The following is a 54,808-nucleotide window of genomic DNA, read 5'->3' as shown; positions in this document are numbered from 1 at the left end:
GATGATAGCTTATAATCAAATTATCTGAAAAATCATACCCATTACAATCATAACTTCAACAAATACTTCAAAAAAATATACAAAAAATAAATATAATTAATATCATTATAAATAAAATTATTCATAAAATATCCACTATTTAGAAAATGAATATCAATACTTTATATTATTTTATATATTTTTATTAAAATTAGAAAAAATTGGAAAATTTTATGAAACTTTTATAAAAAATTGTTATATAATACCTATTAAGTTCATAAACGAAACTTAAATAAAACCCACAAGGAGTACATCATGGGAACAAGAAAAGAACACGACTTTATTGGTGAGTTAGAAATTTCTGATGAAGTTTATTATGGAGTGCAAACTTTTAGAGCACTAGAAAACTTCAATATGAGTGGTAGAAGACTGCAAGATTATCCTTATTTTGTAAAAGCTTTTGCTCAAGTTAAAAAAGCAGCTGCTCTAGCTAACAAAGAAGTTGGAGTTCTTGATGCAGATAAAGCTGATGCTATTGCTAAAGCTTGCGATAGATTGATTGCTGGTGAATTTTTAGATCAATTTGTTGTGGATATGATCCAAGGTGGTGCTGGTACTAGCACAAATATGAACACTAACGAAGTTATCACAAATATTGCTCTTGAAAGTATGGGTCATAAAAAAGGAGAATATCAATACCTTCACCCAAATGATCATACAAATTTAGGTCAATCTACAAACGATACCTATCCAAGCTCAATCAAAGTAGCAACCTATGCAAAACTTAGTGATCTTTTAAAAGCTATGGAAGGTTTAAAAGCTGAATTAGAAGCTAAAGCTAAAGAATACAAAGATATCATCAAAATGGGTAGAACAGAACTTGAAGATGCGGTTCCTACAACCTTAGGAAACACTTTCAATGCTTTTGCTAGCTATATTAAAAGTGATATTGAAAAGATCACAGCAGCTCGTGAATCAATGAGCTATTTAAATTTAGGTGCTACAGCTATTGGAACAGGAATTAACTGCCACCCTGATTATAAATTTGTGGTTGAGAAAAAATTAAAAGAAATCACTGGTGTTGATTTTAAACCTGCTGAAGATTTCATTGCAGCTACTCAAGATACAGCTGATTTTGTACATGTAAGTGGCGCATTAAAAACTGCAGCTGTAAGATTATCTAAAATCGCAAATGATTTAAGGTTGATGAATTCAGGTCCAAGATGCGGTCTAGCTGAAATTAGTTTGCCTGCTATGCAACCGGGTAGTTCTATTATGCCAGGTAAAGTAAACCCTGTAATTTGTGAAGCAGTTGGCGAAGCTTGCTATGAAGTTATAGGTAATGATGTTACTATTATGCTTTGCTCTGAAAGAGGTGAATTTGAACTTAATGCTTTTGAGCCAGGCATTGCTTATGGGTTATTTAACTCGATCGTATTGCTTGAAAATGCAATGAAAACTTTAGCTGAAAAAGCTATTAAAGGATTAAAAGCAAATCCTGAAAACTGCAAAAAACTTGTATTAAATTCAATCGGAATCGTGACTGCATTTAATCCTGTTTTAGGTTATGAAAAATCTGCAAGTATTGCAAAAGAAGCTCTAGAAACTGGAAAAGCAGTAGGTGATATTTGTCTTGAAAGAGGCTATTTACCAAAAGAAAAAATTGATGAGATTTTAACACCAGAAAATATGTTAAATCCTCATATGACAGAAAAAAGAAAAGCTTAATAACTTAGGAGTTTAATCATGGATATTATGATTATTTTACAACTTGTTGTCTTCCTTGGGGCAATATTCATAGGTATCCGCCTTGGAGGCATAGCAATAGGCTATGCCGGAGGTTTGGGTGTTGTTATTTTAGGTCTTGTTTTAGGCATGAAGCCAGGTAATATTCCTTGGGATGTTATTTTAATCATTGCTGCTGCTATTGCTGCGATTTCTGCAATGCAACAAGCAGGTGGCTTAGACTACATGGTAAAAGTTACTGAAAGAATTTTGCGTAAACACCCAAAATTCATTAATTATCTTGCACCAGCTTGTGGTTGGTTACTTACTATTTTAGCAGGTACTGGTAATGCAGTATTTTCATTAATGCCTGTTGTTATTGATGTTGCAAAATCTCAAAATATTAAGCCATCAGCTCCACTTTCATTAATGGTTGTTGCTTCACAAATTGGTATTACAGCTTCTCCAGTTAGTGCTGCTGTTGTTTATATGACTGGTGTATTAGAGCCACTTGGCTGGAACTATCCTGCATTAATTGGAATTTGGATTGTAACTACTTTTGCTGCTTGTATGATTACAGCTTTTATTGTAAGTTTAATTACTCCAATGGATCTTAGCAAAGACCCTGTATATCAAGAACGCTTAAAAGCTGGTCTTGTAAAAAGTGCTTCAGATGTTTTACATAGTGAAGATAAACCGGGTGCAAAACTTTCAGTTGCTATATTTTTATTTACGGTATTAGCAGTTGTTCTTTATGCTACTGCAATTTCTAATAATATTAAATGGATCGATCCTGTAGTTATCCCAAGAGATGCTGCAATTATGAGCTTTTTATTAACTGCTGCAACTTTAATTACATTCTTATGTAAAGTTGAACCTGCAAAAATTTTAGATACAAGTGTATTTAAATCAGGTATGACAGCTTGTGTATGTGTATTTGGTGTTGCTTGGCTTGGAAATACTTTCGTTGCAGGCCATGAAGCAGGTATTAAAGAAGTAGCGGGTGAATGGGTTAAACAAACTCCTGCTATGCTTGCAGTTGCTTTCTTCTTTGCTAGTATGCTTTTATACTCTCAAGCAGCTACTGCAAAAGCTATTGTTCCAGTTATCGTTGCTGCATTAGGAATTTCAGCTACAAATCCTGCAGATTCTTATATGCTAGTTGCTTGTTTTGCTGCTGTTTCAGCACTTTTTGTACTTCCAACCTATCCTACTTTATTAGGTGCAGTTCAAATGGATGATACAGGTACAACAAGAATTGGAAAATTTATATTTAATCACGCATTCTTTATCCCGGGTGTATTGGCTATTGCTATTGCTGTTTCATTAGGATTTTTAGCAGTAGGAATGCTTTAATGCTCTTACTTTCCGCTTTTAGCGGAAAGTTTTCTTCTTTTACTTATTAACTAATTTTAAGTAGAATATTTTTTTAATTTTTAAAGAAATAAAATGGCAAAATTATCTTTAGATAGAAATAATATAAGAATCTTATTTATAGGTTATATACTTATAGCTCTTTTTGGCACTTTCATCCTTATGCTACCCATTATGCACACTAAACCAATATCTTTTTTAGATGCATTTTTTACTAGTGCTTCAGCTGTAAGTATGACAGGACTCATTGTGCTAAATACTTCATTAGATTTTAGTTTTTATGGACAGCTTGTTATTTTACTACTTATCCAAATAGGTGGTTTAGGCTATATGAGTATAGCCATGGCTTTATATATTTTAGTACGGAAAAAGATGAGTTTTGGAGAAAAAAATCTTTTAAGAGAATCCTTAATTTATCCTGGTGCTGATGGGCTTGTGGGATTTTTGAAAAAGGTTTTATTTTTTGTATTTGCTATTGAAATTGTTGGTGCTGTTTTATTATTTTTAAGATTTAAATTAGATATGAATTTAACTGATGCTCTATGGGCTAGTATTTTTCACTCCATTTCTGCTTTTAATAATGCAGGTTTTAGCATATTTGAAAGTGGCTTAATGCCTTATAGGGATGATTTTTGGATTAACTTTATCATTACCTCTTTGATTATTATTGGCGGTTTGGGCTATTTTGTATTGCTAGAATTATACTTTTTTTCAAAAAAACGCTTTGCTAGTCTAAGTCTGCATACAAAGCTTGTTTTAATTTCCACTATTATACTAATCATTTTTGCAAGTTTGATTGTGTTTTTATTTGAATATCACAACCCAAAAAGCATAGGAGAATTTTCTCTTTTTGATAAAATTATGAGTGCATATTTTACAGCGGTAAATTACCGAACTGCAGGATTTAACACTCTTGATCTTAGCACCTTTAAGGATGCAAGCTTATTTTTTGGATCTTTGTTTATGATTGTAGGTGGTGCACCAGGTGGAACTGCGGGGGGCATTAAAGTAACTACTATTGCAGTATTATTAATTTATGCATATTGGAGTATCAAAGATAGTAATGCAAGAATTTTTAACTTTGAAATTCCAAGCGAAACTATTAATAAAGCTTTCATTATAGCAGTAAGTTCAATTGTTTATATTATTACCTGCGTGTTGCTTTTATCTTTGATTGAAGATGATAAAAGTTTTTTACCTTTGCTTTTTGAAACAAGTTCAGCATTTGCCACAGTAGGTGTTTCAGTTGGCGATGGTGGGACCTTATCACTTAGTGCGCTTTTTAGCTCCGAAAGTAAACTTATTGTTATTTTACTAATGCTTAGCGGTAGAGTGGGCGTGCTTGCGTTTTTATTTAGTATATTTTTTAAAGAAAAAGAAAAATATTTAAATTATCCAAAAGGAAAAATCATACTATGAAAAAAGAAACTTATGGTATTATAGGACTTGGAAGATTTGGCTCTGTTTTAGCAAAAGAACTTATTGACCAAGGCAAAAGAGTTATTGTTTCAGATATTGATGAAGAAGCTGTTAAAGAGTTGCAAGATCATGCAGATTTTGCTTATATCTTAGATTCTACTCACACCATAGCTTTGAAAGAAGCGGGCTATTCAAATGCTGATGTTGTCATACTTAGTATAGGTGAAAATCTAGAATCAAGCATACTTACCTTCATGGCCTTAAAAGAAATAGGGGTAAAAAATATCATAGCTAAAGCAAATTCTTCTACACATGGACAAATTCTTTCAAAACTTGGGGTTAATAAAGTCATCTATCCTGAAAAAGAATCTGCAAAGCGTTTGGCTAAAATTCTTATCACTAATCCAAATTTTGAAATCATAGATCTTTCAGCCAACACCATAAAGGTAGCAAAACTTTTAATCGATGAGAATTTAGCGGGGAAAACTTTGCAATCCATTGGACAAAATTTAAAAGTCATTGCACACAAACAACATGATACTTGGAGCATTATGCCAAATCTAGAAAATACCGCTTATTTAAACGATATATTAATGCTACTTGGCACTCAAGAAGAACTTAATCAATATGATTATTGAAGATTTAAATGCTACTTTTACTTTGCACTATCAATATGATAAATCTAGAAAAGAAACTCTAGTGCACGGCTACACAGACCCGATCCATACCCTAGGTCACTAAATTTTTAATGTCCTTGTAAAATAAGGGCATTACAATAAATTAAATATAATCAAAAAACTATACTTATAAGCATTCTTGAAAGCTAATTTAGAAAATATAAAAAATAAATATAACATTAAAAAGATATTTTAAGTGGTGTCAAGGGGGAGACTTGAACTCCCGACCTCCGGCTTATGAGACCAGCGCTCTAGCCAGCTGAGCTACCCTGACATAAAAAGAAGTTAAAATTATACTTTATTTTGCTTAACATTTTATAAAATACTTATTTTATAAATTTTATATATTTTTTAACTTTTTTGTGCTAAAAATATGAAATTATATTTAAAAAGGATTTTAATGCAAATTAGCTCAAGTTATGGCGGTGCCTTTTATACGCAAAATCCTTATCAAAACAAAGACAAAGAACAAACAAAAGAAAATATTTCTGAAAAAGAAAACCCACAGCAAACAAAAGAAAATAAAAACGATCAAGAAAAAGATGAAAAAACTCAAAAAGTTAATGGTAAAGACTTAAGTAGTGAAGAAGTAAAACAGGTACGAGAGCTTGAAAAAATCGACAGAGAAGTAAGGGCTCATGAAGCAGCCCACCAAGCAGCAGGTGGAGCCTTAGCAGGAGCTGCAAGTTTTGGCTATACAAGAGGTCCTGATAATAAAATGTATGCAGTTGAAGGAGAAGTGCCTATAAGAATGCAAAAAGGCAATACTCCTGAAGAAACTATAGCCAATGCTATGCAAGTAATTGCTGCAGCTATGGCACCAGCTGATCCTAGCCCCCAAGATTATAAAGTAGCAGCTAATGCTATGCAAATGCAAAATGATGCACGCACCGAACAAGCTAAAATAAAAGCAGAAGAATCAAAAACTCAAAATGATAAAAATAAAGACGAAGACGATAAAAAAGCAAATCCAAATTCTAAAGCCATAAAATCATACACACAAAATTCATCACAAGATTACATAGGAAGTCAGTATAACAAAAGTGCATAGTGGCAGAGAGGAAGGGATTCGAACCCTCGGTGAGTTGCCCCACACACGCGTTCCAGGCGTGCTCCTTCGACCACTCGGACACCTCTCTAAAAATGAAAATTATAACTTATTTTTTTAAATTTATACTAAAAAAGGGATATTATGAAGCTTTATTACTCTTGTTTTTATCTTTTTATTTTACTTTTTTTAAGTGCTTGTTCAAATCATGCTAATGTTAATTTATCTTATGAAAAAGCCTTTATAAACAAACAATGTAATGAAAATACTTTAACTTTAAAAAATGCAGACAAAGACACTATATACACAGGGTTAAATTTAGCCTCTTTAGCAAGAGTTTGTAAAGATTATGAAAAAAGTAATGCTTTTTTTGATAAAGCAGAAGAGGCTTACAAATATGATGTAGATTTACAAAACGGGCTTCAAAAAGCCGCAAGAAATTTTAGCGAAATTTTACTTAATGACACCATCAATGATTATCAAGGTTATTTTTATGAAAGGATTATGCTAAATACCTACAAAGGTTTAAATTATATGAGCTTGGGAGATTTTAAAAATGCAAGAGTAGAGTTTAACAGAGCTTTATACAGACAAGATAGAATGAAAGAATATTTTTATGATTATATACAAAAAGCTCAAGAAGAATACCAAAAAGAACTTCAAAAAGATAAAAAAACATATGCGAGTTTTCAGCAAAATTTAAGCCCTATCTATAAACAATATGATAATCTTCTTAGCACATTTAACGCAAATAAAAATTATACTAATATCTATGCTAGTTATCTTAGTGCTTTATTTTTCTTTTTTGATAAAGATTATATTAAAGCTTATGATCTTTTAAAAGAAGTAGCATTAAGCGATGTAAAAAACAAACAACTTCAAAAACAATTTCAAGTATTTGAAAAATTCACTCATTTAAAAACATCCTTCCCTCAACAAAAATATATTTTTATCATTTATGAAGATGGTTTTAGTGCTACAAAAGAAGAATTTGATCTTACCCTGCCATTTGTTTTTAATGATAATCTTGCAAATATTAGTGTAGCTTTTGCTTATTTAAAATCAAGAAATGCTTCTTATAAATTCTTGCAAAGTCAAGATGAAAAAACACAAAATCTAATTTATTTTGATGATATTATAGCAAGTGAATTTAAAACTCTTTTACCCTCTATGGTGATGAAAACCCTAGCCTCAAGCGCTCTTAAAACTTCAATTAATTTAGCCATAGCTAATAATGATTCTAGTGGCTTTTTATCATTTATTAGCACTGTTAGCACTGCTTTAATCAATAAAGCAGATCTTAGAATGTGGCAAGCTTTACCAAAAAGTGCTAGTATTTTAATGCTAAAAAATGAAGGTTTAGTTAAAATTTATAATGATAAAGAAAAAATAATCTTTGAAGATGAGCTGGAAAAAGATAAAAATTATATTGTGCTTATAAGATCTTTTGTGCCAAATTCAAATATTATTTACAAAATTAAAGAAAAATAAGGAGATAAAATGAAAAAAAGTTTATTTTTTATGGTTTTTGCGCTTTTGATTTTCAGCGCTTGTTCTTCACAACCAAAATATACTGATGGTAAAGCTTCGCAAAAAGTTCAAGGAAACGCACTTACTTTAGGACTTGATAGAGAAGATTTTGAAAAAACTGCTGAAGGTATGATACAAAGCTTGCTTAGTGATCCTGCTTTTGCAAATTTAAATAGCTCTAATAGAAAAGTTATTGCCATAGGAAAAATCATCAATGACACCCCGCAAAGAATAGACACAGATAAACTCACTTCGAAAATTACCATAGCATTAAGAAAATCTGGTAAATTTATACTAACAACCGCTGTAGCAGCAGGTGGAGCAAAAGATAGTTTATCTCATGATGTAAGAGATTTAAGAGACAATGAAGAATTTAATCAAAATTCCATAGCTAAAAAAGGCACACTTTTGGCCCCAAATTTCTCACTTTCTGGTAAAATCAGACAAGATACCGTTAAACTTTATAATGGCAAAATCCAAACTGAATATTTTTTCCATTTAATTCTTACAGATTTAACTAGCGGTTTAGCTTTTTGGGAAGATGAAAAAACTATTGATAAAACAGGTAAAAGCAAGAGTGTAACATGGTAAAAAAACTACTAATTCTTTTTTTCGCTCTTGTTTGTTTTTGTCAAGCACAAAGCGCTTTAAACAAAAAAAGTTATGGTGAGGGTTTTGGAAATACAAGAAGTGAAGCAATAAAAAATGCCATCAATGAAGCTCTTGGGAAAATGGAGGGCTTAAAACAAGTTAAGCTTAAAAAATTCGAATTTAGTTTTAACGGAAATTTCAATATAGGTTATGATGAAGAAATAGACTTAGTTAGCAATGGAGTTTTTAATAGCTATGATATTAAATCTTTAACTCAAACAAATCAAAATGAATTCCATGCAAAAGTTGTGATTTACAAAAAACTTTATAGTGAAAAAAATCTTGAAGATAAAAGTTCGCTAATTATCATCAATAAAGTTAAAGATGAACTTTCAGCTAAATTTGAACAAGAGCTTTTAAGCGTTTTGCTCCAAAGTAAAAAATTTAGAATTTTAGATAGAGCAAATCTTGATCTTTATAATCAAGAAAAATCTTTACTTATAAAAAATGCAAGCGATGATGAACTTGTTAAGCTTTATAATGTTTTAGGGGCTGATTTTTTACTTATTTTAAACCCTAAAATAACACAAACACAAAATGAAATTAACACTCAAACTTATAATATTAACATTGATTATCGTTTGATAGAATTTGCTACAACTCAAATCAAAGCTTCCAATACCTTAGAATTTAAAATGAGTTCTACAAGCAAATCAAGCAAACAAAAAGCCCTTAGAGGTATAGCTACAAAAATTACCGAAGATATTTTTAAACATTCTAAAGACAATGACAAAGAAGAAGAAATAGAACATGGTTTGGATGCAAACTATCAAATCAACAATGAGGGTGGAGTTAATTTAGGTTTTTAAAATGCAAAAAGCATGGGATATTAATGCAAAATTTTGGGATATACAAATGGGAGATGATTCTAATGAATTTCATAAAAAAGTTGTGCGTCCTAAAGTTGAAGAATTGCTAAACATACAAGATAATGATTATATTCTAGATATTGCTTGTGGAAATGGAAATTTTTCCGCTTATATGTGCAAAAAATACAACATAAATGTTTATGCTTTTGATTATAGTGATCAAATGATAAAATTAGCAAAACAAAGATGGAAAAATTTTTTACACAAAATTCATTTTCAAACTATAGATGCTACTGATAAATTAACTTTGCAAAATTTAGCTAAAAAACACACCTTTAGCAAAGCTGTTTCAAATACGGCTATCATGGATGTGGAAAATATCCAGCCCTTATTTAAAAGTCTTTATTCTCTACTAAAAGAAAATGGAATTTTTGTTTTTGCTACTCAACATCCTTGTTTTGTAACATTAACTAAAAAATATCTTAGTCCGCATAATTATCTTGGGCATGCATTTGAAAAACAACCTGTAAAACATCACTACTACCACCGTTCTTTAGAAGAAATTTTTAACACTTGTTTTAAAAATGGTTTTATCATAGATGGATTTTTTGAAGAACCTTTTTTAGATGAAGAATTTCCTGAAATCATAATTGTCCGAGTAAGGAAAATCAGTTTTTAAATTGCAAAAACTCACATCTTTTGCAAAGATCAGCTTTTAGAATTCCTTGCTTGAAACCTTCTTTTAATTCTATATATAAAGACGAATTTAAAAGCTCGCTAAAATCTTTTTCAAAACAATTTCCAAGTTTTATATCCCCTTTAGTATCCAAACAACAAGGCACTAAAGTTCCATCGCTTAAAATAGCAATTTGTCCATTTAAAGCATGACAACACCCATTCTCCCTAATAACCTCATCTTTCAAAGAAGGCCATTTAAAAAGCCTAGCTTGGTGTAATATAACATGCCTTTCTAGGCGATTTTTAGCTTTTTGCTTTTGAATTTTTACTTTAAAATTTTGCTCTAAAAAATCATAAATTTTCTCATTTTCTAAAGGTGGGTTGAAATTTTTATCTAAATTCCAAAGTCTTAAATTGATAAAAGAATTGTTTTTATTTTCTAAGTGCAAAAAAATAAGTTTTAAAACAGGCTCAAAGTATTCTTTTAAGCTCATTCTACTTTGAGATAAAAAAGCACCCAAAGAGATATTAATTTGGTGTATATTTTTAAAACTTAAAGCAAGATTGATTTTTTCTTCATCAAAATAAAATCCACTCGTAGTAAGCTCTATTTGCATATTAAATTTAAAAGCTATTTTTAGATACTCTTTTAAATTTAAAACCCTTAAAGGATCTCCAAGCACATGAAAAGTAAAAAGCTTGGCATGACTATGCACACTTTTGCAAATTTTTTCAAAATTTTCAAGGCTCATTTGTTTTCTTTGCGCTTTTTGACTAGGACAAAAATCACATTTTAATCCACAAATATCACTTAATTCTATATAAATTTTCTCAAAATGCATAATCACTCTTTTTAAAAAGCTCAAACGCTTTTAAGGCAAGTTTTGAAAGTGCAAGATGTTCTAATTCTTTATAAGAAAATGCTTTTGCTTTGAAATCTTCAAAATCATCATCTTTTAAAAAATACACCTTGGCATTAATTTTATATTTGGTGTAAGAGTGTTTAAATTCACCTATGAATTTTGCATTTTTTTCTTTATTGTATTCTAAAAAATTATACATATTAAAATATAGCTTTTCTTTGCTTTTGATAAGCAAAAACTGCTCATTTTTTTGCACTATGAGTATATTTAAAATAATATTTTCATATTGAGTTTTTTTAGATACATGAAATTTTTCATATTCATTTTTTCCACTACAAAAACTCTCTATGGGGCAAAGCTTGCATTTTGCATTTTTAGGTAAACAAATCAAAGCCCCTATATCCAACAAAGCTTGATTATGATCAAATGCATTATCATAGTTTAAAAACTCTTTTGCTTTTTGCGTTAAAAGTTTAGAGTTTGGATTTTGCAAACTATAAAATCTACTCAAAACTCTTTTAATATTTGCATCCACAAAAGCTTTAGCTTGTAAAAAACCAAAACAAGCTATAGCACCAGCTGTATATTCTCCAATACCAGGAAGTTTTTGAAGCTCTTTAATGTCAAATGGTAATTTTGCATTAAATTCTTGCACACAAATTTTTGCACATTTATGTATATTCCTAGCTCTAGTATAATACCCAAGTCCTTGCCAAGCTTTTAAAACCTCATCTTCGCTTGCCATAGAAAGCGCTTTTAAAGAAGGAAATTTAGCTAAAAACTGAAAATAATAATTTTGCAAAACACTCTTTACTTGAGTTTGTTGTAACATAATCTCGCTAATATAAACAGCATAAGCATTGTCAATATTTTTTAGCTTTTTTAAATCATCCTCGCTACCATATTTTCTATATTCTTTATGCAAAATACGCCAAGGAAGGTTTTTTCTACCATTCTCGTTATACCATTTTAAAATACTTTCATGAATTTTTCGCATTAAAACTTTCTTTGTTTTTAAAAATTATACAATCTATTCTTAAAAGCTTTATGTTAAAATTAAAAAAATATTTTTAAAAAGGAGTAAAAATGAAAAGTTTTTTAAAAGGTTTAGGATTAGGATTACTTTGTTTAGTATTGTTTGTACTAGGAGTAGTTTTTAATACTGAATTTTTAGGTTTAAAAAATCATAATAAACAAAATGTAGAATTTTCAAGAAATATAGAAGTATCAAATGAAATCATGCCAAATGTTTTTAATGCTGTTTTAAATTTTAGCGCGAGCGAAGAACTTAGTAAAAAAACTATCATCTCTAGTGATGAAAAAAATCATATTGCTAAAACTTTCAAAGAAATTTCAGATCGTATTGCCAAAGAAGACTATTGTAAAGGTGGAAGTTATACTTTAGAGCCAAGTTATAATTATTATCAAGGAGTAAAAACACTTAATGGGTATAGATTGTATTCTAATTTCACTTGTCAAATCCCACAAAATAAAAATAAAGACTATGAAAATCTTATAAAAGATATAGAAAATATCAGCAATACTAATACTTTAATTTCTTTTAATACTAAAGCCTTGCAAGCAGGATTTGACGAAGCAACCTTAGAAGCAAACAAAGAAGATTTATACGATCTTGCGCTTAAAAAAGCTTTTGAAAAAGCTCAATATTATTCTAAAACTTTAACAAAAACTTGCATAGTAAAAAATGTTCATTTTGATAGTTGTAATATCAAATACAATTCTCCAAGTTTAGCAGCTAGTGCAGATAGTGTAGTGCTTCCTGTTATTAAAAATGAGAAGCAAAGCTTAAAAGCTAATGTGCTTTTTGTTTGTCAATAAATTTTATTTTGGCTTTATCTTGGGTTTTTATAATTTCTCATCATTAATTTAAAGGAGAAAAAATGAAAAAAATTATAGGTTTATTTATTATGGGTTCTTTAGCAGCCTCTTTAGCATTTAGTGCTGATTTTTCCAAAAAAAGCAATGATGAAATTTTAAATCTTGCAAAAAGCGTAAAAGCACAAGATCAAGCTGACTTAATTATAGAAATGAAAAAGAGAATGAATGAGATGAAATACAAAGACGCAAAAGTTTTTCATCAACAATTTAAAAGTAACTTACGCGAAAACATCTCTAAACTTTCTCCTCAAGAAAGAAGTCAAAGAAAGGCTATCGTTCAAGAAGATATGCAAAAACTAACCGATGAAATGAGTGGCAAAGAAATACGAGATTTAAATTTACATCATTATAACAAAAATGAACACAAAGCCCATAAAATGAATCATCAAGGGCATAGTGCAAATCATGGAAATTGCTCAATGAGATAAAATGGCAGCAAAAATTCTACTCTTAGAAGATGATTTAAGTTTAAATGAAATCATCAATGAAGCCTTAAGCGATGAAGGTTTTAAAGTCTCTTGTGTATATGATGCACAAGAGGCACTAGAAAAAGCTTATGAAGAAAATTTTGATCTTTGGATTTTTGATGTTAAAGTTCCAAAAGGCAATGGTTTTGAAGTATTAAAGGAATTAAGAGAAAGTGCTAAAAACACTCCTGCTATATTTTTAACTTCTTTATCCATGCTTGATGATGTAAAACAAGGATTTTTATCAGGTTGTGATGATTATATTAAAAAGCCTTTTGATGTTGATGAGTTAATTATCCGTGTAAAAAATATCATTAAAAGAAATTTTAGTCATCAAAAGGAAGACTTAATCTTGCTTAGCTCTTCAAAAAATATTTCTTTTGATCCTATCAATAAAACCCTTTATCAAAATGAAGAAATTATCAACCTAACTAATAAAGAAAAAGAACTCCTAGCTTTACTTTTAAAAAAACGCCCTCATTTTGTAAATATAGAAACTATTTTTGACGAAATTTGGAGTTTAGATGAAGAGCCTGTGATCATGAGCCTTAGAGTGTATATCAAAAATTTAAGAAAAATTCTTGGTAAAGACCTTATCATCAATCAAAGAAATATAGGCTATGCCATTAGGCTAGAAAATGAAAAGTGAAAACTTTAATAATACCATTTTTAAAATTCTAGCCCTTTATATCATCACAAGTGGCATATTTTTAACGATTTTTTTTATTACTTTTTATCAAAAAGAAGCAAATTATATACGATTAAATCAAATCACACACTCATACACTCACTATAATTATATTTTACAAAATATCATTGAAGCAAGACACGATAAAAATTTATTAAACAAAGATGATTTTTCTTATATTTCTAAAAAAATAAATACTCAATTTGCTATTGTTGCAAACAATCAAATCATTTTTAGTAATTTAACTTTTGATGCTTTAAAAATATTAACACAGCTTAAAGAAAACAACTTTATTTACAACGAAAACAAAAGATTATTCATAGATTTTTCAAGGATTAGAAATCTTAATACTTATATAGATACGAGTAATTTAAGAAAACCAAAACACCATTCTCATTTTTTGAGACATAAAAATATCCATATCATTATAGAAACAGAAGATCTTGGCTTTAAAAAAGAACAATACCGCAAAGATAACTACAATAATTTAGATATTAACGATTATGCTAATGAACTTTGGAAACTAAAATTAAAAACTATTTTTTATACACTTATATGTATTTTACTACTTGCTATAATTGCTTATATACTCATCTTGCTTGTTTTTAAAAATATCAAAGAACAATTTAAAACACTCAATGATTTTATTAAAGATACCACGCATGAAATTAACACACCTTTGAGCGTGATTTTAGCTAGTATTAAAAAATTTGATGATACAAATTTAAATCCAAATAACACTAAAAAACTAAATCATATCAAACTAGCAAGTAAAAATTTAAATCATATCTATCAAAACCTCATAGCCTTAAATTTTTTCTTACAAAAAGAAAATACAAAAGAAGATATAAATTTAAAAGAGCTTTTAGAACAAAGATTAGAATATTTTGACACTTTAATCTCTCAAAAAAATCTCATCATTGAAAAAGAGCTTTTAGAGCAAAATTTCTATGCAAATAAAGAAGAAATGCAAATTTTACTTGACAATCTTTTAAGCAATGCCATAAAATACACCAATACTAATAAAAAAATCTTTATTTGTTTAAAAGAAAAAACACTTAGTATTAAAGATGAAGGTCAAGGTATGAGCGCTAAAGAAATTACTCAAATTTTTACACGCTACAAACGCTTTAATCAAGACCAAGGTGGTTTTGGCATAGGCTTAAATTTAGTCAAACAAATAGCCGATAAAAACAATATCAACATAAAAGTTTTGAGTAAAAAAGATAAAGGAAGTGAATTTATACTTTCTTGGTAGGGATAAAAATGGAAATTTGCTTAGAAAAAATTAAAATAGATAACGCTTGGAAAGAATTTTTAAAAGAAGAGTTTTTAAAGCCTTATTTTTTAGAAATAAAAACTCATTATATCAATGCTTTAAATGAAAGAAAAACTATATATCCACCCGCGAATTTAATCTTTAATGCTTTTAATCTAACCCCTTTACAAAATTTAAAAATCATACTTTTAGGACAAGATCCTTACCACAACCCTCATCAAGCCATGGGTTTGAGCTTTAGCGTGCCAATGGGTGTTAAAATTCCCCCATCTTTACTTAATATCTATAAAGAATTGCAAGATGATTTAAACATCCCTATAGCAAAACATGGTGATTTAAGTAAATGGGCTAAACAAGGAATTTTACTTTTAAATTCTATTTTAAGTGTAGAAGCAAATAAACCTGCCTCACATGCACATTTTGGTTGGCAAAAATTTACCGATGCGGTTATATCAAAACTTAGCAATGAAAAAGAAGGATTGATATTTTTACTTTGGGGAAATTATGCTAAAAATAAAAAAAATTTAATCAACCCTCAAAAACACTTTATCCTAGAAGCAGCACATCCTTCGCCTTTAGCAAGAAATGCTTTTTTAGGTTGCAAGCATTTTTCAAAAAGTAATGAAATTTTATCAAAACTTGGTAAAAGTCTTATTGATTGGAATTTAAACCCTTAATTTACTTAAAACTTATATACTTTCAAAAATTTTCAAAAAAAGGAATACAATGACTTGTCCAGCTTGTGTAAATACTGACTTATTGATGAGCGAAAGAAATGGAGTTGAAATTGATTATTGTCCAAAATGCCGTGGTGTTTGGCTTGATCGTGGTGAGCTTGATAAAATCATAGAAAGAAATTCTTCTCAAAGCACGCAACAACCTCAACAACAAAATTATAACCAACAAGCAAACTATCATCATAATAACGGCTATAAATACAAGAAAAAAGAAAGTTGGCTTGGGGAATTATTTGACTTTTAAGCCCAAAGGCTTAAAAGTTTTTATATTTTTACTTTAATTAAAGCATTTTCTGCCATTTTTGGCACCCATAAATACTCACCATCAAAAAACATATCTGCAGGACCTTTTATAGAGGCTAAATCAAGTTTTATTTCTTTGTTATCTTTTAGAGTATAAATATATCCTTGAAGATTTTTACCCCAACTTGACACTAAAAGATTTTTATTTTTATCATATACAATGCCATCAAATTGTTCTATTTTTTTGCTTAATTCTTGAATTTTCTTTGAATTTAAATCAATACTAATGATTTTCCCACCTGCTTTATCACTTGGATCATAACCTACTACAAATAAAGTATTTTTATCTATTAACAATCCATTTGGGCCACCATATTTTGAATCTAAATGGATAAAGTTTTCATATTTTTTATCCTTTAAAAATACTTTGTGAATGCATCCTGTACCTGTGTCACTAACTAATAATGTGTCATTATTTAACACAGCAATATCATTTAAAAATACCGCATTTTTTATAGGAAGTTTGAAAATTTCTTTTTTATTTTTTATATCAAAGCCATATAAAATATCAATATCAACCACATATAAAACATCACCTATTTTAGACATACCTTTTGGAGCATTAAGACCTTTTATAAATTCTAATTCCAAAATTTTTCCATCTTTATCTAATTTTGAAATAAAACCATCATTGTCTTTATTTAATGGAGTTAGCTCTTTTCCTACATTAGATACATAAACTGCATTTTTATCTACATATACACTTTCAGGATGTGCAAAACCTTTAAATTCTTGAACCTCTAAAGCATTTGCACTGCAAAATGCAAATAAGGCCAAAGTTAAAATACTTTTTTTCATAATTGTTACCTTTCTTAAATTTTATTAACAAATTCTAATAAAAAACCAAAATAAAATCTATCATTTTTAAGATAAAAAATATAAGTTTTTTGACTTTTGTTCTTGTTTTGGGGTAATGCCATATCTTTTTTTATATCTTGCTATAAACCAAGCAGGAGAATTAAATCCAAGTTCATAGCAAATTTGAGTGATATTTTTCGTAGAAAATTCAAGTAAAAATTTAGCTCTTTCAAAACGCTTGTTATCAAGCCATTCTTTAGGAGTAATACCAAAACTTTGTTTAAAATTACGACTAAAACTTGCTATATCCATTTTACTAAATTTGGCCATAGAAGCTACACTTTCAAAGTCATTTTGACAATATGCAAACATCTTATAAAGCTCTAATTTAAAACCACTTAAAATGGCTTTTAAAAAAGCTAAAAACTCTGCATTATCTTCACTATATAATAAAGACAAAAACAATTCTTCAAATTTTAATCTAAGCAGATATTCATTTTTCTCATTAAATTCATTTATACAAGGTAAGAAAGACTCGAAAATACCTTTAGTTATCAGATTAGTTTTTAAGCTAAATAAGCTTTTAGCATATTTTGGAGAATCTAATTTACAAATTAATTCTTGATATTTAAAAATAAGTTCTATTAAAATACTTTCCTTAAAACACAAAATAATAGATTCATATATATTTTCATCATTTAAATAATCTCTAATGGAAAAAGAATTTTTTGTAAAAAACACAAGCTCATCTTTTTTTACATTAAACTGATTATCCATAGTATAAATACTTTTAGAACCTTTTAAAATAAATACTAAAGCATAATCTTTAAATACAACTTCTTGATTTTTATCATTTGAAAAATCTTTTTGATACCAACATAAAGAAAAAAAAGTATTTTTTAAAACATTTTGACTGATTTTTTCAAGATCTTTTGGAAAAATTAACATATATACCTTTTTATAAGTTTTTTGATTATTTATATAATACAATAAAAAATATTTTTTATTAAGAATTTATGTTACAATATAATTAATTTCAATTAAAAAAGGAGAAAAAATGAAAAAAATCATTCTAGGTTCTTTACTAGCATCAAGCTTTTTATTTGGAGCAAATTTAGAAAATTTTAATCCAAAAGCACAAAAAGATCATTTAGTTATCAAAATGGAAATTCTTGATAAAAAAGCTAATAAAGATGCAGGCGAAGTTGTAGCAGTACAAACTCCTTATGGGGTAGCATTTTATCCAAATCTTAAAGGTTTAGAAAGTGGAATTCATGGCTTTCATGTTCATGCAAATGCTGATTGTGGAGCAACTGATAAAGGTTTAGGTATGAAAGCAGGTGGACACTGGGATCCTGAAAAAACAGATGCTCACTCAAGCCCATGGGATGATAAAGGTCACAAAGGGGATTTACCACCACTTTATGTAGAAAAAGATGGTAAAGCAACTAACCCTGTATTAGCGCCAAAAATCAAAACTCTTGATGAGCTTAAAAATCATGCTCTAATGATACATTTTGGAGGAGACAATCACAGCGATCATCCTGCAGCACTTGGCGGTGGCGGTGCTAGAATGGCATGTGGTGTTATAAAATAAAAATCTAAAGGCTTTTTAGCCTTTAGTGTTATTTAAAAAGCTTAGTAAAATCAAAATCACCCATAAAATCATGGCTTGATCCGCCAAAACTTTGACTAGGACTATAAGTAGCAATAGCCACTGCAAGCTCACTAAGCATAGAAGCTATTTCTTCTCTTTTATCGACTATATAAGCTTTCATACCTTCATAATCACTAGTTTCTAAAATTTTTAAAGGATTATAAATTTCAAAAGCAAATGCCTTTGAACCAACATTTACATTATAATTATTATCAAATAAAGCATTACCTAAAAATGAGCAATTATCTACTATTTTCAAACTTTCACTAGCAATTAAAACTTTATCTTGCACATCTTCATAGTTTTTATCTTCTAGAAGTTTTGAAATTTTTTTCAATGAAGAATCTAAAATTTGCAAAGCACCTATAAAGTCATTAGCATCAGTAATATCTTCACTAAATTTTTGCGTTTGATGTTTTAAATTCGCACCATCTATACTTGAACCTACTTGTCCTAAATGTTTTTGTAAGATTTCTAATTCATCTCTCATAATACACCTTCCTTGTTATTGCTATAACAAGAAAAGCATTTTTTATTCCAAATTTTGATCTATCCAAACTCTAAAATCTTTAGCAAAAAGCAAAAAAACCTCATCATAGTTTTGGATTAAAATTTGAGGATTATTATCATTTAATTCTTTTTCATAGTAAAAGTACTTACTCGCTATAAGTTTTTTAGTGTTTATTTGCACTAAATTTAAATTAATACCAAACTTTATTTTAGAATGCATCTCATCACTAAAATCTTGCTCTAAAATATCCACTTTACTTTCTAAAACATAATCAGCACTAGCTAGACTATCTTGATTTAAAACTGCTTTAAATACCCCCAAATCTTGCAAATGAAATTCCAAAAAAGATTTTATCATTAAAGCAGGATTTTCTTTCCAAAAATGATAGGCATAGGTATTGATAGTATAATCTTTTTTATAAAAAATTTCATTAGTATAAGCTAAGCCTTTAGGTAAGGAAACTATAATAGTTGCATTTTTTTTATTTTGACTTTGCTCTAGCTTTTCTAAATTAATACTAAAATATTTATTTGCAGGTAAAGTTTGACTTGGATTAATCAAAGAGCAAGCACTAAAAAAAATAGCTATTAAACTAATATATAAATATCTCATTTTATTCTCCTGGAGCATATTGAGTAGCCTTATCTTTATAAATTATATCTGAAGGATTTTGCTTTAAAATATTTAGTAATTGCGTAAAGTCTAAAAACAAAACTCTTAAAATATCTAAATTTTCATTTAAAAGCATTCTACTTTTATTAAGCTCATTAAATTGGTCATTAGCATTGTTTAAAAAATTTGAAAATTCATCTGCACTTTTGCCAAGTTTAGAGCTTGTTTTATTTAAATTTGCTAAGAATGCTGGTACATTAGCATTTAAATGTGCAGAAAATTCTGATGAATTTTGCAAAATTTGCTCTATGTTTTTTAAATTTTTATCACTTAAGAGTTTTTCTAATTTTATTTTTGAACTTGTGATTAGTTCTAATAAATTTGAAGTTTGCTTATCTATGCTTGCAAAAAAACTTTCTTTTGATTTTATAATAGGATAAACATCATCACCTGCTCTCAAAACACTAGCTTCCTCACTACCTCCTGCAAGCTGAATAAATTTAAATCCTGTTATGCCTTGAATTTGCAAACTTGCATAAGTATCTGTTTTAACAACCAAACTAGAATCAAGCTTAACTAAAATTTTTACTCTTAGTTGCTTACTTGAGCTATCTATACTGATATTTTCAACACTTCCAACATCTACTCCTAAAAATTTAACTGGAGCTTTTACACTAAGTCCTGCAACTGATTCTTCCATATAAATTTCATAATATTTGAATGATTTTTCATCTTTTAAATTTCCATACCACACTATAAAAAACAAACTGATAAAAAATAACACACAAACAAAAATTCCAATCAAAATATAATTTGCTTTGTTTTCCATTATTGCATAAACCTCTCATAAAGTCTTGGATTTTGCTCTTGCAAAGCCTCGACATTTCCTAAAAAACCAACTTTTTTTTCTTCTATAATCAAAAAGCGGTTTAAAACATTTTTCATACTCTCTTTATCATGAGTAATTAAGACTACACATAATTTAAAGCTTTGTTTTAAACTCAAAAGCAACTCATCAAATTCTCTTGAGCTATAAGGATCAAGCCCAGAAGTTGGCTCATCTAAAAAAAGTAATTTAGAATCAAGTGCCAAAGCTCTAGCTATGGCCACTCTTTTTTTCATACCCCCACTTAACTCACTAGGATAAAGCTTTGCCACGCTCTCATCAAGCCCTACCATCTTAAGCTTCATCATAGCTATTTCTTTAATGTCGTTTTTGCTAAGTTTTGTGTATTCAACCAAAGGTATGCTAATGTTTTCAAGTATATTAAAAAAGCTAAATAATGCTCCATATTGAAAAACAACACCCCATTGTTTTTGCAAAAACAAAGCATCTTCATCGCTTATATTTTTTAATCTCTTACCTAAAATTTCATACTCTCCCTTATCAAAATGCTCAAGCATTAACATTTGTCTTAAAAGCACAGATTTACCACTACCACTGCCACCTAAAATGCCAAAAATTTCATTATCATGCACTTCAAAACTAATATCTTCATGTACACATTTACTTCCAAAATAAGTGCTGATATTTTTAGCCTTTATAATCAAAATCCAGCCTTTGTTAAAAATACAGAAAAAATCGCATCAAAAGCTATCACCCAAAAAATAGCATTTACCACACTTTTTGTCGTATAAACACCTATACTTTCGGTAGTTTTTTGTACAAAAAATCCTCTAAAACAAGCAATAGAAGCAATCAAAAATCCAAAAATAGGTGCTTTTATAAGTCCTATGATAATATGTTTTAGCTCCACTGCTTCTTTAAAACGACTCATAAACTCACTCGCACTAATTTCTAAACTAAACCAAGCAACTACAATTCCACCTATAATACTTAAAATATCAGCTACTATTACTACCAAAGGCATAGCAAGCGCTAAAGCTAAAACTCTAGGTAAAATGATAAATTCACTTTCTTTAAAACCCATAGTTTTCATCGCATCAATTTCATCAGTAAGTTTCATTACTCCAATTTGAGCTGTATAAGAACTTGCACTCCTGCCTGCAATAACAATAGCACTAATTAATGGTGCAAGCTCTCTAGTGGCAGAAATTCCCATTAAATCGACAATATAAATATTAGCTCCAAATTGTGCAAGTTGATACGCAGCTTGATAAGCAAGCACCACACCCACAAGCAATGAAGTTAGCATAATAATAGGTAAAGCATTAATAGCGCTATTTTCTACATGATATAAAAATGCCTTAAAGCGAAGTTTTTTAGGGTTTAAAAGTGTTTTAAAACAAGTATAAATAATAAGTCCTATGAAATTTAAAAACTGCACTAAAATTGTAAAAGAATTTGCAACTTTCTTTCCTAAATTTTCAAAAAAATCTTTGATTGTTTTTTTAGCTTCATAAGAATCACAAAAGCTTTTGTAGTGTTTTTGACAAAGTTCAAAAAGCTTAGCATGCTCACTTTTAAGATTTATCCTACTAAACTCAAAACCTTTTTGCTTAAATTCATTTTCTAAAGCTAGAAAATACCTAATCCCAGCAGTATCTATAAAATCTAAATTTGCAAAATCAAAAATAATATTTTTTTGAGTAGGAAAATCTAATTTTTCCAATTTTCCTACGCTTGTTTTATCCCATATACCAAAGACGCTAAAAATACATTCTTGATTTTTAACATCTTTGATTATTTTATTTTTCATTACATAGACTTAAAATATATGAGCTTAATTTCTCCTCACTAAATCCAAAATGCTCAAATACATCTTTATCTTTACCACTCTCACCAAAACTTTCTATACCATAAAGCTCATCACAAATTCTATAAAGCTCGTTTGAATTTGCAGCTTCAACACCTATAACCTTACCTTGTAAAATTCTTTCTTTATAAGATTTTTCTTGAGCGATGAATAACTCATAACAAGGCATAGAAACCACATTAGCAATCACACCTTTTTCTTTTAAAATCTTAGCTGTTTTTACACATAATGACACTTCACTACCACTTGCTAAAAGTGTAAATTGCGCATTTGCGTTTTCTTCTAATAAATAAGCCCCATTTTCCACATCTCCAAAAACAGGCTCGCTTAAAGCACTTAATTTTTGACGCGATAAAACAAAAACACTTGGCATATTAGTTTTAAGTGCAATCTGCCATGCTTTTACATTTTCAACCCCATCAGCTACTCTAAATGTCAATGAATTTGGCATAGCTCTAAAAGTGCTAAGCTGCTCTATAGGTTGGTGTGTTGGTCCATCTTCACCCACACCTATACTATCGTGAGTAAAGATGAAAAAGTGTTTAGCCCTCATCAAAGCTGCTATTCTTGCAGCAGGTTTTAAATACTCACTAAATATAAAAAAGGTAGCACAATAAGGCAAAAACAAACCATATCTTGCAAAAGCATTTGATATAGCAGCCATTGCATGCTCTCTTATACCATAGTGGATATTTTTTCCATTTGGAAAATCGCCCATATCTTTGAGTTCAGTTTTATTTGATGGACCTAAATCTGCACTACCACCTAAAAATCCCGGTAAGGCTTTAGCAATAGCATTTAAAATCACACCATTACTATCTCTAGTAGCTAAATCTTGTCCTTTAAAATCAGGAAATTGTATTTTTGAAAAATCAGGCTCTAAAAGCTCTTTTAGCAATGCTTGCTTCTCTGCATTTAAATTTTGCACTTTTTGATTCCATTTAGCTTGTGCTAAATCCCCAAGTTCTATTGCCCCACTAAAGCGAATTTTAACTTCTTCTGGGATTTCAAAAGTTTTTTGTGGATCAAAACCTAAAGCCTCTTTTGCCTTTTTTATAAGCTCTTCGCCCAAAGGTGCTCCGTGAGAATGATGACTTCCCTCAAGATCTAAAGCTCCTTTAGCTATGGTAGTATGAGCGATAATTAAACAAGGTTTTTTGCTTTCTTTAGCAGTTTTTAATGCTAAATCAATTTGCTCAAAATCATGCCCATCTATCTCAAGTACTTCAAAATTTTGCGCTCTAAAACGCTCTTTTACATTTTCATTAAAAGCAATAGTCACATCACCTTCAATTGAAATATTATTGCTATCATAAATGATGATTAAATTATCAAGATTATGCACACCTGCTAAAGAACAAGCCTCATAAGAAATTCCTTCTTGTAAATCTCCATCACCGCATAAACAATATACTTTATGATTGATAATATCCTCACCCAAAAGCAAACTTGCTTTTTTAGCTGCCATAGCAAAACCAACCGCATTTGCAATGCCTTGTCCTAAAGGTCCTGTGGCAATTTCAACACCTGGAGTGAAAATTTCAGGATGACCTGGGGTTTTAGAGTGTAATTGACGGAAATTTTTTAAATCTTCTAAACTTACATCATAACCGCTCAAATGTAAAAAGCTATAAAGCAAAGCACTAGCATGACCACCTGAAAAGACTAATCTATCGCGGTTTAACCATGTAGGATCTTTTGGATTATGCACTAAATGAGTACTTAAAACACTTATAATATCTGCTAAACCCATTGGAGCACCTGGGTGGCCTGAATTTGCTTTTTGCACCATATCCGCACATAAAAATCTTATAGTGTTGGCTTGTTTTTGTAACATTGTTTAACCTTTTAAATATTTATCAATCAAAATTTGAAGCTCATTAGCAAGCTTAGAGTCTAAATTTTTCATTTTTTCTTCACATAAAGCAATTTTATCATCTTTTGCCTTTTTAGCACCTTCTAAACCTAAAAGTTTAACAAAAGAATTTTTATGCAAATCATTATGAGTTGGCTTTCCTGCTTCTTGAGTATCTAAAGTCGCATCGATAATATCATCTTTGATTTGAAAAACCAATCCTATCAAAAGCCCTATTTCATAAATTTGCTCGCATTCTTTTTCATCTAACTCACAAATTTCACAACCCATTTTTAAAGCCGCTGCAATCAATCTTGCAGTTTTATGAATGTGCAAAAACTCAACTTGCTCTAAATTTAAAGGCATATCTTCAAAATAACAATCAATAGCTTGCCCGATAATCATACCGCCAAGCCCTGCATTAAAGGCTAGAGTTTCTATGAGTTTTAATCTAACATTTTCTTTTAAATTAAGCTTAGAAAGAAGTAAAAAAGCTTGGGTATTTAAAGCATCGCCCACTAAAATAGCCGTAGTTTCATCATATTTTTTGTGTAAAGTTTGCTTTCCTCTACGCAAAGAAGCATCATCCATAGCGGGTAAATCATCATGTATTAAAGAGTAAGTGTGGATAAATTCCAAAGCCAAAGCTGCATTTAAAGCCTTTTCAAACAAAGCAGGATTTTTAGCATTAACTATACCCAAAAGCAGTTGGGCTCTAAAATGCTTCCCACCAGCTTCTAACATCCATTTTAAAGCTTCATTAAAAAATGGATGAAAGCTTTGAGTTTTAGGAAAATTTTGCTCTAAATGCTGTTTGAATTTTTCTAAAATCACTTATTTAGCCTTATAAAAAAGTCAAAGTATCCTTTATTAAAATGCTCAAAGTCATTATTTTTCGCTGAAGGGATATTGCTTGCTTGTCTTGAGACTAGAATATCAAAAGTATTAGCTTGAGCTAAAACAGCTTGAAGTTCATTAAAATTGTTGATTTTTTGATTATTAATTCTTAAAATTTTATCCCCTTTTAAAAATCCAGCCATTTGCGCTTTAGAATTTGGAGTAACTTCTGTAATATTCATTTTCATATCTACGCGCAATCCTAGATTGCTATAAAAAGAACTTGGCTTAGCTTGAACCACTTTTTTAGGCTTAGCAAATGCACCCAAGTCTTTATCAAAAACCATAGTGGAGATATTAACATCTTTATTATCTCTTAATACATTAAAGTATAAAGTTGCACCGCGATCAGCAAATAAAATTTTTTCATTTAGTTTTCTTAAATCATCATAAGCTTGTCCATCAACACTCACAAGCTCATCATTAAGTAAAAATTGTCCATTTTTACGCACATTTTTAACATAAATTTTGCCATCACGCATATCAAAATCCACACCTATATCACCCCAATAAGCATCAGGATATTTTGCAAAGTGTTTTAAATAACGATTACCTATAAGTTTGCCATCTTCTAAACTTATACCAAGCATTTTACAACACGGCGAGTTAAGTTCTCCGATTTTAGAAGCAAAGTCAAGTTGATCACGCTCTGTCAAACTTTGCCCAAAATACTTCAAATGTCCTATATAGCTTTTATTGCTATCTAAAATTCCCACCCAACTATTGCGTGTTAAATCTTCTTCATTTCCCATAGGTGCAGGAATTAAACTAAAATCTGTTTTTACTAAATACAAATTTAAAAAGGGATCATATTTAGTATAGCTGTTTAATTTCGCGTTTTTAGTTTTAACTACTGCTAAAGTATTTTCATTTAAAGCAAAGGCAGGTAAGCCCTCATAAATCAACATACTAGCTTTATTTTTTTCATAACAACCCAAAAAATCATTAAAAGTCGGTCTTGGCACAGCAAAAAGTGTGCAAACTACACCCAAAATACAAAGTAAAATTCTCATAGCATTCCCATTCCGCTAAATAAATTACTAGCCATTGATTTTTTATTTTGTTCTACCATTTTCATCACATCATTAATCGCTGCTATTAGTAAAATTTGCATAGACTCTTTATCTTCTAACAAAGAATCATCAATGTTTATATCGATGATTTCACCTTTTCCATTAGCACTAACTTTTACTAAACCACCACCGCTTTTTGCACTAAATTCTTTTTTTAAAGCTTCTTGCTCTAATTCATTTGCTTTTTCTTGAGCCTTAGTTAAAAGCTCGCCCATTTTAGAAAAATCCATATTTTCAAACATTTATTTTCCTTCTTTTAATATCTCTAATACTACTTCTTTATCATTAAAAGGATATTTTACACCCTTGATTTCTTGATAAGTCTCATCGCCCTTACCCAAAATCACTACAAAATCATCTTTTGTTTTAAACTCTAATGCTTTTTTGATCGCTTCTTTTCTATCACATTCTACAAAAACACTCTCATCTTTTTCTATACCATTTAAAATATCATTAATTATATCCATTGGCTCTTCTGAACGCGGATTATCACTTGTGATGATGAGTTTTTTAGCATAGTGTTTGGCAACTTTAGCCATTAACGGACGCTTAGTTTTATCTCTATCTCCCCCTGCTCCAAAAACTACAATCAAATCACGATATTTTAAAGCATCTAAAACTTTTTCTATGCCATCGGGCGTATGGGCAAAATCTACAATCACATCTTTTGCAACCACTTGCATTCTACCCTCAATGCCACCAAAATTACTAATGGCCTTTTCAAGCTCTTTTAAATTTGGCTTAACAAGTTCATTTACACAAGCACTTGCAGCCAAAAGATTATAAAGATTAAAAAGCCCCACCAAAGAAGAATCAATCATAAAAGTTTCTTTACCAAAATTTACCACAGCTTCAATGCCATTTTTTAAAGCATAAGCTTTAATGTGATAATAACTTGGATTTTCCACTCCATAAGTAAAAGCACCTTTGACATTAAAATTTATAGCTTTTGCATCTTTGTTGATAAATTTCATACACTCATCGGTAAAAAAACTTTCTTTTGCCGCTTGATAGTTTTGAAAGTTTCCATGAAAATCTAAATGATCTTGAGTGATATTAGTAAAAATTTTAGCCTTAAACTCAAGCCCTTCAATGCGATTTTGCACCAAAGCATGCGAGCTTACTTCCATAATCAAAAATTCACATTTTTCCTTACTTGCTAAAGATAAAAGCTCTAAGGTTTGTAAAATAGGAGCAGTAGTTAAGCCTTTTGGAGTGATATTTTTATCATTTATAAAACTACCCCTAGTTCCCATTAAAGCACATTTATAACCTAAATCAAGCAAGATAGAGTAAATAGCCCCCGCAGTAGTTGTCTTGCCATTTGTGCCTGTAATGCCTATGATTTTAATACTTTCATCTATATTTAAAAGCTTCTTGCATTCGCCAATGCCAATAACTTTTGCTTGTTTTTCTAAAGCTTGATGAAGAAATTTTTCATTTTGAGTAGTTTTTAAGAAAAAACAATCTTTTTCGCATTCATTAGAATTATCACAAATGAAAGTATTTTCAATCTTTACTATCATAATTTAATTCCTTGATTTTCTCACTAAGCTTAATAAATCTATAATTAGAATAAAAATGCGCTGAAACATCTTCCATATAAGCTACGAGCATATCTTTATAACCATGTTCTAAAAGCTTTTCTAAAAAATCCACAAAATCTTCTTTATCGTTAATAATAAGTTTATTAGATATTATAACATTTTCTAAAGCTTGTTTAAACCCAACTTTTGCTTCGCTAAGTAAAAAATCTTGATAACTCAAGCCCTCAAAATCTTCGCTATCTTCTTCAAACTGCACACTTTGGCTAAGATTAATGAGTTTTTCTAAGTCTTTATCTACTTTAGTATTTTTATAATTTTGCATAAAAAATTCAAAAAAAACAAAAGCTTCTTCAGGGCTTTTTAAAGCCAAATCACAAATATTAATAAAAGTTAAAAGTCTCTTATTTTTACGCTTTTCATAAGCAAGAGAAAAATACATCTTAGCATTTTTAAAATCTTTTTTGTAAAAACATTCTATGGCTATTTTTTTATAATTTTGCAAATTCGCTTTCCCCACCTGCTAAATTTACTATAGTAATATCTGGATGTATATCGATTTTAAGTTGTTTTTCCAAGCCATATTTCAAAGTCGTCCCACTAGCTGGGCAGCCATGACAAGCTCCGGTTAGTTTCACATAAACTACACCATTTTTCACACCCAAAAAATCAAGCCCTCCGCCATCATTTTCTAAAATATGCATAGTTTTAGCTAGACTGGCTTTTACAGGTTCGATTAATTCCTCATCACTAAAAGGCATATTCATAATTTTTCCTTGATTATTTTTAGTTTAATTTTATCTTATTTGCCTTTAAAAAATGTAAATTATTGTTTATTTTAGACTTTTTGCTATACAATGGTAAAAAGACTTTAGGAAATTTTATGCAAAAACGCACCCAAATAAAAGGTTTTGAAAAACTCAAACTCATTATCATACTAGGCTTTTTATCTGCCATAGCACCACTTTCAACTGATATGTATTTACCTGCTTTAAATGAAGTAGAAAAAAGCTTTCAAACAAATTCTTTTTACACTCAACTTTCTCTTGCAAGTTTTTTCATCGCCTTTTCTTTAGGTCAGCTTTTATATGGACCATTAAGTGATGTATATGGCAGAAAAAAACCTTTATACATAGGACTTTTTATTTTTATTTCTTCAAGTATTGCTTGTGTTTTAGTTGATTCCATTCATGCTTTTATAGCTTTGCGTTTTTTTGAAGCTTTAGGAGGTTGCGTGGGTGTAGTCGTAGCAAGAGCTATAGTAAATGATGTTTTTGAGCTTAAAGAAGCAGCAGGAGTTTATGCTTTAATGATGGTTTTTACTTCTTTAGCGCCTATGCTTTCTCCTACTTTTGGTGGAATTTTACTTGAATTTTTTTCTTGGCGTAGTATATTTTTAACATTGTTTATCTTAGGCTTTATTTTATTTTTGCTTGTTATTTTTGTTCTAAAAGAAAGCAATCACAACACCAAAGGAAAAAAATTCAATCACAAAGAGGTTACAAAAAGTTACAAAAAAGTTTTAAAAGATCGCCGTTTTGTAGTATATTTGCTTTGTGGAAATTTAATATTTGCAGGTTTTTTTGCTTATTTAACCGGCTCATCTTTTGTTTTTACACGCGTTTTTGGATTAAGCGAGCAACAATACGCAGCCCTTTTTGGAGCTCATGCTCTAAGCTTTGTTATATGTGCAAATATCAATGCAAGATTAGTCCTTAGATTTTCTCCTTATTATATACTCCCTAGAGCGCTTATGGTAATTACTTTTTTAACTTTTTTACTCATTTTGGGTGCAACTTTTGAGCTAGGTTTTTGGGCTTTTGAAATTCCTTTGTGTTTTATCATAGCAAGTTTGGGTTTTATCCTGCCAAATACCACAACCTTAGCCATGGCAAGATCAAAACAAAATGCAGGCAGTTCTTCAGCACTCTTAGGTGCAGCACAATTTGCTATGGCAGGAGTAATGGCATTTTTAGTAAGTCTTTTAAATGCTAATACACCTATATTTTTATCACTTATTTTAGGAACTTGCACATTTTTATCTTTGATTTCTTATCTAAGTTTGATTAATAAAAGAAAGTTAAATAAAATCAAAAAGAAGTTAAGCGTGATTTCTCACGCTTAATTAAGCAATATTTTTGAAAAGATTCACTGACTATATCGAACCTTTTTCAAAAAACTTTATATCAATAAACAATATTTATATTTTTCTTGATAATTTTAGTATTTTTGATCATAATAGCAAAACAAAATATTTTAAATTTGCAATGATCAAAACTATTAATAGATGATTAGCTTTATAAATTTTTATTTTAACTTGTCGATATGCAAATCATGCTACTCACTCCTTAAGGCAAGAAAGAAGTGAGTTAGCAATAGATTGAAGGCTTCAAGGCTATCAAGTATTACAAGGCTACCTCGATAACCTTGTAAAGCTTGATCCCAAGGTTTTTAAAACCTTGGGTTAAGATTATTGTTTTAATTGAAGCAAAGTATTTAAAAGCTGATCACTTGTGGTAATCGTTTTTGAGTTTGCTTGATAACCCCTTTGGATTACGATAAGCTCTGTTAATGCACGACTTAAATCCACATTCGACATTTCTATAGCTGAGCCTTTTAAGCCCCCTCTACCGCCTTCGCCCGCATGGCCTATGGTAGCTGTTCCTGAGTTTGCTGTCGCTTTATAAAGGTTATTACCCATTTCTTCAAGACCCATATTATTTGGGAAAGTAGCTAGAGCAACCTTAGCTAGAGCTAGAGTTTTACCATTTGTAAATTCTCCATAGATATAACCATTCTCATCAGTTCTTAATGCATCTGGCTTTAGATTACCCCCTGTGTAACCATCTGTTTCTTGTTTAGTAGTAGATGAGTCTTTATCATAGCTTGTTAAACCATCAAAACCACCTGTTGTTCCAAAGTCAAGTTTTATAACTTGATCAGGTTTTGAGCCGTTATTTCCGGTGAAATTTAATACATTTGGTGTATAGCTTTGAAGCGAACCATCATTACCAAATCTTAAATTTCCTACTACTATATTTCCCGGAGCACCATCACCACTAAAATTTATCTCTGCAGGTTCAGGCACTGAAATGATGATAGACCATTCAGCCCCACCATCTGCTGTTTTAGTTTGTTTAGTAAATTGCACGGTTAGCTCATGTCTAGTTCCTAATGAGTCAAAGATTTCTATACTAGCAGTATGAGCTGATAAATACATATCTTGAGAATATTTTTCATTATTACCTGCGTTGAAATTTCCATCTAAGGCACTAAACATAGCTGTGAATTTATCATTGGTAGCGATTTTATTTACCTCATCTGAAAAACCTGTAACTTTAAAAGTCATATCCTTAGCATTATTACCTGCTGGATTTGTTATTTTAAATCTACCATCACTTTCTACTACTACTTCTACATTTGCATTTGCATCTTGTGGTGGAGGATTATTATTAGCATTCCAATTTTCTAAATTCCCATCGCCATCATAATCAACAGCCCATCTTGCATCCCTTTGCAAAAGCTCTCTTAAGTCCTCTGTAGTATGAAAAGTCCTTTGTCCTGTTGCTTGGGGCATATTTGCATCTTGTAGATTGGCTGCGTTTGGGTTAGGATTGGCTCCTATATCTACATTATTAGAACTATAAATATATTCATGTGCTGTGATTACACTAATAGGGCGCGCTATACCTTGTCCACCCAAAATAGTAGCACCAGCTCTAGGAGCTTTTGTTAAATTAGCATTCTGCAATTCTGCTCCAGTAAAAGATACACTCTGTCCAACTGTATTTCTAGTTTGATCTATAGTAATATTAATATTTTTAGATTTTGCTGTGGTTCCCGTGCTATTATCATTGGTAAAAGTCATTCTACCGTCTACTATAGAAGCTACTACACCCGTCTCAGCTGTTTTAGCATTAATAGCATTTAAGAAGGTTTCTTTACCAACACCTGTAGCAGTAATATGTACTCCATTGATAGTAATATCTAAAGTAGCAGGAACTTGAGTTCCATTAGTATTAGTATAACCCCAAAAAGTATATTGAGTGTTTGCCTGTATATCTGCTTGACTTGCAGGAATATCCGTATTAAGTACTGTATTACTAGTCCACTTAGCATCTGCATAACTCACCCATATACCTTGCCCATCTCTTAGGTTTAAACCCTCACCTTGAGCGTTAAACACTACACCCATATCCACACCTTTTTCGGTTACTTGGGCTCCACTTTTAGAAGTAGTATAAAACTCAGTATGACCAGTATCATTTTCATCTATTACTGTTCCTGTATCATTTCTCATACCATGAGTAGAATCAAGAGCATAGATAGGACGCTTAGCAGAAGCATTCATACCTAAAGTATTACCACTATCTAAATTTGCTGTAAGGCTTACTGAAGTACTTGGCCTAGCAGGCATACTCATACCAGGTGGGATAACTATATCTTGCACTGAAGTTGAAGAGTCAATTTGACCCGTTTCTTGATTATAATTCCAACCTTGAACGGTGTAGCCATTATTATCTACGAAATTTCCTACTGCGTCTGTTTTAAAGTCCCCTGCACGGGTAAAAAACTGCGTAGTGCCACCATCATTTGAAACGATGAAAAATCCATCACCATTGATAGCCATATCGGTGTTTTTATCTGTAGTTTGGATATTACCTTGAGAGTGAATTCTAGTAGTAGAATTTACACCTGCACCAAGTCCAACTTGCATAGGGTTTTTACCACCTAGGTTGCCATCTGGAGCTGTAGCTATCTTAGAAGTTTGACTCATAAGCGTTGAGAAATCCGCACGAGAATATTTAAAACCAAATGTATTAACATTGGCTATGTTATTACCTTCTACATCCATTGCGTATTGGTGTGCTTGGAGTCCTGAAACCCCAGCCCAAAGAGATCTCATCATAATTAAATCCTTTAAAAAATATTGCTTTGTGATTACTTCACAATCTACTATTGCTTAGCCAAGACAAAGCAATAAGTGTTCCAAAAATGTAAATATTTCTAAAACTTGTATAAATTTATAATGTGAATTGTGTAATTAAGAATTGCTAGTATTTTTAAAGACTGATGAAAGAATATCTATATGCTCTAATAAACCTTTTTTGATTTGAGAATTTGGAACTCTCATAGGATCTAACTGAACAATAACCCCTTCTTTTCTTGCGTGTTTTATAGCCGGTATAAAATCGCTATCTGCAGTGATAAGAATGATTTTTTCAATTTGCTTTTTTATAGATAAAGTAGCAATATCTAGTCCTATTTTCATATCAACACCTTTTTGCCTAATATCTAAAACAAAATCATCCTCAGTTAAACTATCGATTTCTATCTCTTTATATAAAAGCTGTTTAAATTTATCATAATTTTTGATTTTCCATTGGAAGTTATTTTCATCAATCTCGCCCAATCTTACAGCAAAATATGGTTGCTGTCTTAAACAATCTAATAATCTAGTTCTAAATTTAAAAGTATCGGTTTTTCCAAGATTTAATGATTTATCTGTTTTTTCTATGGGCGGTATTGGAACATTTTTATTTAATGGTTCGCAGTCATAAACATAAACTCTATATAAATAATCTCTATTTCTTTTAACAGACTCAAACACATAATCTTTTAATCTTTTAGCTAATTCTTCAGGAGTCATATCTTTGATATGTTTTAAAGTGTTATATCTTTCTATAAAAAAGGATAAATCTACCAAAACAGCAGTTTTTCTAGGCTGTATAACAGAAAAATTTATATCTTCACTAAAATTATTCATAAAAGTCCTACTATACATAACGAGATGTCAATCTAAAAATAAACGGCTAGACGACTTCTCGCTATGCAATGATGATTTATTATAACATAATAAATTAAAATTGCTATAACTTTTCAAAAAGACATTTGTAAAAATTTTGTAAAGTTTTTTAAAAATTACTCGATATAGTCAGTGAATCTTTTCAAAAATATTGCTTAATTAAGCGTGAGAAATCACGCTTAACTTTTATTTCTTTCTTTTAATTTAGCAATCACATCATTTAAACTCAAATCCGCATCAGCTAATAACACTTCTAAATGATAAAGTAAATCAGCAGCTTCATTTATCAACTCATCTTTATCTTTAATAGTAGCAGCCAAAGCGGTTTCAACGCCTTCTTCACCTACTTTTTGTGCTATGCGTTTAGTGCCTTTTGAAAAAAGTTCAGCCGTGTAAGAAGAGCTTGCACAAGTGTTTTTGCGTGAGTTGATAAGTCTTTCAAGACGCGATAAAAATACAAAATCAGCTTTTTTAGAAAGCGTTTCAAAACAAGAAGTATCGCCTGTATGACAAGTAGCGCCTTGAGCTTTTACAAGGATTAAAATACAATCTCTATCACAATCAAGTCCCATATCTATGATATGCAAGAAATTCCCACTTTGCTCACCTTTCATCCACAAACGCTCTTTAGTGCGTGAGTAAAATACAACCTTTTGGTGCTTAAAACTCTCTCTTAGAGCTTGTTCATTCATAAAACCTTGCATTAAAACTTCACAAGAATGATAATCTTGGATTATCACGGGGATAAGGTTATTTACCTTTTGCCAATTTATGCTTTTTATAAATTCTTCTTCATTTATACCCATAGTTTTTCCTTATTAAATACGAATTTGTATGCCTTGATCTTTTAAAAATAGTTTTAATTCTTTAATATCTATAAGTTTTTTATGAAACACTGAAGCTGCTAAAGCTCCATCAACACCAAGTTTAAAAGCGTCCAAAAAATGCTCTTTAGCTCCTGCGCCACCGCTTGCCACTAAAGGCACAGGACAAATTTGTCTAACCTTGGTAAGTTGATCGAGATCATAACCCTTTCTCATGCCATCTTGATTCATCATATTTAGCACGATTTCGCCAGCTCCTAGCTCGCATACTTGCTTTACCCAATCTAGTGTTTTTTTACCACTATGATGAGATTTGCTCTCATCTCCAGTGTATTTATAGACTAAAAGCTCATTGTTCTCATCTTTAAAAGTGTCTATACCTACGACTACGCATTGAACTCCAAAGCTTTTTGCAAGGCGTGAGATTAAATCAGGATCATTTAAAGCAGGGGAATTAATAGAAATTTTATCAGCACCATTTGCTAAAAGCTCTTTTGCGTCATCTTCGCTTTTTATACCTCCTGCGACGCAAAATGGTATAGAGATATTTTGTGCTACTTTGCTTACCCAAGCTCTATTGATACGCTCATTCTTGGCTGAAGCTGTAATATCATAAAATACAAGCTCATCAATGCCATTTTGTGAGTAAAATTTAGCAAGTTCTATAACATCTCCCATATCTTCATGGTTTTTAAACTGCACCCCTTTAACTACTCTACCATCTTTTACATCTAAACATGCGATTATGCGTTTTGTAAGCATTCTTGAGCCTCCTTTATGCTAAATTCTTTATCAAGCAAGGCTTTACCTACGATGATACCACTTACTATGCCATTTAGCTTTTTAAAATCTTCTAAGCTCGCCACACCTCCACTTGCTTGGGTTTGCAAATGTGGAAATTTCTCATGCAAAGCTTTGTATAAAGTGATGTTTGCTCCACTCATCGTGCCATCTTTAGAAATATCTGTGCATAAAATATGCTTTACATCTTTATAAAAATTTAAAAGCTCAAACAAACTCTCATCGCTTGTTTTACTCCATGCATCAACAGCCACAAAAAACTCATCTTTAACGCAAATACTATCAAGCGCTAAGACTATACTTTCTACGCCAAATTCACTCAAAAGCTCTTGTGTAAGGGGCTTATTTTTAACCGCTAAAGAGCCTATAACTACGCGTTTAACACCGCTATCAAACAAAGCTTTAACTTCATCTTTAGTGCGAATTCCTCCACCTACTTGAAGATTTACTTTGATTTTTGAAGCTAGGTTTTCTATGAGTTTTAGTTGTCTTTTACTAGGATCTTTTGCACCACTTAAATCCACCAAATGAAGCCAAGCAATGCCTTGAGCCTCATACTCTTGAAATTTAGCCAAAGGATCAAAGCTGTATTCTTGCTTTTTAGTATAATCTCCTTTATAAAGCCTTACTACTTTACCATCTATTAAGTCTAATGCTGGAATGATTTGAGTTTGCATTTTTACCTACATATTTATGAAATTTTTTAATAATACTTCACCCGCTTCGCCGCTTCTTTCAGGGTGAAACTGCACGCCATAAAAATTGTCTTTGTTTAAACTTGCACTAAATTTAGTAGAATACTCACACTCTGCGATGGTGTATTCATTTAGCTCCACACAATAACTATGCACAAAATAAAAATAAGCTCCATCTAAATCTTTAAAAAGCTCATGAGAGCTAAAGACTTGATTCCACCCCATATGCGGGAAAGTAAAATTTGTTTTTTCTTGGAATTTTTGTGTTTCAAAAGGCATAATACCAAGTGTTTTTTGGTGTAATTCTTCTGAAAATTTACCCAAAATTTGCATACCAAGACAAATGCCTAAAAGTGGTTTTGTGGTAGTTTGGATAAAATTTTCTAAATTAAGTGCTTGTAGATTAGCCATTGCTTTAGCTGCTGTGCCAACACCAGGAAGCAAAAGCTTATCTGCTTGTGAGAGTTCTTTTAAATCATGCGTGATAATACTTTTTTGTCCTAAACGCTCGAGTGCAAAAGCAAGAGAAGCTAAATTCGCACAACCTGTATCTATAATAGCTAGTTTCATATCACTCCTTTAGAGCTTGCTAGGTTTTCATTTTCTATTTTTATAGCCATTTTTAAAGCTCTTGCAAAGGCTTTAAAAAGTCCTTCGGCTTTGTGATGATCGTTTTTGCCTTTAACTTTTAAATGCAAACTCGCACCCATAGCATAGCTTAGTGAGTAGAAAAAATGCTCTATCATTTCTGTGCTTAATTCTCCAAGCTTTTCTTTTTTAAACTTAGCCTTATAAACTAAATGCGGTCTATTACAAAAGTCAATCGCGCAACTTGCCAAGCACTCATCCATAGGTAAAACAAAGCCATATCTTGCAATACCTATTTTTTGATCTAGTGCATTTTTAATAGCCTCGCCCAAAGCAAGTGCGACATCTTCTACGCTGTGATGTTCATCAACTTCTAAATCTCCTTTGCATTTTATCTCTAAAGATATATTTGCATGCGTAGCAATTTGCTCTAACATATGATCAAAAAATGCAATATTTGTTTTTATATTAGCTTTTGCTTTTTCATTAAAAGCCATTTTAACTTGAATTTGGGTTTCTTTGGTATTACGCTCTATACAGGCACTGCGGTAATTTTGCAAAATAAAATCAGCGATTTGCTCCCAATTAAAGTCATTTTTGTCATATTTTAAACCTTGAATTTCAAGATTTTGCGCCAAAAGCATATCGCTGTCTCTATCGCCGATAACAAAACTTTTATTTTTGTCATAAAGTTTGTTTTTGATGTAGTTTTCAAGCATGGCAGTTTTTGGCTTCCTGCAGGCGCAATTTTCATGCTCAAAATGTGGGCATATAAAAATATCTTCAAATTCTATGCCACAACTTTGAAAAACACTTAGCATTTTTTCATGAGCCTTGTCAAAATTTTCCCTAGGAAAAGAATTTGTGCCTAGACCATCTTGATTACTTACCATAACAAATTTAAAACCAAAATTTTTTAACTTTAAAAGCGCATTGATAGCACCTTTTTCAAACTCAAGTTTTTCCAAAGAATCGATTTGAAAATCATCTTTTGGCTCATCAATGAGCGTGCCATCTCTATCGATAAATAAAATTTTTGCACTCATTTTAGACTTTCTAATCTTAAACTCACGGCATTTTTATGCCCATCAAGCCCTTCAGCTGCTGCTAAAATTTCCACCACAGGACCAAGCTTTTTAAAGCCTTCTTTACTAAGTTCTTGCACACTCATTCTTTTCATAAAATCAGCAAGTCCTAATGAAGAATAAGATTTAGTAAAACCATATGTTGGCAATACATGATTTGTCCCACTTGCATAATCCCCCATGGATTCTGGAGAATACTCACCTAAAAATACCGAACCTGCATGCATAATATCATCAAGCAAGCTAGATGGATTTTGTGTATGAATGATCAAATGCTCGGGTGCATAGTCATTTGAAATACTTATGGCATGTTTTATATCTTTTGCAAGAATGATTTTAGAGTGTGCTAAAGATTTTGAAGCAATTTCTTTACGCGAGAGTTTTTCAAGCTGTAAAGCAACTTCACTATCTACTTCTTTGGCTAATTTTTCACTTGTGCAAACTAAAATCGCTTGAGAATCTGCTCCATGTTCAGCTTGCGAGAGTAAATCTGAAGCTATAAATTTAGCATTAGCAAACTCATCTGCTAAAACTAACACTTCAGAAGGCCCTGCTTGCATATCAATAGCTACTCCATGATTATTAACTTGTTTTTTGGCTTCAGTTACAAAGGCATTTCCTGGGCCAAAAATTTTATCTACTTTTTGCACACTTTGCGTTCCATAAGCAAGCGCTGCTATAGCTCCTGCTCCACCTATTTGATACACTGCATCAACTTCGCAAAGTTTTGCCACAAAAGCAATGGCAGGATGTAATGGCGCTGGGGAAGCTAAGGCTATGAATTTACATTTTGCAATTTTAGCAGGGATAGCTAGCATAAGTGCGGTTGAAAAAAGTGGCGCTAAACCTCCTGGTATATAAAGCCCTACTTTTTCAATGGCTCTTGTTAGCACCTTGCAAGTTACCCCTTCAAAGGTTTGAACCTCTATGGTTTGACTTTCTTGAGCTTTGTGGAATTTATAGATATTTTCATAAGCTATTTTGATAGCTTGTTTTAACTCATCATCAATTTGCTCTACTAAATTACTAAGCTCTTCATCGCTTAGTTTGATGGAATTTAACTCTACTTTATCAAATTTTACAGCCATTTGCTTTAAAGCTTCATCGCCATTTGTTTTAACATCTTCAATGATTTGTTCTACTATGGTTTTAACCTGTGCATTAGCACTCATAGCAGGACGCTTGAGTGCTAATTCTTGTTCGTTTTGGTTTAATTTTTCAAAATCAAGTATTTGCATTTTTATCCTTTAAGAGAGCATTTTTTCAATAGGTAAAACTAAAATCGCACTTGCACCTTCTTTTTTTAAAGCTTCCATAGTTTCCCAAAATAAATTTTCTTGACTTACCATATGCAGTGCCACTCTAGCTTTATCATTTTCTAAAGGTAAAATCGTAGGTTTTTCAACACCTGGTAACAAGGCTGTGATTTTTTCTAACTTTTCAATAGGAGCATGCAACATGATGTATTTTGACTCTCTTGCTTGCATAACTCCATGAATTCTAATGAGTAATTTATCGATTAATTCTTGTTTGTGTGAAGCTAAACTTTCTTTTCTTTGGATAATGCAAGCTTTTGACTTATAAATCACCATAACTTCTTTAAGTCCGTTTGCTTTTAAAGTAGCTCCACTTGAAACTAAATCACAAATTCCATCAGCTAAATTTGCACTTGGTGCTACTTCAACTGAGCCTGTTAGCATACAAGTTTTATAGGGGATATTATTTTCTTCCATAAAACGCTTTAAAAGCTGTGGATAAGAAGTTGCTATGCGTAAATTTTTAAAACTTTCTATACCTTTATACTCACTATTTTCTGGTAATGCTAAAGACAAGCGGCACCCACCAAAATCAAGCTTTTTAAGCATTATAAAATCTGCATTTTCGTTTTTTGATTTTCTTTCTAACTCATTTTCTTCTAAAACATTTTCCCCAACTATGCCAAGATCTACTACTCCATCAAAAATTAACCCTGGTATATCATCATCTCTTACTCTAAGTAAATCAATAGGTAAATTTGTAGAAAAAGCAATTAAACTTTGATCGTGTATGCGAAGTTTTACGCCTATAGACTCAAGCAAGGCAATAGAATCTTTACTTAAACGACCTGATTTTTGTATAGCTATGCGTAATCTTGAATTTTCTTGCATTTTTTTCCTTTTTTGTAGTTAAAAAGATTAATAGTAGCAAAAAATGGATAAAAATACAAAAAATAGTAAGTAAATAAATAAAAATAAGAAGTTTTTAGCCTTTAAAAGGCTAAAAATTAAGCTACGAATTCGATGAAAGCCATTTCTGCAGCATCGCCACGGCGGATTCTTGTTTTGATAATTCTTGTATAACCACCATTTCTATCTGCGAATTTAGGTGCAATTTCTGTTACAAGTTTATTTGTAGCTTCTTTATCTTGCAAGCTAGCAAAAACTGCTCTGTGAGCATTGAAATCACCTTTTCTTGCACGAGTGATCAATCTTTCAACATAACCTCTTAATTCTTTTGCTTTAGGTAATGTTGTTTCTATTTTACCTGCTTTAATAATAGCAATGGTAAGGTTTTTTAATAAGGCTGCACGATGAGTAGAAGTGCGACCTAACTTTCTATATCCATGTCTATGTCTCATTGATTATCCTTCATTTTGTGCTTTTAATTCTGTAATTTTTTTCTTTAGCGTTTCTTTTGCACTATCACTGAGTTTTGAATTTCCTATAGGGAAACCTATAGATTCCATTACACTTTTAATCTCATCTAAAGATTTTTTACCAAGATTTTTTAAATCTGCAAGTTCGCTAACACTCATTAAGGCAAGTTCACCAATATAAACTACATTTGCTTTTTCTAAACAGTTAAAACTTCTTGCACTTAAATTTAACTCAGTTATATTTTGAAGTAATTTTACATGTTCTACTTCATTATTTGGTGTTTGACTTCTTACAACGCTTTGTGCATTAGTGATTTTATCAAACACTGATAATTGTTTATACATTGCTTCTAAAGCATTTTTAAAAGCGTCACTTGGTGAAATTTGACCATCAGTTGTGATTGTAAAAACAACTTTTTCATAATCTGGATTATCTTCAAAAAGCACTTTTTCTATATCATAAACCGCATGTTTTACCGGAGTAAAGAACGCATCAAGTGCTATAAATTCAGGATCTAAGAAATTTTGAATTTCTTCAGAAGGCACATAACCTATACCTTTTTCAATGATTAAAGTAAATTCTAAATCTGCATCTTCATTAATCGTTGCAAGATAGCTATCTGCATTCACAACTTCAACAACTTCATTGTCTAAGTCTTTTCCGCAAATTTCTTTTGGTCCTTTAAAACTAAAAGTTACGATTTCTTTTTCAGAATCTGTTTTTAGTTTAAATCTTAATTTTTTTAGATTGATAATAAACAATGCTACATCTTCAAGCATACCACGCATACTATCAAATTCATGTGCTACGCCTTTGATTTTAACTCCTGTTGGAGCAAAACCTACTGTGCTTGAATAAAGCAAACGACGCAAAGGATGCGCCAAAGTAATAGCATAACCAATTTCAAAAGGCCATGCACTTACTTTTGCTACTGTATCACTGATATTTTCAATACTAAACTCTGTTGGTGTATAAGCAGAAGTTGTAATATGTCTCATATCAAAAACCTTTATTATTTAGAGTACAACTCAACGATATATCTTTCCTCAACTGGAATGATAACTTCTTCTCTTTCAGGTTTTCTTGTAAAAATTCCAAATCTTTTATCTTTTTCTACATCAACCCAAGCAACTATACCAGTTTGAGCAGTAAGTTCGATCGCTCTTGAAATTTGAGGATTGTTTTTGCTTTTTTCAATCACTTCAACTTTTTGACCTGCTTCTACTCTATAACTAGGAATATCTACTCTTTTACCATTTACTAAAATGTGTCCATGAGTTACAAGTTGTCTAGCAAAACGGCGTGTTGTAGCAAAACCCATTCTATAAACAACATTATCAAGTCTTTGTTCTAAAAGCTGGATCAAAAGCGCACCGGTATTGCCATCTTTTCTAGCAGCTTCACTAAATAATCTTCTAAATTGTTTTTCACTAACACCATACATAAATTTAGCTTTTTGTTTTTCTCTTAATTGAAGTCCATATTCACTAATTTTAGCTTTTCTTTGTCCATGCTGACCTGGTGCGTAAGGGCGTTTATCTAAAGCACTTTTACCTGCTAATCTTCTTTCGCCTTTCATTGCCAAGCTTACGCCAAGTCGTCTTTCTAATTTTTCTACTGGTCCTCTATATCTTGCCATTATAATTCTCCTAAATCTTATATCTTATTCTTAGACACGACGACGTTTTGGTGGTCTACAACCATTATGAGCTAATGGGGTAATATCTTTTAAGAAAGTTACTTTGATACCTTCCATAGCACCTACACTTTTAACTGCTGTTTCACGACCACTTCCTGGCCCTTGTACTTTAATGCCTACTTCTTTAATACCATGTTCTTTTGCTTTATTTAAAGCATCTTCTACTGCTTGTTGCGCCGCATAAGGAGTTGATTTTTTAGAACCTTTAAATCCTAAACCACCTGCACTACTCCATGCAATAGCATTTCCCATTTCATCAGTTACAGTAACCATAGTATTATTAAATGTTGCACTGATATAAACTATACCTTTAGCTATATTTTTTTTAACTATTTTTTTCTTAACAACTTTTCTTTTTGCCATTTTCTATCCTTATGATTTTGCACCAACGGTTTTTCTCTTACCTTTTCTAGTTCTGGCATTTGTTTTTGTTTTTTGACCACGAACCGGTAAGCCTTTTCTATGTCTTAAGCCTCTAAAGCTTCCTAGATCCATTAATGCTTTGATATCCATAGCAACTTGTTTTCTAAGATCACCCTCAACCATATAGTTTTCTTGAATTTCTTTACGGATAGCCGCTGCTTCGTCCTCACTTAACTCATGAACTCTTTTATCATAAGAAATTCCGGTTTTATCTAAGATTTTTCTTGAAGTATGCAAACCTATACCATAAATATAAGTCAAACCATATTCAATTCTTTTTTTCTTTGGTAAATCTACACCTGCAATACGAGCCATAAATTATCCTTGTCTTTGTTTGTGTTTTGGATTTTCGCAAATAATGCGAACTACGCCTTTACGACGAACTACTTTGCATTTGTCACACATCTTTTTAACAGATGGTCTAACTTTCATGCTTTACTCCTGTTATTGTAAATTCCACTTTTTTACAACTGCACCAGGTTTTTAGAGCAACCAACTATTTTCAAAATAAGTGGTGATTTTGAAAATACTTCTTCATACAGTTTTATTGCAATTTCTGCAAAAGTGCTAATTATACTTTACTTTTGCTTTTAAACAACTTAGACTTATTTGTATCTAAATGTAATACGACCCTTATCAAGACTATAAGGCGTTAGCTCTACTTTAACTCTATCGCCAGGCATAATTCTAATATAATGCATACGCATTTTACCTGCAATATGACAAAGTATCACATGTTTATTATCTAATTCAACTTTAAAAGTCGCATTAGGTAAAGCTTCGATTACATTACCATCGATTTCGATAATATCATCTTTTGCCAATATTTCTCTCCTTTCTATAAAATACAAAGCTATTATTTTATCACAATTTTTCTTTTTAAATTTTTAATATTTTTTTACAAACTATAATATTTTTACTATAATTACAAAATTACTACAAAAAGAAAGTATTTATAGATGTCAAAAACTTTAAAAAGAGGTGATTTTAAAACTCTTTCCTTATCTTCTTTGGGTGGAGCTTTAGAATTTTATGATTTTGTTATTTTTGTATTTTTTGCTAATTATATTTCAAGAAATTTTTTTCCTAGTGATTTAAGTGATTTTTGGAAACTTTTAAACACTTATGGGGCTTTCGCAGCAGGATATTTAGCTAGACCAATCGGTGGTATAATTATGGCACATTTTGGAGATAAAATGGGTCGTAAAAAGATGTTTATGCTTAGTATATTACTCATGGTGTTTCCAACTTTCTCTCTAGCTTTTATACCTACTTTTGAAACTATAGGATATTTTGCTCCTATTTTTTTACTACTTGTTAGAATAGCTCAAGGTATAGCTATAGGCGGAGAACTCCCTGGTGCTTGGGTATTTGTAAAAGAACATGCACCCGATGGAAGAGATAGTTTTTATATTAGCGCTATTAATGCTTCTATGGCTTTTGGAATTCTTTTAGGTTGTATTGTTGCCTTAGCGATTAATCATTACTTTGATCAAGAAGCAATTTATGAATATGCTTGGCGTATTCCATTTGCTATAGGTGGATTTTTTGGTATCATTTCTATATATCTTAGAAAATTTTTAGAAGAAACACCTGTTTTTCAAAAAATGCGACAAGAAAATGATTTAGAAAAATTTCCTTTAAAAACACTTTTTAAAGAAAAAAATATTTATTTAGACATCATTGCTTCTATGCTTTTAACTTGGATGCTCACGGCCTGCGTGATAATACTTATTTTACTTATGCCTAATTTTATATCAGAAGTTTTGATTCTTGATAAAACAGATGCGATTTTAATCCAAATGTTTGCAATAGTAATTTTATCTTGTGGAACTTTACTTGCTGGAATTTGGGTTGATAAATTTGGTTTTTTAGCTACCGCTTTAATTTTTACCATAGGATTTAGTTTATCGTGCTTTTTTTATTTTTATTTTTTCTATGCTCAAATTTTGCATTTGAGTATATATTTTTATTTTATAGCGTGTTTTTTTGGTGGTATTAATGCTTTAGCACCTATTTTAATGTGTAAAATTTTTAAGCCAAGTATTCGTTTTAGTGGAATTTCTTTTTCTTATAATATAGCTTATGCAATAGCGGGTGGTTTCACTCCTCAACTTGTATTTGCATTACATTCTTTGGCTATAAAACCTGAAAATCCTTTCGTGTATGGAATTTTTATTTATATTTTGTTTTTATCCCTGATAACACTGATAACTACCATATTTACTTATAAGAGGTTAAGATTTTAATGTTATAATTAAAAAAAATTATTAATTAAAAATTTATAAAATTAAAGGAAAATGATTATGAAAATTTTTATTGTTTTAATACTTTCTTTGTTGCCACTTTTAGCATTTGAAATGATTACACCTATACCAGAAAGCATTCCTTATAATAAAGAAAAAGCTATTTTAGGAAAAAAACTCTATATGGATACAAGTTTATCAAAAGATAAAAAAGTATCTTGCAATAGTTGTCATGATATTGCAAATTTTGGAGTAGATAATAAAACTTTTTCAACAGGTATTAATGGCATAATAGATGAGCCATTCCATACTCCTACAAATTTTAATGCCGTTTTTAGCCTAGCACAATTTTGGAGAGGCAATGCAAAAGATTTACAAGAACAAGCCAAACATCCTTTGTTAAACCCTAAAGAAATGGGGTTAAAAGATGCAGATGAAGTGGTGCAAATAGTAAAAACTAACGCAATTTATGAAAAAGAATTTAAAAGACTTTACGGAGAAGTTACCTTTGATAATATAGCAGATGCTTTAGCTGAATTTCAAAAAACCTTACTTACGCCAAATTCCCCATTTGATCGCTACTTAAAGGGAGATAAAAACGCTATAAGCGAACAAGCAAAAAGAGGCTATAATGCCTTTTTATCAAATGGTTGTATAGCGTGCCATCAAGGACAAAATATAGGTGGAAATATGTATCAAAAAATGGGAGTATTTGTTCCTTATGATAATGGAACAAATTGGAAAGGACGCTATGAGATCACTCAAGATCCTCACGATCAATTTGTAGTAAAAGTGCCAAGTCTTAGAAACATAGCCAAAACTGCTCCTTATTTTCATGATGGTTCTATGCCAACACTTGATGCTTGCGTACAATTTATGGCGTATTATCAGCTTGGTAAATTTTTAGAGCAAGATGTAGTTGATGATATAGTTGCATTTTTAAATTCTTTAACAGGAGAATACCATGATCCACTCAAATAAAAAAACTTTCTCTTTTTTAAAACAATTCATCACTTTATCCATAGTGGTTTTGGTATTGCTTTTAACTTTGACTTTATTTATTTTTAATACTTACAATACCACCAAAAGAAATTCACTTATTATGGATTCTTTTCAAAAATTAGAAATTCTAGATACTAAAATAGATGAAATTTTTAAAAATAAACTAAATCTACAAAACTATGACATCAGCGTCAAACTAGTAAAAGATTTTGAAAATACTTTAGCTATTTTAAAAGCCAATGAAATAGATACTAAAAAGCTAGAAGCAATTTTTCAGAAAAAAAATACGCAACTACAACATTTTAAATCAGCCAATTCTATTGCTATAAATTCAAAGCTTTATCTTTACGAAATTCAACAAGAAATCATCAAACAAACAAATCAATTAGCACTCACTACTCAAGAGGCTAAACAAATAGAATATATAGGAAATATTTTAAGCATTATAGGAACTATGGATATATTAGAACCTTTAGCACAAAATAGATTACAAAATCTTGTCACAAATTTAAACGCAAAAGATTCTCAATTACCACAAGAGTTATTTGAGCTTTTTAATACACATTGTAAGATGATATTAAGTCAAATTAAAATATTAAAAGATAATTCTCAAAGTTTTCTTGATCAAGAACTGCAAAAACAAATTCTAGCACACCAAAATTTAATTGCTAAAAATATCAATCTACAAAATAAATATAATCTTTATACAGCTATAGGAATTTTCCTATTTACCTTAGCTGTATTGATTTTTTTCATACTTTTAACATTAAAAAAAGTAATCATACCTATATCTTTACTTGAAAAACTAAGTGCAAATCTAGCGGGAGAACATGCGAATTTAAGTGCAAGATTAGACATTGATAAAAAAAGTGAATTAGCTACAAGTGCTGGCTATATTAATTCTTTCATACAAATAGTGCAAAATTCAGTTTTAGAAGCCATACAAACTGCAAATTCAAGCCACAAAAGCTCACAAAAACTTTCCCAAAATGCTGAAATTTTACAGCAAAGTTCACTTTTACAGCATGAGCAAATTTCTAATGTCCATGAAATAAGTTCTGTTTTAGAAAGTCATATAGACTTAACTCAAAATCTAGCTAAAAATACTATAAAAGATATGCATGATATGCAAGAAGTTATGGGAGAAGTTGAAAAAACGCTTAAAGAGCTAGTAGAGCTTATATTACTAAGTGGAGAAAAAGAACAAAGTGTTTTAAGTGCTATGGATATACTAGTACAAAGTGCTGATAGTATTGTAGAAGTTACAGCAGCTATTAAAGATATAGCCGATCAAACTAACTTGCTGGCTTTAAATGCAGCTATTGAAGCAGCTCGTGCAGGAGAACATGGTAGAGGCTTTGCTGTTGTTGCTGATGAAGTTAGAAACTTAGCTGATAAAACTACAAAATCTTTAGTCGCTATAGAAACTACTGTAAGAACTATAGTACAACAAATCAATGACAACAAAAGCCTGATGGATGGAATTCATCAATCCATGAGTGATACTTCCAACAAAGCTAATATCTTACAAGGTGAAGTCGGTGCTTCTATAGAAAAATTAAAAACAAGTATCCATTCTACTAAAATTATGGAAGAAAAAAGTGATGAGTCAAAAGCTAAAATGAATGAGTTAGAACAAAATGTAGAAAAAGTGACTGAACTTGCAAATTGTGTTAAAAACTATTCACTCGAACTAACACAAATTTCACAAGATGTTTTAGAAAATGCCTCTAAACTTTCAGAAAAACTAAAAACATTTGAGTAAGAAAGTTTAAACTTTCTTACTTAGATAAAATATCTGCTTTGCCATTTATAATTGCAACACAATGCTCATAATGAGCAGCATTTAATCCATCTTTGCTTCCTGCTTCCCAATTACCTTTTAAATGTACCGGTGTGCCATCTTTTTGACATACCATAGGCTCTATGCAAAATACCATGCCATTTTTGATTTTAGGTCCACTTTTTGCACTAGCACCTGGTTCTAAATAATTTGGAATTTCAGGCTCACCGTGTGGCTTTTTACCTATACCATGACCACAATAACCTTTCAAAGGTACAAATCCTCTTTTAGCGATAAACTCGCCAAGCTCATATGAAAGCTCTTTAAAACGCATACCTTCTTTGATAATATCTATAGCATAATACAAAGCATCTTTAGCACAAGCAATCAAAGCCTCATCAGTAGCTGAAATTTGACCTATAGGTATAGTCCTTGCTGCATCTCCATAATATCCATCTATGCAAGTACCCACATCAAGCCCTAAAATATCGCCTTCTTTTAAAATACGCTCATCCCCTACACCATGAATGCAAGCTTGATTAAGTGAGATACAAATACTGCCTGGAAAACCATATAAGCCTTTAAAAGATGGTTTTGCATCATGATCAAGTATAAATTCTTCTGCTTTAATGTCAATTTCTTTTAAACTCATACCTGGAACTATAATGCCCTCTAGATAGTCAAGCGTTCTAGCTACAAGTTCATTTGCCTTGCGTAGTTTTTCTATTTCTGCTGGTTTTTTGATTTCTATCATTTATATTTTCCTTAAAATTTTTAAAAATTTAGCATTTATGCGCTTTTAAAAGCTTTAAGGAAAAACCTTAAGTTTTAAAACTTAAGGTTTTAACATACACTTGTAAGATTAGTAGCTAGGCCACCTAAAGAAGTTTCTTTGTATTTTGAATTCATGTCTTTGCCGGTTTCATACATAGTTTTTATAACCTCATCAAGACTTACTTTTGGAGTTGATTTTCTACTCATTGCCATTCTAGCAGCTGAAATTGCTTTAATCGCTCCAAAGGCATTTCTTTCTATACAAGGAATTTGCACTAAACCACTTACTGGATCACAAGTTAAACCTAAATGATGCTCCATTGCAATTTCAGCAGCATTACAAGCTATCTTTGCATCAAAACCCATTACAGTAGCCATAGCTCCTGCTGCCATAGAACTTGCACTACCAATTTCAGCTTGACAGCCAGCTTCAGCACCACTTATACTTGCATTTTTCTTATAAAAAGAGCCTATTAACATAGCAGTAAGTAAAAAATTAATGGCTTTTTCATCGTTAAAACCAATAGTATGATTTTTAAGATAAAGCATTACAGCAGGCACAACAGCACATGCACCATTAGTTGGTGCAGTTACCACTCTAGCTCCACTTGCATTTTCCTCTGCAATAGCAATAGCATATAAAGAAATAAAATCAATAATTCCTAAAGGATCACTTGTCATAGCCAAACGCTCATTAAGTCCTTTGGCGCGGCGTTTTAAATGTAAATTCCCTGGAAGAAAATCTGAGCTTGGATGAATACCATTATAATAAACTTCTTGCATTACTTCCCAAATTTCTAAACAATAAGCTCTAATTTCTTCTTTAGTGTGAAATTGAAGCTCATATTCATAAGAGAGTTTTGCTAGATCCCATGAATTTTCTTCGCAAATTCTTAAAGCATCGCTTGCGTTATTAATATCAAGTTCTAATTTAGTATGTTTTTGCTCACAAGCTCCGTCTTTGTGTTTTTGAAGTTCAGCTTCACTCATAACAAAACCACCACCTACCGAATAATAAATTTCTTCAGCAATGATTTCTCCATTTTTATTATAAGCACTTATTTTCAATCCATTTTCATGCAAAAGTAAAAAGTCTTTTTCAAAAATCAAATCTTTATCATAATCAAAATTTAATTCTTTTTGAGCATCTAAAACCAAAATTTTATCTTGCAAAATTTTATTAAACACACGATCTTGCAAAGCAACATTTAATTCTTTTGCTCTTAAGCCACTCAACCCCCATATAATAGCTTTATCACTTAAATGGCCTTTACCAGTAAGCGATAAAGAGCCATAAAGTTTGATTTGAATTTTTGTAATTTGTGTGATTTTATCTTTGATTTTTTCACAAAACATATTCCCTGCTAACATTGGTCCTAAAGTATGAGAAGATGAAGGACCGACACCAACTTTAAATATACTTAAATTACTACTCATTCATCAACACCTTAAAAAGTATAAATTACAGTAATGATTGTCAAAATACCTGTGATAAATACAAATGCATCTAAAGCTTTGTTTTGGAATTTTTTCATTTTAGATACAGTGTAAATTGCAATCATAGGCATTAAAAATAAGATTGCGGCAATGATTGGACCACCTAAGCTTTCAATAAAACCTAAAATACTTGGATTTACATAAGCAGTAATTAACATAACAATATACATTACCAAAGTTGAATAAACTGCGATTTTTTTCAAATCCGGATTATCATTACCTGCTAATTTACAACATTTTCTAACTATACCATAAGCACCTTCCCTAGCACCAAAATAATGCCCAAAGAATGAACTAGAAATTGCTAAAAATGCGATTAGTGGACCACCATAAGAAATAAATGGATTATCAAGTTTATTAGCAAAATAAGAAAGTACAGGTATGTTTTGTGCTCTAGCTTCAGCAAGTTCTGCAGGAGTTAAAGAAAGCACGCAAGATACCACAAAAAACATTACAAAAGCAAGTAACATTACAGAAGTTCTAAATAACACTTGATTTGCTTTTTGTACTGAATTTTCAGGATATTGTCTTTTTACACTTAAAGAAAAAGTAGAAATCGCTGGTGAGTGATTAAATGAAAACACTAAAACCGGTAAAGTTAGCCATACTATAGTAATAAATTCTTTTGTTCCAGGAATAGCACTAAAACTTTCAAACGACCATTGCGGGATAAGATATAAAGAAAATAAAAATAAAATAGCACATAAAGGATATACAAGCCACTCACATACTTTGGTAATTAATTCTTCACTAAAAAGCATAATAAGCATAAAAATACTTACTAAAACAAAAGCAAAAAGCGCTCTATAAAAAGGAAGTAAATTAGCTATAGTTTTTCCTTGCTCATTTACACTTGTTTGATACATAGCACTAATTGCGTTTGCGAAAGAACCATTTGGATCTAAAAGTGGTAAGAATTGATTATAAATAAAACTCTCAAAAGTATTAGTTATACCTACACAATATGCTAAACAAATTGGGAAAATTGCAAAGAAATAAAGCACAGAAATAAAAATACTTACTTTTCTACCAAAATACTCTTCAGCCGCATGAGTAATATCTTTATCATTACCATTTGCTTGACATACAAAACGACTTAAGGCTCTATGGCTTAAATACACCATTGGAAAAATAATCAAAGCCATTACAACAACTGGCCAAAAACCACCAACACCTGCTTTAATAGGTAAAAATAAAATCCCCGCACCAACTGCAGTCCCAAAAAGAGAAAGCATCCAACGCGTATCAAAAGAATTCCACTTAAGATTATCCACATTTTCTCCTTGTAAAAAATAATAAAAAAAGCTTTTACCTAAAAACTTTTTGTATTATTTTGCAAATATGCTCTTGAGTAGTTTGGCGTGATTTTTTCCCTTTCATTTAAAGCAACTGCGGCTTCATTTGTAAAATTTGGATTTCTTAATAATTTTCTACCATAACAAACTAAATCACACACCTCACCCAAAAGCAAAGCCTCACCTTCGCTAGCACTATTTATAAGACCCACACAAGATATAGGAATTTTAACAACTTCTTTTAAAGCCTTAGCATAAGGAGCTTGATAAAGTGGTGCTATATTTGGCACTAAAGAAGGTTTGTTGGTATTTCCTCCTGCTGAAATATCTAACATATCAACGCCTAAATTTTCTAAAATCAAGGCAAGTTTTTTACTATCTTCCAAATTCCAACCACCCTCTTGCCACTCTGTAGCTGAAATTCTTACAAATAAAGTAATATCAACTTCTTTTTTTATACGCTTAATGATATCACACAAAAGACGCGCTCTATTTTCAAAACTACCACCATATTCATCATCTCTTTGATTTGATAAAGGAGATAAAAATGAACTAAGCAAATACCCATGAGCACTATGAAGCTCTATCGCATCATAGCCTGCTTCTTTAGCTCTTTTAGCACTTTGGATAAATTCTTGTTCAATTTGTAAAATTTCATCTTTACTTAAAACATGAAGTTTAGAAAATTTTTCACTAAAAGCGATATTACTTGGGGCTTTTGATATAGCTTGTTTGCATGAATTTTTACGACCACTATGATTTAGTTGGATAGCAACTTTAGCACCAAAATGATGACAAAGATCGACAAGCTCTTTATGTCCTTGAATTTGAAAATCTCCCCAAAGGCCTATATCATTATCAGCAATTTTTGCATTTTCATTAATCGCACAAGCTTGAACTATGATAAGCCCAACACCACCCAAAGCTCTAGCTCCATAATGTATCAAGTGAAATTGATTAATCTTACCATCTAAAACTTGTGTTTCATACATATCCATAGGAGGCATTACGATGCGATTTTTTACATAAAAATTTCCAATCTTTAGCTCACTTAAAAGTAAAGACATAATACCCCTTAAAATATTTTTATATTACTATAATAGAAAAAAATTAATTTTTCTTAAAACATAGAGTATTTTAGACCAATATTATAATTTTTAATAGATTATTATTAAAAAAATAGTTTTTAATTATATTTTTTCATTATTAAAATTACAAAACACAATCTAATCAAATAAGCTTTTCTCAAAACACTTTAACATAAAGCTTTTGCGGTGTAAGGGCGAATAACCAAATGCTTTAATCTTTTCTATATGAGCTTTTGTACCATAACCTTTGTGCTTATCAAAATCATAATGATTATATAATTTAGAAAAATAACACATTTTTTGATCACGACTTACCTTGGCTAATATGCTAGCTGCTGAAACTTCTTGTACTTTCATATCAGCTTTAATCATGGTTTTTATGCCTAAAACTCCATAATTTAAATTTCCATCATATAAAATCTCATCTTGGTTAAAATGTTTTTTTATTATCTTTAAGCCCAAATTTAAACACTGACTAAGTCCTAAAATATCAATTTGCAAAGGTGAAAAAGCAAGGATTAAAAAATTTGAATTAGAAAGAATTTGCTCATATAATTCTTCTCTTTTTTTTGCACTTAATTTTTTAGAATCAGCTAAACCATCAATATTTTTTAAAAGCTTGCAAGCTGCCAAGTGCATATCTCCAGCTAAAGCTCCACGCCCAGCCTCATCTACTCCAACTAAAGCCATTATTTTTCCTTTATAATAGTATATTTTTCTACTAAATTTTCTAAAGAATAATTTATATTGGCAGGTGAGCTTGAAGGAAGTTCAAAAAATTCTTGCTCAGGATAAAATTTAGCAAAATATTTACTTGCAACTTTACCTAATACACAAATTTTTTCTATATTTGCCTTATCTAAAATAATACTTATATCATTTGCTTTGGCATAAGAAATAGTTTTATCATCTGAATTTTTTATCTTACAACTTGCTATAACATCCCAAAGTGCTATATGATTTGCTTTTAAAAAAGCCTTTTGCTCTTGCACTGTTTTTAACTCACACTCAAATAATATTTCAAAAATACGCCAAAAACGATTTTTACTATGTTGATAATAAAAATTTTCTTCTCTTGATTTAATAGATGGAAAAGAACCTAGTATCAAAACTTTTGAGTTTTCATCAAAAAAAGGTTCAAAAGGATGAGTTAGAATTTGCATATTAGGCCTTGATAAAAATAAAATATTTTATCATTTTTATCAAGATTTTTAAAATTATCCTAAAAATTCTCGTTTGAAGTATTCTTTTGGAGCTTTACACAAAGGACAGGCATTTGGTGCTTTTTTACCACGGTGTATATGCCCACAAACTTCACAAACCCATAATTCTTCTACCTCTGAATTAAAGAAATCTTCTTCTTCAAGCATTTTTTTAAGTGCTAAATATTCTCTTTCATGCTCAATTTCTACTTTACCAATAGCAGTAAATAATCTTGCTATGTTTTTCTTGCCTTCATCTTCTGCAATTTGTGCAAAATTTGGATACATGGTAGTATGCTCGTAATTTTCACCCTCTGCTGCACAGATTAAATTTTTAGCAGTTTCTTCTAAAGCTTTACCATCTACTAATTCATGATAAGCTTTAAACTCAGCTCTTGCATGCCATTTTTCATTTTCTGCAGCTTCTCTAAAATGCTTTGCAATAGCATGCCAACCTTCTTCTTGAGCAATATCTGCAAATAAATCATATTTGTTTCTTGCCATAGATTCACCTGCGAAAGCTTTCATCAAATTTATGGCTGTTAAATCTTTAGTAATGCACTCCATTTCTTGACCACAGCAACTAAGCTTTCCACCACCTACATTTTGCACTTCTACTTCATTGCCGCATTTTTGGCATTTATAGCTTTCATATTGTCTCATTTAATATCCTTGTGATTAATTTAAGTAAGATTTTGATTGAAAAACTCACCCAAATGTTATTGTAGCATTTGGGCGCTAAAAGATTTTAGTATTTTAAGAAATATTCTTGAATTTTCTTAGGATCACTTGTTTTAGTTAAAGCAAGCATTAATAATACTCTAGCTTTTTGAGGACTCATATCACCTGTATCAATAAAACCAAGTTTTGCATCAGCATCACTTACTGCAACTCTACCAGCTACTACGCGTGAACTTACCGCTACATTAAGACCTTTTTTAAGCAATTCTTTTAATACATCTTTTTGATAATCATGAATACTGCCAGCACCTGTTCCAGCTACAACTATACCTTTAGTTCCATTTTCAAACAAAGCTTTTGCTGCAACACCGCTACCATCATTTGCATAACTATAAAGAATATCTACTTTTGGTAATTCTTTTAGCTTGCTAACATCAAATGGAGATTTTTTGGTGTGTAATTTTGTATTAGTATTGTAGAAGAATGCTTTTCCATCTACTATATAACCCACATCACCCATATCCGGTGAACTAAATGCATTTACATTTAAACTATGAGTTTTCATAACGCCTCTAGCGCTTTGAATTCTATCATTCATAGCCACCATTACACCTTTATTTTTTGCTTGTGGATCTGCTGCTAACGCTACAGCATTGTAAAGATTTTTAGGACCATCTGCACTAATTGCAGTTGATGGGCGCATTGCACCAACTAAAACAACAGGTTTATCGCTTTTTACGGTTAAATTTAGGAAATATGCAGTTTCTTCCATGGTATCAGTACCATGAGTAATCACAACTCCATCTACATCAGATTTTAAAAGCCTATTGACTTCTTTAGCAAGTTTTAGCCAAATTTCATTTGTCATATCTTTACTATCAATATTTGCAATT

60 protein-coding genes, 2 tRNA genes and 1 pseudogene (1 of these 63 cut by a window edge) are annotated in these 54,808 nt (G+C 30.8%); 21 read left to right on the top strand and 42 right to left on the bottom strand.

Going from position 1 to position 54,808, the window contains the following annotated elements; genetic code table 11:
• The first annotated feature begins 294 nt into the window (after positions 1-294).
• The 4 genes from L8X38_RS05055 (at position 295) to L8X38_RS05040 (ending at position 5,135) form a co-directional block, all read left to right on the top strand.
• Positions 295-1,707, top strand: coding sequence for an aspartate ammonia-lyase (locus L8X38_RS05055; protein WP_263661463.1), 1,413 nt, complete (start codon positions 295-297; stop codon positions 1,705-1,707).
• Between the two features lie 18 nt (positions 1,708-1,725).
• The gene (locus L8X38_RS05050) at positions 1,726-3,060 is read left to right on the top strand and encodes an anaerobic C4-dicarboxylate transporter (protein WP_133319185.1); all 1,335 of its coding nucleotides are present in this window, start codon (positions 1,726-1,728) and stop codon (positions 3,058-3,060) included.
• 93 nt (positions 3,061-3,153) lie between these two features.
• On the top strand, positions 3,154-4,497 hold the full coding sequence (locus tag L8X38_RS05045; RefSeq protein ID WP_133319184.1) for a TrkH family potassium uptake protein: 1,344 nt from the start codon (positions 3,154-3,156) through the stop codon (positions 4,495-4,497).
• Positions 4,494-5,135 (top strand): potassium channel family protein, encoded by a 642-nt coding sequence (locus L8X38_RS05040; RefSeq protein ID WP_133319183.1) that lies wholly within the window; start codon positions 4,494-4,496, stop codon positions 5,133-5,135. Before L8X38_RS05045 ends, L8X38_RS05040 begins: the two co-directional genes overlap by 4 nt.
• A gap of 236 nt (positions 5,136-5,371) precedes the next feature.
• Here the strand turns inward: L8X38_RS05040 and L8X38_RS05035 are convergent.
• A tRNA-Met gene (locus L8X38_RS05035) sits at positions 5,372-5,448 on the bottom strand.
• A gap of 126 nt (positions 5,449-5,574) precedes the next feature.
• On the opposite strand from L8X38_RS05035, the gene L8X38_RS05030 reads away from it, so the two are divergent.
• Positions 5,575-6,225, top strand: coding sequence for a putative metalloprotease CJM1_0395 family protein (locus L8X38_RS05030; protein ID WP_263661462.1), 651 nt, complete (start codon positions 5,575-5,577; stop codon positions 6,223-6,225).
• On the opposite strand, the gene L8X38_RS05025 is transcribed toward L8X38_RS05030, so the two are convergent.
• Positions 6,226-6,313: transfer RNA gene (locus L8X38_RS05025), tRNA-Ser, on the bottom strand. It abuts the gene before it with no gap.
• A 53-nt stretch (positions 6,314-6,366) separates the two neighbouring features.
• Between L8X38_RS05025 and L8X38_RS05020 the strand changes: the two genes are divergently transcribed.
• From L8X38_RS05020 to L8X38_RS05005, 4 genes are read left to right on the top strand one after another with little or no spacing between them, the layout of a single operon-like run.
• Complete coding sequence (locus L8X38_RS05020; RefSeq protein WP_263661461.1) at positions 6,367-7,713, top strand: hypothetical protein; 1,347 nt, start codon at positions 6,367-6,369, stop codon at positions 7,711-7,713.
• A gap of 9 nt (positions 7,714-7,722) precedes the next feature.
• A complete protein-coding gene (gene lpoB / locus L8X38_RS05015; RefSeq protein WP_263661460.1) occupies positions 7,723-8,343 on the top strand; it encodes a penicillin-binding protein activator LpoB in 621 nt (206 codons plus the stop codon).
• Positions 8,337-9,212 (top strand): CsgG/HfaB family protein, encoded by an 876-nt coding sequence (locus tag L8X38_RS05010; protein WP_263661459.1) that lies wholly within the window; start codon positions 8,337-8,339, stop codon positions 9,210-9,212. The genes lpoB and L8X38_RS05010 overlap by 7 nt, the downstream gene beginning before the upstream one ends.
• A 1-nt stretch (position 9,213) precedes the next feature.
• On the top strand, positions 9,214-9,891 hold the full coding sequence (locus L8X38_RS05005; RefSeq protein ID WP_263661458.1) for a class I SAM-dependent methyltransferase: 678 nt from the start codon (positions 9,214-9,216) through the stop codon (positions 9,889-9,891).
• Here the strand turns inward: L8X38_RS05005 and L8X38_RS05000 are convergent.
• Entirely contained in the window at positions 9,881-10,732 is an 852-nt protein-coding gene (locus tag L8X38_RS05000) for a radical SAM/SPASM domain-containing protein (RefSeq protein WP_263661457.1), read from the bottom strand. The genes L8X38_RS05005 and L8X38_RS05000 overlap by 11 nt on opposite strands.
• A complete protein-coding gene (gene mutY / locus L8X38_RS04995) occupies positions 10,722-11,750 on the bottom strand; it encodes an A/G-specific adenine glycosylase (protein ID WP_263661456.1) in 1,029 nt (342 codons plus the stop codon). Before mutY ends, L8X38_RS05000 begins: the two co-directional genes overlap by 11 nt.
• 89 nt (positions 11,751-11,839) lie before the next feature.
• On the opposite strand from mutY, the gene L8X38_RS04990 reads away from it, so the two are divergent.
• The 6 genes from L8X38_RS04990 to L8X38_RS04965 all read left to right on the top strand — a co-directional run bounded on the left by L8X38_RS04990 (position 11,840) and on the right by L8X38_RS04965 (position 16,067).
• The gene (locus L8X38_RS04990; protein WP_263660360.1) at positions 11,840-12,592 is read left to right on the top strand and encodes an SIMPL domain-containing protein; all 753 of its coding nucleotides are present in this window, start codon (positions 11,840-11,842) and stop codon (positions 12,590-12,592) included.
• A 62-nt stretch (positions 12,593-12,654) separates the two neighbouring features.
• Positions 12,655-13,080, top strand: coding sequence for a DUF1104 domain-containing protein (locus L8X38_RS04985; RefSeq protein ID WP_263661455.1), 426 nt, complete (start codon positions 12,655-12,657; stop codon positions 13,078-13,080).
• Between the two features lies 1 nt (position 13,081).
• A complete protein-coding gene (locus L8X38_RS04980) occupies positions 13,082-13,768 on the top strand; it encodes a response regulator transcription factor (protein WP_263661454.1) in 687 nt (228 codons plus the stop codon).
• Positions 13,758-15,065 (top strand): sensor histidine kinase, encoded by a 1,308-nt coding sequence (locus L8X38_RS04975; RefSeq protein ID WP_263661453.1) that lies wholly within the window; start codon positions 13,758-13,760, stop codon positions 15,063-15,065. The genes L8X38_RS04980 and L8X38_RS04975 overlap by 11 nt, the downstream gene beginning before the upstream one ends.
• 8 nt (positions 15,066-15,073) lie before the next feature.
• The gene (gene ung, locus L8X38_RS04970) at positions 15,074-15,763 is read left to right on the top strand and encodes a uracil-DNA glycosylase (RefSeq protein ID WP_133319173.1); all 690 of its coding nucleotides are present in this window, start codon (positions 15,074-15,076) and stop codon (positions 15,761-15,763) included.
• 49 nt (positions 15,764-15,812) lie between these two features.
• The gene (locus L8X38_RS04965) at positions 15,813-16,067 is read left to right on the top strand and encodes a zf-TFIIB domain-containing protein (protein ID WP_263661452.1); all 255 of its coding nucleotides are present in this window, start codon (positions 15,813-15,815) and stop codon (positions 16,065-16,067) included.
• A 20-nt stretch (positions 16,068-16,087) separates the two neighbouring features.
• On the opposite strand, the gene L8X38_RS04960 is transcribed toward L8X38_RS04965, so the two are convergent.
• Both L8X38_RS04960 and L8X38_RS04955 read right to left on the bottom strand, forming a co-directional pair.
• Positions 16,088-16,924 carry an ATP-binding protein gene (locus L8X38_RS04960; RefSeq protein WP_263661451.1) on the bottom strand — a complete coding sequence of 279 codons (837 nt, stop codon included), beginning with the start codon at positions 16,922-16,924 and terminating at the stop codon, positions 16,088-16,090.
• Between the two features lie 66 nt (positions 16,925-16,990).
• A complete protein-coding gene (locus tag L8X38_RS04955; protein ID WP_133319170.1) occupies positions 16,991-17,872 on the bottom strand; it encodes a helix-turn-helix domain-containing protein in 882 nt (293 codons plus the stop codon).
• A gap of 109 nt (positions 17,873-17,981) precedes the next feature.
• Between L8X38_RS04955 and L8X38_RS04950 the strand changes: the two genes are divergently transcribed.
• The gene (locus tag L8X38_RS04950) at positions 17,982-18,521 is read left to right on the top strand and encodes a superoxide dismutase family protein (RefSeq protein WP_133319169.1); all 540 of its coding nucleotides are present in this window, start codon (positions 17,982-17,984) and stop codon (positions 18,519-18,521) included.
• A 28-nt stretch (positions 18,522-18,549) separates the two neighbouring features.
• On the opposite strand, the gene L8X38_RS04945 is transcribed toward L8X38_RS04950, so the two are convergent.
• From L8X38_RS04945 to L8X38_RS04890, 12 genes are read right to left on the bottom strand one after another with little or no spacing between them, the layout of a single operon-like run.
• Positions 18,550-19,071, bottom strand: a complete 522-nt coding sequence (locus tag L8X38_RS04945) for a flagellar FLiS export co-chaperone (protein ID WP_133319168.1) — start codon at positions 19,069-19,071, stop codon at positions 18,550-18,552.
• Between the two features lie 42 nt (positions 19,072-19,113).
• Positions 19,114-19,704 carry a hypothetical protein gene (locus tag L8X38_RS04940; protein WP_263661450.1) on the bottom strand — a complete coding sequence of 197 codons (591 nt, stop codon included), beginning with the start codon at positions 19,702-19,704 and terminating at the stop codon, positions 19,114-19,116.
• Between the two features lies 1 nt (position 19,705).
• Complete coding sequence (locus tag L8X38_RS04935; RefSeq protein WP_263661449.1) at positions 19,706-20,533, bottom strand: MlaD family protein; 828 nt, start codon at positions 20,531-20,533, stop codon at positions 19,706-19,708.
• A complete protein-coding gene (locus tag L8X38_RS04930) occupies positions 20,533-21,255 on the bottom strand; it encodes an ABC transporter ATP-binding protein (RefSeq protein ID WP_263661448.1) in 723 nt (240 codons plus the stop codon). The genes L8X38_RS04935 and L8X38_RS04930 overlap by 1 nt, the downstream gene beginning before the upstream one ends.
• Positions 21,252-22,352, bottom strand: a complete 1,101-nt coding sequence (locus L8X38_RS04925; RefSeq protein ID WP_412175442.1) for an MlaE family lipid ABC transporter permease subunit — start codon at positions 22,350-22,352, stop codon at positions 21,252-21,254. Before L8X38_RS04925 ends, L8X38_RS04930 begins: the two co-directional genes overlap by 4 nt.
• A gap of 1 nt (position 22,353) precedes the next feature.
• Positions 22,354-24,258 carry a transketolase gene (gene tkt, locus L8X38_RS04920; RefSeq protein ID WP_263661446.1) on the bottom strand — a complete coding sequence of 635 codons (1,905 nt, stop codon included), beginning with the start codon at positions 24,256-24,258 and terminating at the stop codon, positions 22,354-22,356.
• Positions 24,259-24,261: 3 nt separating this feature from the next.
• A complete protein-coding gene (locus L8X38_RS04915) occupies positions 24,262-25,107 on the bottom strand; it encodes a polyprenyl synthetase family protein (protein WP_263661464.1) in 846 nt (281 codons plus the stop codon).
• Complete coding sequence (locus tag L8X38_RS04910; protein WP_220567026.1) at positions 25,107-26,186, bottom strand: PDZ domain-containing protein; 1,080 nt, start codon at positions 26,184-26,186, stop codon at positions 25,107-25,109. Before L8X38_RS04910 ends, L8X38_RS04915 begins: the two co-directional genes overlap by 1 nt.
• A complete protein-coding gene (locus L8X38_RS04905; protein WP_039667857.1) occupies positions 26,183-26,488 on the bottom strand; it encodes a YbaB/EbfC family nucleoid-associated protein in 306 nt (101 codons plus the stop codon). Before L8X38_RS04905 ends, L8X38_RS04910 begins: the two co-directional genes overlap by 4 nt.
• Positions 26,489-27,772, bottom strand: coding sequence for a UDP-N-acetylmuramoyl-L-alanyl-D-glutamate--2,6-diaminopimelate ligase (locus L8X38_RS04900; protein ID WP_263661445.1), 1,284 nt, complete (start codon positions 27,770-27,772; stop codon positions 26,489-26,491).
• Positions 27,756-28,295, bottom strand: a complete 540-nt coding sequence (locus L8X38_RS04895) for a histidine kinase (RefSeq protein WP_133319159.1) — start codon at positions 28,293-28,295, stop codon at positions 27,756-27,758. The genes L8X38_RS04900 and L8X38_RS04895 overlap by 17 nt, the downstream gene beginning before the upstream one ends.
• Positions 28,282-28,551: an iron-sulfur cluster biogenesis protein NfuA gene (locus L8X38_RS04890; protein ID WP_039619526.1), complete on the bottom strand. Its 270-nt coding sequence runs from the start codon at positions 28,549-28,551 to the stop codon at positions 28,282-28,284. Before L8X38_RS04890 ends, L8X38_RS04895 begins: the two co-directional genes overlap by 14 nt.
• A 122-nt stretch (positions 28,552-28,673) precedes the next feature.
• Between L8X38_RS04890 and L8X38_RS04885 the strand changes: the two genes are divergently transcribed.
• Complete coding sequence (locus L8X38_RS04885) at positions 28,674-29,915, top strand: multidrug effflux MFS transporter (RefSeq protein WP_263661444.1); 1,242 nt, start codon at positions 28,674-28,676, stop codon at positions 29,913-29,915.
• 345 nt (positions 29,916-30,260) lie between these two features.
• Here L8X38_RS04885 and flgE read toward each other — a convergent pair whose 3' ends face one another.
• The 16 genes from flgE to infA form a co-directional block, all read right to left on the bottom strand.
• On the bottom strand, positions 30,261-32,699 hold the full coding sequence (flgE, locus tag L8X38_RS04880) for a flagellar hook protein FlgE (protein ID WP_263661443.1): 2,439 nt from the start codon (positions 32,697-32,699) through the stop codon (positions 30,261-30,263).
• Between the two features lie 135 nt (positions 32,700-32,834).
• Complete coding sequence (locus L8X38_RS04875) at positions 32,835-33,440, bottom strand: NYN domain-containing protein (RefSeq protein ID WP_318529584.1); 606 nt, start codon at positions 33,438-33,440, stop codon at positions 32,835-32,837.
• A 335-nt stretch (positions 33,441-33,775) separates the two neighbouring features.
• On the bottom strand, positions 33,776-34,402 hold the full coding sequence (gene hisIE, locus L8X38_RS04870) for a bifunctional phosphoribosyl-AMP cyclohydrolase/phosphoribosyl-ATP diphosphatase HisIE (protein ID WP_133319155.1): 627 nt from the start codon (positions 34,400-34,402) through the stop codon (positions 33,776-33,778).
• Positions 34,403-34,414: 12 nt separating this feature from the next.
• Positions 34,415-35,182, bottom strand: a complete 768-nt coding sequence (hisF, locus tag L8X38_RS04865) for an imidazole glycerol phosphate synthase subunit HisF (RefSeq protein ID WP_263661441.1) — start codon at positions 35,180-35,182, stop codon at positions 34,415-34,417.
• The gene (hisA, locus tag L8X38_RS04860; protein ID WP_263661440.1) at positions 35,164-35,898 is read right to left on the bottom strand and encodes a 1-(5-phosphoribosyl)-5-[(5-phosphoribosylamino)methylideneamino]imidazole-4-carboxamide isomerase; all 735 of its coding nucleotides are present in this window, start codon (positions 35,896-35,898) and stop codon (positions 35,164-35,166) included. The genes hisF and hisA overlap by 19 nt, the downstream gene beginning before the upstream one ends.
• A 6-nt stretch (positions 35,899-35,904) precedes the next feature.
• A complete protein-coding gene (hisH, locus tag L8X38_RS04855) occupies positions 35,905-36,486 on the bottom strand; it encodes an imidazole glycerol phosphate synthase subunit HisH (RefSeq protein WP_263661439.1) in 582 nt (193 codons plus the stop codon).
• Entirely contained in the window at positions 36,483-37,550 is a 1,068-nt protein-coding gene (gene hisB / locus L8X38_RS04850; RefSeq protein ID WP_263661438.1) for a bifunctional histidinol-phosphatase/imidazoleglycerol-phosphate dehydratase HisB, read from the bottom strand. The genes hisH and hisB overlap by 4 nt, the downstream gene beginning before the upstream one ends.
• Complete coding sequence (gene hisD, locus L8X38_RS04845) at positions 37,547-38,827, bottom strand: histidinol dehydrogenase (RefSeq protein ID WP_263661437.1); 1,281 nt, start codon at positions 38,825-38,827, stop codon at positions 37,547-37,549. The genes hisB and hisD overlap by 4 nt, the downstream gene beginning before the upstream one ends.
• Positions 38,828-38,836: 9 nt before the next feature.
• Positions 38,837-39,736 carry an ATP phosphoribosyltransferase gene (gene hisG, locus L8X38_RS04840; RefSeq protein WP_133319147.1) on the bottom strand — a complete coding sequence of 300 codons (900 nt, stop codon included), beginning with the start codon at positions 39,734-39,736 and terminating at the stop codon, positions 38,837-38,839.
• A gap of 116 nt (positions 39,737-39,852) precedes the next feature.
• Positions 39,853-40,206 (bottom strand): 50S ribosomal protein L17, encoded by a 354-nt coding sequence (gene rplQ / locus L8X38_RS04835; RefSeq protein ID WP_012660847.1) that lies wholly within the window; start codon positions 40,204-40,206, stop codon positions 39,853-39,855.
• Between the two features lie 3 nt (positions 40,207-40,209).
• Complete coding sequence (locus L8X38_RS04830) at positions 40,210-41,223, bottom strand: DNA-directed RNA polymerase subunit alpha (protein WP_039627711.1); 1,014 nt, start codon at positions 41,221-41,223, stop codon at positions 40,210-40,212.
• A 14-nt stretch (positions 41,224-41,237) separates the two neighbouring features.
• On the bottom strand, positions 41,238-41,864 hold the full coding sequence (rpsD, locus tag L8X38_RS04825; RefSeq protein WP_263659172.1) for a 30S ribosomal protein S4: 627 nt from the start codon (positions 41,862-41,864) through the stop codon (positions 41,238-41,240).
• Positions 41,865-41,894: 30 nt separating this feature from the next.
• Positions 41,895-42,287 (bottom strand): 30S ribosomal protein S11, encoded by a 393-nt coding sequence (rpsK, locus tag L8X38_RS04820; RefSeq protein ID WP_133319145.1) that lies wholly within the window; start codon positions 42,285-42,287, stop codon positions 41,895-41,897.
• 9 nt (positions 42,288-42,296) lie between these two features.
• Complete coding sequence (gene rpsM, locus L8X38_RS04815; RefSeq protein WP_012660843.1) at positions 42,297-42,662, bottom strand: 30S ribosomal protein S13; 366 nt, start codon at positions 42,660-42,662, stop codon at positions 42,297-42,299.
• A 3-nt stretch (positions 42,663-42,665) separates the two neighbouring features.
• Entirely contained in the window at positions 42,666-42,779 is a 114-nt protein-coding gene (gene rpmJ / locus L8X38_RS04810; RefSeq protein WP_002781429.1) for a 50S ribosomal protein L36, read from the bottom strand.
• Between the two features lie 173 nt (positions 42,780-42,952).
• Positions 42,953-43,171, bottom strand: coding sequence for a translation initiation factor IF-1 (gene infA / locus L8X38_RS04805; RefSeq protein WP_012660842.1), 219 nt, complete (start codon positions 43,169-43,171; stop codon positions 42,953-42,955).
• Between the two features lie 135 nt (positions 43,172-43,306).
• Between infA and L8X38_RS04800 the strand changes: the two genes are divergently transcribed.
• The 4 genes and pseudogenes from L8X38_RS04800 to L8X38_RS08510 all read left to right on the top strand — a co-directional run bounded on the left by L8X38_RS04800 (position 43,307) and on the right by L8X38_RS08510 (position 47,360).
• On the top strand, positions 43,307-44,596 hold the full coding sequence (locus L8X38_RS04800; protein ID WP_263661436.1) for an MFS transporter: 1,290 nt from the start codon (positions 43,307-43,309) through the stop codon (positions 44,594-44,596).
• Positions 44,597-44,650: 54 nt separating this feature from the next.
• A complete protein-coding gene (locus tag L8X38_RS04795) occupies positions 44,651-45,574 on the top strand; it encodes a cytochrome-c peroxidase (RefSeq protein ID WP_243705637.1) in 924 nt (307 codons plus the stop codon).
• Positions 45,558-46,232: pseudogene (locus tag L8X38_RS08515) on the top strand (DAHL domain-containing protein); the annotation flags it as partial. The gene L8X38_RS04795 and the pseudogene L8X38_RS08515, both read left to right, overlap by 17 nt.
• Positions 46,233-46,712: 480 nt before the next feature.
• Entirely contained in the window at positions 46,713-47,360 is a 648-nt protein-coding gene (locus L8X38_RS08510) for a methyl-accepting chemotaxis protein (RefSeq protein ID WP_393921357.1), read from the top strand.
• A gap of 16 nt (positions 47,361-47,376) precedes the next feature.
• Here the strand turns inward: L8X38_RS08510 and map are convergent, their stop codons facing one another.
• From map to L8X38_RS04750, 8 genes are all read right to left on the bottom strand, one after another.
• Entirely contained in the window at positions 47,377-48,132 is a 756-nt protein-coding gene (gene map / locus L8X38_RS04785) for a type I methionyl aminopeptidase (protein ID WP_263661434.1), read from the bottom strand.
• Positions 48,133-48,221: 89 nt separating this feature from the next.
• A complete protein-coding gene (locus L8X38_RS04780) occupies positions 48,222-49,589 on the bottom strand; it encodes an L-serine ammonia-lyase (protein ID WP_263661433.1) in 1,368 nt (455 codons plus the stop codon).
• A gap of 11 nt (positions 49,590-49,600) precedes the next feature.
• Positions 49,601-50,884: an aromatic amino acid transport family protein gene (locus tag L8X38_RS04775; RefSeq protein ID WP_133319191.1), complete on the bottom strand. Its 1,284-nt coding sequence runs from the start codon at positions 50,882-50,884 to the stop codon at positions 49,601-49,603.
• 77 nt (positions 50,885-50,961) lie between these two features.
• Positions 50,962-52,011: a tRNA-dihydrouridine synthase gene (locus tag L8X38_RS04770; RefSeq protein ID WP_263661432.1), complete on the bottom strand. Its 1,050-nt coding sequence runs from the start codon at positions 52,009-52,011 to the stop codon at positions 50,962-50,964.
• 159 nt (positions 52,012-52,170) lie between these two features.
• Positions 52,171-52,722, bottom strand: coding sequence for a ribonuclease HII (locus L8X38_RS04765; protein ID WP_263661431.1), 552 nt, complete (start codon positions 52,720-52,722; stop codon positions 52,171-52,173).
• Positions 52,722-53,195 (bottom strand): DNA-deoxyinosine glycosylase, encoded by a 474-nt coding sequence (locus L8X38_RS04760; RefSeq protein WP_263661430.1) that lies wholly within the window; start codon positions 53,193-53,195, stop codon positions 52,722-52,724. Before L8X38_RS04760 ends, L8X38_RS04765 begins: the two co-directional genes overlap by 1 nt.
• Positions 53,196-53,249: 54 nt before the next feature.
• Positions 53,250-53,897, bottom strand: a complete 648-nt coding sequence (locus L8X38_RS04755; protein WP_220567003.1) for a ferritin family protein — start codon at positions 53,895-53,897, stop codon at positions 53,250-53,252.
• 85 nt (positions 53,898-53,982) lie between these two features.
• A protein-coding gene (locus tag L8X38_RS04750) for a type II asparaginase (RefSeq protein ID WP_263659249.1) crosses the window boundary here: on the bottom strand, positions 53,983-54,808 show its 3' portion. It continues 206 nt past the right edge of the window; only the last 826 of its 1,032 coding nucleotides appear in the window; the start codon falls outside the window, past its right edge; it ends in the stop codon at positions 53,983-53,985.

Origin of the sequence: Campylobacter sp. CNRCH_2014_2452 (assembly GCF_025772865.1) — a bacterium.
In the GTDB taxonomy this organism is placed as follows: domain Bacteria; phylum Campylobacterota; class Campylobacteria; order Campylobacterales; family Campylobacteraceae; genus Campylobacter_D; species Campylobacter_D lari_D.
Note: the sequence above shows the minus strand (reverse complement) of the source record. Positions and strands in the feature narration are given on the sequence as shown.

What these genes read in the sequence shown, in the direction of transcription:
- L8X38_RS04755 (WP_220567003.1), bottom strand. Translation starts at nt 53,897, where the DNA reads ATGAGACAATATGAAAGCTATAAATGCCAAAAATGCGGCAATGAAGTA.
- rpsM (WP_012660843.1), bottom strand. Translation starts at nt 42,662, where the DNA reads ATGGCTCGTATTGCAGGTGTAGATTTACCAAAGAAAAAAAGAATTGAA.
- L8X38_RS04945 (WP_133319168.1), bottom strand. Translation starts at nt 19,071, where the DNA reads ATGAGAGATGAATTAGAAATCTTACAAAAACATTTAGGACAAGTAGGT.
- L8X38_RS04885 (WP_263661444.1), top strand. Translation starts at nt 28,674, where the DNA reads ATGCAAAAACGCACCCAAATAAAAGGTTTTGAAAAACTCAAACTCATT.
- L8X38_RS04760 (WP_263661430.1), bottom strand. Translation starts at nt 53,195, where the DNA reads ATGCAAATTCTAACTCATCCTTTTGAACCTTTTTTTGATGAAAACTCA.
- lpoB (WP_263661460.1), top strand. Translation starts at nt 7,723, where the DNA reads ATGAAAAAAAGTTTATTTTTTATGGTTTTTGCGCTTTTGATTTTCAGC.
- L8X38_RS04980 (WP_263661454.1), top strand. Translation starts at nt 13,082, where the DNA reads ATGGCAGCAAAAATTCTACTCTTAGAAGATGATTTAAGTTTAAATGAA.
- rpsK (WP_133319145.1), bottom strand. Translation starts at nt 42,287, where the DNA reads ATGGCAAAAAGAAAAGTTGTTAAGAAAAAAATAGTTAAAAAAAATATA.
- rpmJ (WP_002781429.1), bottom strand. Translation starts at nt 42,779, where the DNA reads ATGAAAGTTAGACCATCTGTTAAAAAGATGTGTGACAAATGCAAAGTA.
- hisB (WP_263661438.1), bottom strand. Translation starts at nt 37,550, where the DNA reads ATGAGTGCAAAAATTTTATTTATCGATAGAGATGGCACGCTCATTGAT.
- hisIE (WP_133319155.1), bottom strand. Translation starts at nt 34,402, where the DNA reads ATGGGTATAAATGAAGAAGAATTTATAAAAAGCATAAATTGGCAAAAG.
- L8X38_RS04875 (WP_318529584.1), bottom strand. Translation starts at nt 33,440, where the DNA reads ATGACTCCTGAAGAATTAGCTAAAAGATTAAAAGATTATGTGTTTGAG.
- rplQ (WP_012660847.1), bottom strand. Translation starts at nt 40,206, where the DNA reads ATGAGACATAGACATGGATATAGAAAGTTAGGTCGCACTTCTACTCAT.
- map (WP_263661434.1), bottom strand. Translation starts at nt 48,132, where the DNA reads ATGATAGAAATCAAAAAACCAGCAGAAATAGAAAAACTACGCAAGGCA.
- L8X38_RS04975 (WP_263661453.1), top strand. Translation starts at nt 13,758, where the DNA reads ATGAAAAGTGAAAACTTTAATAATACCATTTTTAAAATTCTAGCCCTT.
- tkt (WP_263661446.1), bottom strand. Translation starts at nt 24,258, where the DNA reads ATGTTACAAAAACAAGCCAACACTATAAGATTTTTATGTGCGGATATG.
- L8X38_RS04770 (WP_263661432.1), bottom strand. Translation starts at nt 52,011, where the DNA reads ATGTCTTTACTTTTAAGTGAGCTAAAGATTGGAAATTTTTATGTAAAA.
- L8X38_RS04985 (WP_263661455.1), top strand. Translation starts at nt 12,655, where the DNA reads ATGAAAAAAATTATAGGTTTATTTATTATGGGTTCTTTAGCAGCCTCT.
- hisD (WP_263661437.1), bottom strand. Translation starts at nt 38,827, where the DNA reads ATGCAAATACTTGATTTTGAAAAATTAAACCAAAACGAACAAGAATTA.
- L8X38_RS04950 (WP_133319169.1), top strand. Translation starts at nt 17,982, where the DNA reads ATGAAAAAAATCATTCTAGGTTCTTTACTAGCATCAAGCTTTTTATTT.
- hisG (WP_133319147.1), bottom strand. Translation starts at nt 39,736, where the DNA reads ATGCAAGAAAATTCAAGATTACGCATAGCTATACAAAAATCAGGTCGT.
- L8X38_RS04940 (WP_263661450.1), bottom strand. Translation starts at nt 19,704, where the DNA reads ATGAGATATTTATATATTAGTTTAATAGCTATTTTTTTTAGTGCTTGC.
- L8X38_RS04775 (WP_133319191.1), bottom strand. Translation starts at nt 50,884, where the DNA reads ATGCTTTCTCTTTTTGGGACTGCAGTTGGTGCGGGGATTTTATTTTTA.
- L8X38_RS04780 (WP_263661433.1), bottom strand. Translation starts at nt 49,589, where the DNA reads ATGAGTAGTAATTTAAGTATATTTAAAGTTGGTGTCGGTCCTTCATCT.
- L8X38_RS04935 (WP_263661449.1), bottom strand. Translation starts at nt 20,533, where the DNA reads ATGGAAAACAAAGCAAATTATATTTTGATTGGAATTTTTGTTTGTGTG.
- L8X38_RS04765 (WP_263661431.1), bottom strand. Translation starts at nt 52,722, where the DNA reads ATGGCTTTAGTTGGAGTAGATGAGGCTGGGCGTGGAGCTTTAGCTGGA.
- hisF (WP_263661441.1), bottom strand. Translation starts at nt 35,182, where the DNA reads ATGCTTACAAAACGCATAATCGCATGTTTAGATGTAAAAGATGGTAGA.
- hisH (WP_263661439.1), bottom strand. Translation starts at nt 36,486, where the DNA reads ATGAAACTAGCTATTATAGATACAGGTTGTGCGAATTTAGCTTCTCTT.
- L8X38_RS08510 (WP_393921357.1), top strand. Translation starts at nt 46,713, where the DNA reads ATGCATGATATGCAAGAAGTTATGGGAGAAGTTGAAAAAACGCTTAAA.
- ung (WP_133319173.1), top strand. Translation starts at nt 15,074, where the DNA reads ATGGAAATTTGCTTAGAAAAAATTAAAATAGATAACGCTTGGAAAGAA.
- L8X38_RS04965 (WP_263661452.1), top strand. Translation starts at nt 15,813, where the DNA reads ATGACTTGTCCAGCTTGTGTAAATACTGACTTATTGATGAGCGAAAGA.
- L8X38_RS05010 (WP_263661459.1), top strand. Translation starts at nt 8,337, where the DNA reads ATGGTAAAAAAACTACTAATTCTTTTTTTCGCTCTTGTTTGTTTTTGT.
- L8X38_RS05000 (WP_263661457.1), bottom strand. Translation starts at nt 10,732, where the DNA reads ATGCATTTTGAGAAAATTTATATAGAATTAAGTGATATTTGTGGATTA.
- L8X38_RS04800 (WP_263661436.1), top strand. Translation starts at nt 43,307, where the DNA reads ATGTCAAAAACTTTAAAAAGAGGTGATTTTAAAACTCTTTCCTTATCT.
- L8X38_RS05040 (WP_133319183.1), top strand. Translation starts at nt 4,494, where the DNA reads ATGAAAAAAGAAACTTATGGTATTATAGGACTTGGAAGATTTGGCTCT.
- flgE (WP_263661443.1), bottom strand. Translation starts at nt 32,699, where the DNA reads ATGATGAGATCTCTTTGGGCTGGGGTTTCAGGACTCCAAGCACACCAA.
- L8X38_RS05050 (WP_133319185.1), top strand. Translation starts at nt 1,726, where the DNA reads ATGGATATTATGATTATTTTACAACTTGTTGTCTTCCTTGGGGCAATA.
- L8X38_RS04830 (WP_039627711.1), bottom strand. Translation starts at nt 41,223, where the DNA reads ATGAGACATATTACAACTTCTGCTTATACACCAACAGAGTTTAGTATT.
- L8X38_RS05045 (WP_133319184.1), top strand. Translation starts at nt 3,154, where the DNA reads ATGGCAAAATTATCTTTAGATAGAAATAATATAAGAATCTTATTTATA.
- hisA (WP_263661440.1), bottom strand. Translation starts at nt 35,898, where the DNA reads ATGCAAACTCAAATCATTCCAGCATTAGACTTAATAGATGGTAAAGTA.
- L8X38_RS05020 (WP_263661461.1), top strand. Translation starts at nt 6,367, where the DNA reads ATGAAGCTTTATTACTCTTGTTTTTATCTTTTTATTTTACTTTTTTTA.
- L8X38_RS04960 (WP_263661451.1), bottom strand. Translation starts at nt 16,924, where the DNA reads ATGAAAAAAAGTATTTTAACTTTGGCCTTATTTGCATTTTGCAGTGCA.
- L8X38_RS04990 (WP_263660360.1), top strand. Translation starts at nt 11,840, where the DNA reads ATGAAAAGTTTTTTAAAAGGTTTAGGATTAGGATTACTTTGTTTAGTA.
- L8X38_RS05005 (WP_263661458.1), top strand. Translation starts at nt 9,214, where the DNA reads ATGCAAAAAGCATGGGATATTAATGCAAAATTTTGGGATATACAAATG.
- L8X38_RS04955 (WP_133319170.1), bottom strand. Translation starts at nt 17,872, where the DNA reads ATGTTAATTTTTCCAAAAGATCTTGAAAAAATCAGTCAAAATGTTTTA.
- rpsD (WP_263659172.1), bottom strand. Translation starts at nt 41,864, where the DNA reads ATGGCAAGATATAGAGGACCAGTAGAAAAATTAGAAAGACGACTTGGC.
- L8X38_RS04905 (WP_039667857.1), bottom strand. Translation starts at nt 26,488, where the DNA reads ATGTTTGAAAATATGGATTTTTCTAAAATGGGCGAGCTTTTAACTAAG.
- L8X38_RS04910 (WP_220567026.1), bottom strand. Translation starts at nt 26,186, where the DNA reads ATGAGAATTTTACTTTGTATTTTGGGTGTAGTTTGCACACTTTTTGCT.
- L8X38_RS04900 (WP_263661445.1), bottom strand. Translation starts at nt 27,772, where the DNA reads ATGATAGTAAAGATTGAAAATACTTTCATTTGTGATAATTCTAATGAA.
- L8X38_RS05030 (WP_263661462.1), top strand. Translation starts at nt 5,575, where the DNA reads ATGCAAATTAGCTCAAGTTATGGCGGTGCCTTTTATACGCAAAATCCT.
- L8X38_RS05055 (WP_263661463.1), top strand. Translation starts at nt 295, where the DNA reads ATGGGAACAAGAAAAGAACACGACTTTATTGGTGAGTTAGAAATTTCT.
- L8X38_RS04890 (WP_039619526.1), bottom strand. Translation starts at nt 28,551, where the DNA reads ATGCCTTTTAGTGATGAGGAATTAATCGAACCTGTAAAAGCCAGTCTA.
- mutY (WP_263661456.1), bottom strand. Translation starts at nt 11,750, where the DNA reads ATGCGAAAAATTCATGAAAGTATTTTAAAATGGTATAACGAGAATGGT.